Raw genomic sequence first — 43,404 nt, forward strand, 5'->3', positions numbered from 1 at the left:
AGCATGACGACGGTGCTGTCGAGCAGCTCCCGGACGTCCAGCACCTGGAAGGGTGCCCGGTCCATCTGCGAGTACTGCTTGGCGGCCTGCACGAGGGTGGAGACGCGGTTCGTCGAGTCGGTGATCTCGTTCATCAGCAGCTCGGTCTCGACCGTGTAGTACAGCCAGCGCAGCGCGCCCGAGAGCACAGGACCGTCGTCGAGCGAGCCCGCGACGCGGTCGAGGAAGTCGGTCTGCAGCCCCGCCGCCACGAACACGGGCGCGAGCACGTGACCGTCGCCGATGTCGTGATCGTCCAGCCAGTCCATGAGCTCGTCCTCACGGTCCGAGGCCTCCAGCGGACCGAGATCGGGCGCACTCGCCACGGCCTCGACGGCCTCCTCCTGGAACTTCACGAGGTCGACGAGGCGGGTGCGGTCGAGCTTGCCGCTGGCTATCCCCGCCAGCTTGTGCCGCATGCCGCCGACGCGGGTGCGCAGATCGGCCACCGCGCGGGTGGCCGCACCGGCCGGGTTGTTCAGCTCGTGCGTGAGGCCCGCGGAGAGGGAACCCAGCGCCAGCAGGCGCTCGCGCTGCTCGACGATCTGCCGGGTGCGCTGCCCGCCGTAGAAGACGCCCTCCAGCAGGTGCACCGCCATCGGGAACCACTCGTGCATGGCCTCGTTGAAGTCCTCGGCGGGCAGCATGAAGAACTGCGCCTGCGTCACCGCGCGCATCGACGAGTTGTACTGCTTCTGGGCGGGACCGCCCTTGCCGAGGAAGGCCGACCACGCGCCGGAGTAGGCGCCGCGCTGGTCGGAGCGGGTGGTCTCGACCTCCGCATCGCCCACCTTCTGCGACAACGCGATCGTGCCGTGCAACAGCACGTACAACCACTGCGCCGGTTCGCCGGTGGAGTAGACGGGGCCGGCGGGGAAGGTCTCCACGTGGCCCCGCCGGCACAGCCACTCCAGCTGCTCGTCGCTCAGCTTCTCGAACAGGAACAGGGTGCGCAGTTCGTCGACGAAGCACGGGTCATGAGTGCTCACGAGTCGACTCCTTCCAGATAGCGGTGGACGAACATCACGGCCATCGCGCCCTCGCCCACCGCGGAGGCGACGCGTTTCGCCGATTCGGAGCGCACGTCGCCGGCGACGAAGATGCCGGGCACGCTCGACTCCAGGTGGAACGGCGGGCGGTCCAGTTCCCATCCCCGCGGGGCGGCACCGTCGACCGTGAGGTCCGGACCGGTCAGCAGGAAGCCCCGCCCGTCGCGCTCGACGACGCCGTCGAGCCAGTCCGTGCGCGGCTCGGCACCGATGAAGACGAAGAGGAAGTCGGCGGGGACCTGTTCCGTCTCGCCCGACTGCGTGTCGCGCAGGGTGAGCTGCGTGAGGTGGTCGTCGCCGTGCGCCTCGATCACCTGCGTGTGCGGCCGGACGTGCACGTTCTCGATCGCGTTGAGCTGCTGGATCAGGTAGTACGACATGGACGCCTCGAGCGAGGGCCCGCGCACCAGCAGGGTCACCGAGCGCGCACCCTTCGACAGGTAGGCCGCCGCCTGTCCCGCGGAGTTCGCTCCGCCCACGATGTACACGTTCTGCCCCGCGCAGGCGGGCGCCTCGGTCATTGCGGAGCCGTAGAAGATGCCCGCGCCGGTCAGCCGGTCCATGCCGGGCGCGTCGAGCTGCCGGTAGGCGACGCCCGTCGCGAGGATCACGGTGTGCGCGCCCACGACGGTGCCGTCGGAGAACCGCACGCGCCGCCCCGAGCCGGTCACCTCGAGTTCCACGACGTCCGCGGCGGTGATCATCTCGGCGCCGAACTTGTTCGCCTGCCGCCGCGCCCGGTCCGTGAGCTGAGTGCCAGAGACACCGTCGGGGAAGCCGAGGTAGTTCTCGATGCGGGAGCTCTGCCCGGCCTGCCCGCCCGTGGCGGACCGCTCGACGAGCACCGTGCGCAGCCCCTCCGACGCGCCGTACACGGCGGCGCCGAGGCCCGCCGGGCCGGCGCCCACGACCACCAGGTCGTAGAACTCCTCCGCCGGGGTGGTGTTCAGTCCGACGTGCGCGGCGAGTTCGCTGTCCGACGGTGCGCACAGCGCCGTCCCGTCGGCGGCGGCGACGAGCGGGAGCTCCTGCCCGTCGCTGCCCGCGGCGGCCAGCAGCCGCTGCCCCTCCGGGGACTCCGCCGTGTACCAGCGGTACGGGATCTGGTTGCGGGCCAGGAACTCCCGCACCTCGGACGAGCGGGCCGACCAGCGGTGGCCGACGACCTTCGTCTCCGGGACGGGCCGGTGGTCGCTGCACAGCCAGGCCTCCAGCTGCGCATCGATGACGGGGTAGAGCTTCTCCTCCGGCGGATCCCAGGGCTTGAGGAGGTAGTGGTCCAGGTCGACCACGTTGATCGCCTCGATCGCCGCACCCGTATCCGCGTAGGCGGTGAGGAGCAGCCGGCGGGCACCCGGGTAGACGTCCATCGCGGCCTCGAGGAACTCCAGGCCCGTCATCTGGGGCATGCGGTAGTCCGCGAGGATCGCGGCCACCAGGTCACCGCGGAGCTTGAGCTCCTTAAGAGCTTCGAGGGCCTGTTCACCGCTCTCGGCGCGCACGATCCGGTACTCGTCGCCGTACTTGCGCCGCAGGTCGCGGGCCACCGCGCGGGACACGCTGGGATCGTCGTCGACGGTCAGGATCGCGGGGCGCCTCTTCTCGGATTCAGCCACCGTTTCAGATTACGGCGGTCGCGGCCTCCGCGTCGGCGAGTGCAGCTGTGAGCGAACGCATCGGGTCCGGGCCGTAGGAGACGCGCTGGACGGTGCCCTCCGGCGTGCCGACCGACCAGCGGGTCATCCACCGGTCGTGCAGCCCCTCCGGTTGCGCGATCCGGACCTCCCGATCACCGCGGGCGGTGCGGACCGTCATCGCCGCGATCGGCGCAGTGATCTCGCCCTTGTGCCGCCGCCGGTCGCGGAGGTCGAGCACGAAGAGCACGAGGATCCCCACAGCGAGGACTACCACCGTCATGACACGCCAGGCCGGCCACGGCCCGTAGTCGAGCCACATCACGGTCATCGCGGGAATGAGGAGCACCGCGCCGGCCAGGAAATAGCGCGCGCTGGGAGCGCTCATCGCCGGTTCCATACCGGTCGCGGTGCGCCACGACTGGCCCATCCACGAGCCGAGCACCAGGATCGCCGCCAGGATCGCACCGCGGGCGACCTGTTGGCTGCGCGGTCCGTCGTACGACCAGTCGGTCAGCATGAACGCCGTGACGAGTGTCAGCCACAGGACCAGCAGGACCCCGGCACCGCCCCGCAGCACCGCTACCGGGACCGTCCGGGTCTCCGTATCAGCCGGCCTGGACATCGCGCCCCCTCCGCGCCCGGCGCAGCGCGTAGACGCCCACGACGATCTCGAGCGCGCCGAAGGCCGCCATCGAGGCGCCGAGGATCGTGCGGAAGTCCGGCCACGTCGACCAGTCGCGGATCAGGGCCGCTGCCAGCACTACCGCGCCGAGGCCGATGAAGTACCACGCCACCCGCGGCGTCACCTCGCGTTGCCTCATCACGAATTCAGATTAACGGATTGCACCCGAATCGCCGGTGCTCCTCGCTCCGTCGCGCGGAATGCTTCCCGCCCGGCTCCGCTCACACTCCGCCCTGCGGTGGATTGTGCCCGCTCAGCGGGCAGAATCTCACACACGTGCAGGGCCTTCACGGGATCGCCTCGAACTCCCGACTCGCGGCTCCACACCACCAGAGCCTCGGTGCGTGTCGGCGACGACACGCCAAGGGCCGACCGCCGACACGCACCGAAGATCGGCTCGGGCGTGAAGCGGCCGCAGGATTCAGACCAGCCCGCCCACACGCTCCCCGGCGACGGATGCGGACAGCACGCGGGAGACGCCGTCGGCGGTGGCGGGCCAGGAGAACTCCCCCGCCCGCTCCTGCGCCTTCGCGCCCAGCTCCTCGCGGAGCAGCGCATCGGTGAGCAGCACGTGCACGGACTCGGTGAGACCGGCGAGGTCGCGGACCAGGAGGCCGGTGGCACCGTCGACCACGGAATCGGTGAGCCCGCGCGAACTGACGTAGCCGACGGTGGGCACGCCGTGCTGCGCCGCCTCGATCACGGTGATGCCCCAGCCCTCCTTGCGCGAGGGCATCACGTGCACCCAGGCCCGCGAGAGCAGGCGGTGCTTGCGCTGCTCGGTCACGTGGCCGTGGAAGGTCACCCGGTCGAGCACACCGAGCTTCGCGGCGTGGGCGTAGAGCTCCTCGTCCCACCAGCCGCTGCCGATGACGTCGAGGTGCAGGTCCGGCACCCGGCGGCGCAGGCGGGCGAGCACATCGAGGGCGTCCTCGATCTGCTTGTGCGGCACCAGCCGCGACAGCACCACCATCCGCGGCGACGCCGACCGCACGTCCGCGACGCCCGGCGCCACCCCGTCGATCCCGTTGCGCACCACGGCCACCCGCTCCGGTCCCACGCCGAGGAGCGCCAGCTCCTCCGCCGAGGGCAGCGAGACCGTGAGGTACTGCGCACCGCGGTGCACCCAGGGCGAGAGCCGCGACTCGATGAACCAGCCGATCCGCGCGACGAGCCGCCCGGCGACCGGCCACTGCTCGCGGTGGCAGTGGTGCACGAGCACGGTCACGGGCACGCCCGCGACGAGTCGTGCGAAGAAGGGGATGCCGTTCTGCGTGTCGATCACCGCATCGGGGCGGATGCCGCGCAGCGGGCCGCGGCCGAAGCGTGCGAGCACGATCGCGAGCAACGCCAGCGGGTAGACGGTGAAGCGGCCGCCGCCGCGGGAGACGCGGACGCCGTGCACGGTCTCGGACCGCAGGGCACCCGGGTACATCGCGGTGCGCAGCGTGACCCGCACGGCGCGGGCGGCCAGCTCCTGCCCGACGCGCTCCAGGTACAGCTCACTGCCGCCGCCCTGCGGGTGGCGGGTGTCACGCCAACACAGCAGGAGGACTTCACGCACGGCTTCTAGGGTACCGTCCGGTGGCGTGTACCCCGCTACCTGGAAGAACGCGACGAAACGCCTCCGCCGCCGTGCCACGCTGCGGCGCTCGGTGGGGCTGCTGTCCGACTTCCGGTTCGAGCAGTCCGAGCCGGCCCGGTTCTACGGCTCACTCGCGCGCGACACCGTCGAGCTGACCGGTGACCTGTTCGGCGACCTCGACGGCGCACTCGTGCTCGACGTGGGTGGCGGCCCCGGCTACTTCGAGGACGCCTTCGCCGAGCACGGCGCCGTCTACGTCCCCGTCGAGCCCGATCCCTCCGAGGCGCACGCCGCCGGAATCACCGCGTCGCGAGGGCTGCGCGGTTCGGGCCTCGCGCTCCCCATCGCCGACGGTGCCGTCGACGTCTGCCTCTCGTCCAACGTCGCCGAGCACGTGCGCGACTGGGAGGCGATGGGCGAGGAGATGCTGCGCGTCACCCGGCCCGGCGGCATGGTGATCCTCAGCTACACGCTCTGGTACGGCCCGTTCGGCGGCCACGAGATGGGGCAGACGCACTACCTGGGTGGCGAGCGCGCGGCCCGCATGTACACCCGCAAGCACGGGCATCCGCCGAAGAACCTCTACGGCACGTCGCTGTTCAAGGTGCTCGCGTCCGACGGGTTGCGGTGGGCCCGCCGGGTCGACGGTGCCGACCTGGTCGCGGCCTTCCCGCGCTACCACCCGTCGTGGGCGTGGTGGATGGTCCGCGTCCCGGTCCTGCGCGAACTCCTCGTCTCGAACCTGGTCCTGGTCTTCCGGACGCACTGACCGGGACCGACGACTCCGGCCCCCGCCGCGGGGTGCGCGGCGGGGGCCGGAGGCCGGGAACTCGGTCAGGCGGCGGCGGTGGAGTCCGCAGCGGCGTCCGCAGCGGACGCGGAATCGGTGTCCGCCGCGTCAGCGGCCGTCTCCGCCGGCTTCTCCGCGGGCGTCTCCGCCGCCTCCGCGGGCTCCTCAGCGGTGGTGGTGGACTCCGCACCGGCCTCGGGGACAGCGGTCTCGGGGGCCGCGGTCTGCTCGGCCGCGTCGGCGCCCTTCGTATCCGAGCCCTTCGTATCCGCGCCCTTCGTGCCCGCGCCCGTCGTCGTGCCGGCGACCGACGTCTCGCCGGCCTCGGCCTCGCCCGCGTCCTTGGCTGCGGCTCCGCCCCCGACCACCGGGACGGCGGTCTCGTCGACGGCATCGTCGACCTTGAGGTGACGGGGACCACCGGCCTCCTGCGCGGCCAGGTCCTTCTCGGACAGCACGCTGAAGGGCTTCGACGGGGTGTCGAGCGTCTTCGCCGCGGCGTCGAGCGACTTCGCGGCGTCCGTGCCGGCGAGGCCCTCGAGCCCCTTGGTGACCTTGCCGAAGAGGTCGGTCAGACCGCCGCCGCCGATGATCGACGTCGCGAGCGTGACCGGCAGCGAGATCACGGTGGAGATCAGGGAGAACACGGGCTGCAGCAGGCTCAGGCCGAGGTTGACGGCGGGCGCCACGATGGTGTTGGTCACGAAGGAGATCGGGCCCGCGACGATGGGGCCGACGAACGGGATGTTCGCGATCAGGTTCGGGACGAGCTGCGCGCCGCCGGTGACCACGCCGCCGACGACGCCGGTCAGCAGCTCGGGAAGCTTGGCGATCCCGCCCGGCGTGCCGAGGCTCGCGACGACCAGCGAGACCACGCGGCCGATCAGCTGGCCGTCCATGATGCCGAGGAGCTTGTCGTCGGGGAGGCCGCCGACGATCTCCTTGAGCTTGTCGGTCGGGATGGAACCGACCAGCTTGATGAGCTTGTCGGACGGCAGGCCGGCGACGATCGGGCCGAGCTTCTCCACCGGGATTCCGTTCACCAGCTCGGTGAGGGTTTTGTCGTCGAGGCCCGAGACCACGGTGATGAGCTTGTCGGTCGGGATGCCCTTGACCAGCTGGGTGAGCTTGTCGGCCGGCAGCGCGCCGACGACGGGGGCGAGCTTCTCCACCGGGATGAGGCCGACGATCTCGCCGAGCTTCTTCTCATCGAAGCCCGACACCACCGCGGCCAGCTTCTCGGTGGGGATGTAGCCCACCAGCTGCGAGAGCTTGTCCGTCGGGAGCGCCGCGACGGCCGGGCCGATCTTCGCGGGGTCGACGGTGCCGATCACCTCGGTGAGCACGGACGTCGGCAGGCCCTCGACCAGCTTGGCGATGGTCGCCGGCGGCAGGGTCGCGACCACCGCGCCCAGTTTCTCCACGGGGATCTGCCCGACGAGGGCCGCGAGCTTGTCGTCCGGCAGGCCCCCGACCACGGGCCCGAGGACGTCGGCGGGGATACCGCCGACCAGGTCCTTGAGCTTCTGCTGATCGAGGCCCGAGACGACGGTGACGAGCCGCTCGGTCGGCAGCGCGCCCACGATCTTGCCCAGGGTCGCGTCATCGAGGCTCTTGACCACCTCGATCAGCTTGGCCTCGGGGATCGCCTTGACGACGGCGTTGAGCTTGTCCTGCGACAGGCCCGCGACGATGGTGTTGAGCTTGTTCTGGGGCAGGCCGTTGACGATCGCGGTGAGCTTCTTCTCGTCCATCAGGTTCATGATCGCGACGACCTTCTCCGGCGGCATCGCGTCGAGGATCTTCGCGGTCTTGGCCGGGTCCATGCGCGACATGATGTCGGCGACCTTGGCCGGGTTGGTGAGCGCCATCGCGTCGGCGAGCTTCTGCGAATCGGTGTCCTCGAGCATGCTGGCGATCGTCTGCGGCGACATCCAGTCGATGATGCTGGTCAGCTCGACGTCCACACGCAGCGGCGCGGCGGCGGCCGGCACGGCGAGGATCTGCGCGGGCTTCGGGACGGAGAAGTCCATGGCGGGCACGGTGGCGAGGGTCAGCGACCCCGCGACGACGGTGGCCGCCATCGCCTTCGTGACCACCCCCGTCCGGTTCCAGCTGAACGAGGCGCTCTCGCGCATGAGGGCGCTGTCGCGCAGGGCTGCTTCACGCATGGGTCTCTCCTGGTCTTCACGGGGGTGATCCGCGCCGGAGGGTAGGCGGCGATCGGATGACTGAGAGCGTCCGTCGGATCGGAATAGGTGGGCGCGCTCTCGATCACCGCGAAGACTAATCAGGGGTGTGACTACCCAGCGGTAGCAATTCCTTTTCGAAATGCAACCGTTATAGGATCGTGATGTTAGTCACATTCATCACATTATCCCAGTTCAGAGCCCATTAGCGGAGTTGCACATCAGTCCTGAGTTTGCAATATCAGACACTCTCAGCGCGGCGACCGAGCGTCGACCCGTCCGCACTACCGAGTCCGGATGACGAAGTTAATGAACCGTCCCGAACCTGCGCCACGGAAGGCGCAGTTCATGGATACACACGTTGTCATCCGATGACTGTGCGCAACTTGTCCGGATTGCGCACGGTGTACACGCCCGTCACCGCGCCGCCGCCGACCTCGATGCAGGTGACCTGGTCGACCACGCCGTCGAAGGTCACGACCATCGCCGGCATGCCGTTGTAGACCGCGAACCGCATCCCGAGTTCGCCCATCGTGGCGCCCTTGCGGAACAGCCCCGCGACGAACCGGGCCACGCGGTCCGCCCCCTGCACGGGCCGCCGCGCCGCGGAGACCACCCCGCCGCCGTCGCCGAGGTACACGACGTCGGGGGCGAGCACGTCCATGAGCGCCTGCACGTCCCCCGTCGCCGCGGCCAGGACGAACCGCTCGGCGACGCCCTGCGCCTGCGCGGGAGCGGCGACGGCGCGCGGCCGGCGGGCCCGCACGTGCCCGCGGGCGCGGTGGGCGGTCTGCCGCACCGTCGCCTCGCCCTTGCCGACGGCCCGGGCGATCTCCGGGTACCCGAAGTCGAAGACCTCGCGCAGCACGAACACCGCCCGCTCCGTGGGCGTGAGCGATTCGAGGACGAGCAGCATCGCCGTGGTGACCGCCTCGCCGGTCAGGACGTGCTCGGCGGGACCGTCGCCCGACGGCGCCTCCAGCGGCTCCGGCAGCCACGGACCGACGTACTCCTCGCGCCGCCGCGACGCGGCCCGTAGCGCGTTGAGGGCCTGCCGGGTCACGATCCGCGCCAGGTACGCCCGCGGGTTCTCGACGGTGCCGAGATCCACGTCGCGCCACCGCAGATAGCTCTCCTGCAGCACGTCCTCGGCGTCGGCGACGCTGCCCAGGATCTCGTAGGCGACGGAGAACAGGAGCGGCCGGTGCTCGGTGAACAGGTCCTCGGTGCTCGTCATCGGGGTGCCGGCAGCCAGGCGTAGCGGGCGGTCTTCGCGGCGCCCTTGGCCATCCGGCAGACCTGCTCCTTGACCAGCGCGGCCGAGCGGCCGCCGAACTGGATCCGGGTGGGGCTGTCGTCACGGCGCGCGGCCTGGATGACGGCGCTCCGCCGGCCGATCGACACGTTCTGCCCGGTGTAGCCCATCGAGTAGGCCTTCATCGGTTCGCCCGCCAGCTCGCGCGCGAGGTTGTCGGCGCCGTGCGCGCCCTGCGGCAGCGCGGTCTGGCAGCTCAGCCGCTGGCCGGGGACGGACGCACCGTCGCCCACCGCGACGATCCGCGGGTCACTCGTGCTGCGCAGGTACTCGTCGACCAGCACGCGGCCGGCGTCGTCCACGGCGAGCCCGCTGCGCGCCGCCAGGTCGCTCACCTGCGTCGCGACGGCCCAGAGGACGAGGCCGGCACCGTCGTCCTCGGTGTAGCGGCCGCGCTCGACGACGACGCCCAGCCGGTCGAGGTCGCGCCGCACCCGCGCCCGTGCGCCGGGCCCGAGCGACGCCCCGACCTCGCCCTCGCTGATCAGCCGCACTCGCAGGGCCGGACGGGATTCCGCCACCTCGGCCGCGGTCTCGATCCCCGTCAGGCCGCCACCCACGACGGTGACGGCCGCCCCGTCGGGCAGGTCGGCGAGCGCCTGCCGCGCCAGTTCCGCGGTCTCGATCGCGCCCACCACGTAGGTGCCCGACGGTGCCGTCGGCGCCCCGCCGGCGGCGTAGATCGCGCGGTCGAACGGGAGCGAGGTGCCGTCGGCGAGCAGCAGTGTCCCGTCGCCGATCTTGTCGACCGCGCCGACGACGAGCCGGATCCGCGGGTCGAGCATGTCGGTCAGCGGCGTCAGGGCGGTGCCGCTGCCCGCGATGTGCTCGTGCAGCCGCACCCGCTCGACGAAGTCGGCGCGCGGGTTCACCACCGTCACCTCCGCGTCCGCCTTCTTCACCAGCCGGTTCGCGGCGATGGTGCCCGCATAGCCCGCGCCGATCACGACGACCTTCATGATTGCCTCCTCATGCGATGAACTGATCTTCCGCACATGGGACACCGGCCGCGACCGATCTGTGACAGCTACCGACGAGCGATTCCCGAAAATCGGGTTCACCGGGGCACCGCGGCAGGATTCGGGCGCGGTGGCTCATGGAACCCGACTTTCGGAACCCGCTCACCCCTCCGCGATGGCCGCGAGCGGGGGCGTGCGGGCGGCGCGGATGGCGGGCAGGATCGCCGCGCCCACGCCGACGAAGGCCGACGCGACCAGCATCACGATCACCGTGGACCAGGGCACCACGACGGAGCCCAGCCCCTCGTCGCGCAGCGCGTGCACCAGGGACACGCCGAGCAGCACGCCGAGCACGAGCCCGAGCGCGGCGCCGAAGACCGCGATGAGCATCGACTCCAGGTAGATGGAGCGCCGCACCTGGGAGCGGATCAGGCCGATCGCGCGCAGCATGCCGATCTCGCGGCGCCGCTCCACCACCGACAGCGCGAGCGTGTTGACGATGCCGAGGATCGCGATCACCACGGCGAGGCCGAGCAGCCCGTAGAGCACGCCCATCATCGCCGTGATCGCCTGCCCCGCCTGGTCCTTGAGGTCGTCCTGATCGTCGACGTTGACCACGAGCAGCGGCTTCACCGCTTCCCGCAGGCGCTCCTTGAGGTCACTGACCGACGTGCCGTCCGCGGCGTTGATGAACACCGACTGCGGTGTGACGAGCGGAGCGGAGGCGCCGCTCGCGGGCGGGTACAGCACGTTCATATCGGCGGCCGTGATCACGGGCCCGGACAGGGAACCGCCCGTGGCGGAGTAGATCCCGGTCACGGTGAGCCTGGTCCTCGCGGCGCCGACGGCGGAGGCCGGCTCGACGGTCGAGCCCACGTCCCAGCCGCGCTCCCGCGCGGTGCGGTCGTCGACGAGCAGCCCACCGGGCTTGACCGTCAGGTCCCCCGAGGTGCGGGTGAGGTTGAAGGCGGTCGTCACGTCACCGTCGATCCCGAGCGCGTTCACGCGATCGCTCCCGAGCCGCACCGGCACGCCGTACAGGATGGTCTTGGCCCCGATGCCCGGCACGTCCTTGATCGCGGTGAGCGCGGCGGGCGGCATGCCCAACGACGGGGCCTGCAGCATCAGGTCGGAGCGGATGCCCTGGTCGACCTGTGCGTCGATCGACTTCTGCATCGAGGCGCCGAGCGTGCCGATCACCCCGACCAGCGCGACGCCGATGACCAGCGCGAAGGCGGTGGCCGTGGTGCGCTGCGGATTCCGCATCACGTTGGTGCGACCCAGCCGACCCGCGGGGCCGAAGGGCGCGGCGATGATCTTGCCGACGCCACCGAGCAGGGGCGCCACCAGCGCCGGCCCGCCGATCACGATGGCGAGGATCAGGCCGAAGCCGGCGACGCCGACCTCGATCGCGGCCGTGGAGCCGACCTCGGTGGTCGCCACGAACAGCAGCGCCAGCGAGCAGAGCAGGAGCGCCGCGCCGACGGCGCCGCGCACGAGCAACGACTGCGGGGAGCCGCCGTCCTGCGCGCGCATGGCGGCAACGGGCGGGACGCGCGAGGCCCGCACCGCGGGGATCAGGGCGGAGATCACCGTGACGACCGTGCCCACCACCATCACCGTCACCACCACGGACGGGCTCACGGCGAGGCCGCCGTCGGGGAAGCCGACTCCGGCGGCGGTGACGCCGGCGCGGAGCAGCACCGCGAGGCCGACACCGACCGCGAGGCCGAGCGCGCTGCCGACCACGCCCACGACGAGGGCCTCCAACACGACCGAGTTGCGCACCTGCTCGCGCCCCGCGCCGATGGCGCGCAGCAGCGCCAGCTCGGACAGGCGCTGCGCGACGAGCATCGAGAAGGTGTTGTAGATGATGAAGACGCCGACCAGCAAGCCGATCAAGCCGAACGCGACGAGGAAGTAGTTGAGGAAGCTCAGCCCCTGGTTGATCGTGTCCTCGAACTCCTGCCGCACCTGGGCGCCGGTCTGCACGTTCAGGTCGGGCAGGCGCTCGGCGAGCGCGTCGCGCAGTTGCTCGGGCGAGGTGCCCTGCGCGGCGCCGACCTCGATGTAGGGCGCCGTGGCTCCGTCGCCGAAGAGCTTGCGCGCCTCGTCCTTCGCGAACAGCGCGCCGAGGTAGCCGCCGGAATCGGTGGAGATCGTGTACAGCCCCACGATGGTCACGTCGATCGGTCCGGGGGAATGCGGTGCGACGACGGTGGTCCTCGCGCCCACCGGCAGCTTCAGCCGCTCGGACGCGGATTCGTTGAGCACCATCTCGTTCGGGGCCGACGGTGCCCGGCCGGAAGTGATCTTCAGGCCGTCGGGATCGAGGTTCTCCCCCGGCGGCAGGTAGGCGCCGCCCACCTGGGGTGCACCCGTGGGCGAGACCACCTCGCCGTCGCCGTCGCGCAGGGCGATGGTGCCGGTCACCGCGGGGACCACGACGCGCACGCCCGGCACCGTCTTCACCTGGTCCACGACGGACAGCGGCACGCCCGGGCCCGACGGCCCGAATCCGCCCTGCCCCTGGGCGTTCTCTGGTGAGATCCGCGCGTCGACGCCGACGGCGATCTTGTCGGAGATCCCGTCGAAGGCCTTCGAGAGCGTGCCGGTGAAGACCATCGACCCCGCGATGAACGATGTGCCGAGCAGCACCGAGAGCACCGTCAGCACGAGGCGCCCCTTGTGGGCCAAGAGATTCCGCAGCGCCACCCGGCGCATCGGGTTCGCCATCAGCGGGCGACGAGCTCGTCGAGGTGGATCATCTTCTCCAGCACCCGCTCCGCGGTCGGGCGCCGCATCTCGTCCACGATGCGGCCGTCGGCGAGGAAGACCACGCGGTCGGCGTAGGACGCGGCGCGCGGATCGTGCGTCACGATGACCACGGTCTGCCGGAAGTCGTCGACCGCGGCGCGCAGGATGGACAGCACCTCGGCACCGGAGCGCGAATCCAGGTTGCCCGTGGGCTCGTCGCCGAAGATGATCTCCGGCCGCCCGACCAGGGCCCGGGCGCAGGCGACCCGCTGCTGCTGGCCGCCCGAGAGCTCGGTGGGGCGGTGACCGAGGCGGGGGCGCAACCCCAGCCGGTCGATCACCGTGTCGAGCCACTGCTGATCGGGTGTGCGGCCCGCGATGTCCAGCGGCAGCGTGATGTTCTCGATCGCCGTGAGCGTGGGCACCAGGTTGAAGCTCTGGAAGACGAAGCCGATCCGGTCGCGCCGCAGCTGGGTGATCTGCTTGTCGTTGAGGGAGGTCAGCTCCGTTCCGCCCACCTGCACCGAGCCGCCCGAGGCCGCGTCGAGGCCGGCGAGGCAGTGCATGAGCGTCGACTTGCCCGACCCCGACGGCCCCATGATGGCGGTGAACTCCCCCGCCCGGAAGTCGACGGAGACGCCCGCGAGCGCGTGCACCGTGTTGTCGCCCTCGCCGTAGACCTTGGTGACGCCGACGGCCCGTGCGGCCACGGTCTCGGGCGTGGGCAGCGTCGCCTGCGCGAACGGAGTCTGTGACATGTCACCGAGAATGCCAGAATCTCGTCACCTGCGGCATCAGGGCGATCCCCCAGGACCAACCGGACACGTCGGGTACGGCTCGCCGGGATCCGTCATGATGGACCGATGCGCCTCGAACCTCGGATCCTCACGCAGCTCTCCGGAGTGCTCGACCTGCGCGACGGCAAGTTCTTCGGCAGTTGCTTCGGGCACCGCGTGCCCGATGACCTGCTGGCCGCCGTCACCGTGCACGGCGCCGCGACCAACCGCGCCACCGCGGGCTTCGCGTCCCCGTCGCGGGCGCAGGCCTCGATGCCCGTGGAGCTCGAGCACTGGGACGCCGTGCCGCCCGAGGAGGGCGAGTGGGACACCGTGCTGCGCACCCAGCTGTGCGTCGACACGTCGGGCTCGGTCGAGTGGTTCTCCCCCACCGCGGACGGCCCCGGCGAGGTGCTCGAATTCCCGATGGCCCGCGGCTACTACGAGGTCGAGGCCGCCGCGCGGCACGGCGGCGAGGGCGACGACCACTGGCGGCTGCGGTTCTGGTCGTCGCCGGAGTACGGCCCCGACCTGGCCGAGATCCGCGAGATCGCCGAACTCGCCCGCTGATCGCGCCCCGTCCCGCTAGCCTGAGCGCAACATCGGGGTCTGGGGGGACCACATGGGTACATCTGCGCTCCGCGCGTTCCAGGCGGGCATCGCGGCACTGGGGATCGGGATCGGCGAGTTCGAGGCGACGCCGCGCGACACGGCGCTCGCGCGCCGCGCCTTCGAGGCCGCCACCACCGCCGACCCGGGCATGGCCGACGCCTGGCTGGGCCGCGCCGCGGCCGGCGAGAACACCGCCGAGGTGGTCGCCGCACTGCATCGCCACGCCGACGCGATCGGCACCGCCGCCCGCCGGGTGGGGCTGCCGCCGGGCTCGCTGAGCAGCGCCTTCGCCACCGGCCTGTACGTCGACTACCCGCTGCGCGACGCCGCCACCGCGCACGTCGCCTACGCCGCGCGCCTGCTCGCCGACGGCGCGCCCGAGGAGGCCGAGCGCGTCCTGGACACCGCCCCGCCGTGCCCGATCGCGCACTACCAGCGCGCCGTCACCGCCGCCCGGGCCCGACGGTGGCCGGACGCCCTGACCGCGCTCGACGGCCACGCCGACTGGGACGACGCCGTGCTCGCCGCGGCGGCCGCCACTATCGCGGGCTCCGCCGCCGCGCAGCTCGGGCGGTTCTCCGAGGCGGCGCGGCTGCTCACGGTCGCCGCCGAAGGACCGGTGCCGGGCGCCGCCGCCGCGGCCCGCTACTGCCACGCCCTCGTCCTGCGCGAGCAGGGCGAGGAGGAGCGCGCTCGGGAGCTGCTGGAACGCGCGGCACCGTCGTACCCGCCCGCGGAGGCGGCGCTGCGGGACCCGAGCCATCGCCTGGTGCTCGACGCGCCGGACGCGTCCCTCCCGGCCGACGCGCCCGCCGGGGAGGGCGAGGAACTGCTCGCCGCGGCCGCCGCCGAGTTGGAACGGCAGGTGGGGCTGCGCGAGGTGAAGGAGCAGGTCACCCGCCTGCGGACCACGATGCAACTCGCGAAGGTGCGCGCCGACCGCGGGCTGACCAGCGGCAGCCGCTCGCTGCACCTCGCCTTCACCGGTCCGCCCGGCACGGGCAAGACGACGGTGGCACGCATCGTCGCTCGCATGTATCGCGGCCTGGGGCTGCTCGCCACCGACACCGTCGTCGAGTGCTCTCGCCGCGACCTCGTGGGCCAGTACCTCGGCGCCACCGCGCAGAAGACCAGCGCCGTGATCGACTCCGCGCTGGACGGCGTCCTGTTCATCGACGAGGCATAACTAGGGTTTGGACTCAGTTACTGAGTAGCCCGAAAGGAACCCGTTATGACCACCACACCCGAAATCTCCTCCGCCGCCGACTCCCAGCTTCACGAGGCCATCCAGGCCCTGATGCCGCAGCCCTACAACCTCACACAGGAACAGATCGCGACCATCCGGGCTCAGGTCACCACATGGCTGGACGATGCGTGCGCACGGCTTACGCGCGAACTGCGCATCGAGCGCGACGGCGTGAAAGTCGCTCATTTCGGCGACGGAGTGGTGCACATCCTGATTGACGACACCCACGAGATATACGGCGTTCCGGTACAGACTCTGCGCACCCTGGTCGAGGTCGGCGAGGAACTATTGGCGATGTTGGACGCCCCGAGCTAAATCCAGCTTCACAGCCCTGATGGTCGTAGAGCCGGTTCGACTCCGGTTCGGGGTGCAACGATAACGCGCCACAAGAAGAAGGCGCGATCTACGATTCCCAGAATGAACACCAAGAAGGTCGGTTCGATAGCTGCACTTACGGTTTCGGGACTCCTCCTCATTCCACTGACTTTGCTCCTGCTTCTCCCCATGAAGGCGACAGGCGTCGACTGCGGCACTGTCTTCGCCTCCGACAAGTCGTGGACGTACACCTCGTCCTACAACAGCGACGATCCTGGCGTCTACTTCCGAGGCTCCACGTCACAAGCGGAGCTGGAACAAGGTGCCCAGGATGCCGTCAGTGCTTTGATGGCCGATGCGCGGCGGGGATCAGCTTCGTATCACTATTGCAAAGAACGCCATCAGGAGCGCCGTATCTGGGTCGGCGTCATCGGTGCAGGTGCTGTCCTGGCAGGCGGCTTTGGAGCTTGGCTCTTGTGGGGTCACCGGCTTCGCCGCCCGAGCGCTACTTCGCGATAGATGCGTTCTGCGGCCTTCTTGGCGCGCTCTTCAATGGTGGGTTCTGGCTTGGGTGGGGCGCTCTTGGCCCGTTCCGCTTTTGCAGCGGCAGACGGGGCGACCTCACCGTTCTTGATCTTCTCGAACGCCTCTGGATTGTTCTTCATGACGAAGTGAGCGTCACGCACTGATCTTCCAGACACTCCGAACATGTCACCGGCCTCATCGGAGGCCGTGCCGCCCCTCACCTGTTCTGGCAAATTTGCCATAACTGCCTTAGCGGCCTCGTTATTCTGCGCCGCAATCTGCCGCTTCTTCGCCTCAGCCGCGAACACCTCGAGGTACTCCGCAGCGATAGCTGCTCGTTGCTTGGGTTGGAGGTGCCGACGATGCAGATTGTGCGAGATGATCCACAGACCGATCGCATGCCCCAAACCGAAGGACGTGCGGAAATTCCGCACGTCGAAGAGCGTACCGACACGAAGGGGCGGTCTCAGCCCGCCAGCCCCTAAACGGCGAAAAAGCCCCCGCCAAGGCAATCACACCTTGACGGGGGCTAAATCGTTCTACGGCCAAACTAGAGGCCAATACAGGGAACCTACAGGTTGTGGCCCAATACGACCTTCTCCGGTGCAGCCTGCGGCCCCGGAATACCGCCACCGGTATTTCTCGTGTCAAACGGATCGAACTGCCCCGACACCTCCGGCTCCGTCACCGTGGACTGTGCAGCCGCCTCATACAATTCCCGACCGGACCCATCCTCAATATCCAACTCGATGCGTCCTGTCTTCCGCGCCCACGCCAAGTGCCCAATCCGCCACTGCCGATGCGACAGCTTCGCATGAGCACCCCCCTCGGAAGGAATGGCACGCACATTCAACAGTGCACGCTCGGCGCTCTGGACAGCCTTCCAGGCCCCCAACAGGCTCTTGTACTCGCGGTACTCATCGACCAGCCCAGTACCAATCGCGTCCTCCGCCGACAGGTGCGCGGCAACAGGCCGCAGTTCGTTGTACCGGTCTCGCAGGGCGTCGCGGCGGCGATCAATCTCAGCAACCGCTTCGTCACCATGCTCGGCGAGACTGTCCCGCAGCTCACGAAGATGAACACCCACGATGCGGTCCCCGACAGCTCGCACTCGCGCCGGGTCGGGTTCACTGGCCTCGCGGAGCACCTGCTTCACGTCAAGCTTGTCAGCCCGGAAGGTGGCGGCACCGGCAACATCAGCGAGAAACCGCCTCAGGGTGTTGAACGTGGCCTTCTCGTCCGTCATGTCGAATCCGAGGTAATCGAGGGCTTCGACGGCCTTCCGAACCTCCGCGAAGTCCCTCGCCGAAATCTGAGCAACAGTAGCAGCATCATCCATAGTGTTAATCCTTCTCAATTCCTTCTTGTTAGTCTAGCTCGCCGGCCAGAAACCGGTCCATATCATCAATAGCGGCCAACTCGGCCTTCTTCTCAGCGATCTCACGCTGCAAATCAATCTTCGACCGAGCCTTATCAATAATCTGCCCAGCCGGACCACGCGGCCTACTAGACCCCGCATACCTCTCCAACTTCGAAATCCCCAACGCCGCGAACAGCTGCTTAAGCGTAGACGCAAGATTCCGCAATTCCACGACGAGCGGCGAAGCAACCAAATCCCCACGATGATTCTCCACCATCAAAGGCGAACCATCACGCAAAGCATCATTCACCCGTTCGGCCTGATCCGCGATCCGGCAAGCCTGCACCACCAGGACCTCATTCGAGCTATCCACGTGGTACGCCGCCGAAATCGCAACCCACAACGCCTCACCGGCCTCACCGAACCCGTACTCACCCATCACGCAACCTCCACTGAGGAAGCGCCCACACCGCTGACACCCGCTCAATCCAGGAATCCCGCTGCAACTCCACCGCCGCACGATGAGCAGACGAACGACTCATCCCAGCACACCGGCCAACATCAGCCCAATCAGTCGCCGGGGTCACCCCATCCACCGCAATACTCGCTAAACCGACAAGAAGCCTAACCGCATTCGCAGTCAAATCCGACCGCACTGCCGCCTTCATCAAATCCATTCATTTCCTCCAACCGTCTCAAACTCTAAGGCTATTTCTATCCCCCGCCGAAAACCGAAACTCGAATCAAAATCTCACTTGAACTGTCCCCGCCCCTAAGGCCGAATCCCCGTGGACACACACAGGCCGATACGCCCAGGAGGCGGCCCGAGGGTTGGGGGCAGGCCCTCCCCCCACCCTTGTTGTGCGGCAACGGTTTTCGCTTGTGTTGTTGGCGTGGTGGTGATAGCGTTGTGTCATTCCCCTTTTCCTCTCGTCTTCGGAGGCATTCGCTATGCGTACTGTCATCGCTGTTCTGGTCGTGTTCGCCGGCATCACGCTCACGCCTTCTCTGGGCTCGTTCTTGCTTGGTGGCCTAGTTGTCGGCAGTGCGGGTTTCCTGCTGCTGCTGAACGCGGGTGAGCGGCAAGAGCGCACCATTGTTCGCCGGACGCAGGATGAGTGCGCGGAGTCCATAAAGGCCTACGCCGAGGGGTACGCTGCCGGTCTTGCCGATGAGAGCGAACCTGTCGCGGCTTAGTCGATATCCCAGTCTTCGAAATAGCTTGGCCCCGGTCTGGGCTGGCGCAATCTGACATGCTCGGTGTCGAGGGATTCGAGCCACTCGTATTCGGCTTGCATCACATCGTCGATAATCTGCTCAACGTCGAACCGTTTGGCTCTGCTCATAGGAGGGTTTCCAATTCATCTAAACGGTCATGGAGTTGATCGAGAAGTGTTCTCAGTTCGTTCACTGTGACTGTTATGCGTTGGTGTGAGCTGTGGAGCGTTACTCGTCCTTGGTCACTGAGTCCTACTCGGAGGAGAGGGAGAGTAGAGGCTGTTGGTGGTTTTAGGTGTTGTCCTGCGTGGGGGTTTGTGAGTTGCAAATCACTCCTTTTTGCCGCGCGATTCGAGGTTGTTGAGGAGTTGCGCCGCGAGGGTGTGGAGCACTTGTGCGTCGGTCACCAGGTGCGACCGGTTCGTGCCGGTGTGCTGGTGTTTGGGGTGTCGGGGGCGTGCAAGGCGGTGATCGCTGCGATGAGAGTTTCGGCGCTCGCACCGGGGAAGTAGACAGTCACCCCATCCTGTGAGAGGGCGATACGCCCTGACGCCGTGAGTGACACCGCTATCGGTTCTGTTTCGGTTTGGACCAGGTAGCTGAATTCGGTCACGCTTCACCCCCGCTGCTGTATACCGTGTCCGCGCCGCTATTCAGGGCTTGCGCGATTAGCTGCCCGGCCTCTGCCAGTTCCTCGTCGGTGAGGAAGACGTAGGTGCGTGGGGTGGTGAGTCGCCAGTCGCCGCGTCGGGTCCGTGTGAGTTTCATGTGTTGTTCTCCTGTTGCCATGCGATGCCCGTCGGCGTCGCGATGTAGCCGTGGCCGTCGAGGTAGACGACATAGTTGTGGAGCTTTAGCCAGCCGAGCGCGGTTGCCGTGACGATCTCGCTGATGCCGAGCTGTGCGGCGATGTCTGCGAGGTGGCGTGGTCGGGTTGTGATGAGCGGGATGAGTTCCCTGCGGTGGTCGCGGTCAGTCATCGTGCTGTCCTTCTGCGAGGTCCACGAGGGCGTCGGCTACGCGGATAAGATCGTCTGCTGCGACTCGCACGTAGAAGATTCCGCTGCGGAGGATCGCCCCGTTGGTGTCGGGCTCGACTTCGAGGTGCACGATGGATCGGTCCTGTTGGCCGTCGTCGTAGTGGCGTCGAAGGTCCGTGATGAGCCGGTGCGCGTCGGCAGCGTTTTTTAGTGTCACCGCGTGTGTTCCCCGCCGGATCTCATATTTCTCGCCGTCGCCCCGAAGGCTGAGTCGAGTCAATTGGCAAGCTCCTGCAGGTGTGCGCGACCCGCGTCGGTGATCCGATAGCGCCCACGTACGGGGCGTTCGACAAGTCCTGCGGACAGGAGCGCACCGAGCACGCCGGGAACCGTAGAGGCGGCCAGCAGAGACGTCCGCGACAACTGATCGGTTGTCCAGACTTCGCCGTCCGCGAGCACGCCGAGGACATGCCCCGGCGCGGCCTGGTGAATGTTGATCTGTGCCATTTTTGTGACTCCCTTGGATATGAGAAAAGCCCCTCAGATCGTTTCTGGGGGCTCGATGTGTGTGGTTGTTGTTTAGTGGCCGTGAAGCCGGTTGGCGCGATGCCACTCGGTGACGGTGAGCGGGCTCCAGTGAGGCGGTTCCTGCTCGAACCAGTACGGAGCACGCTCTGGGGCAGGATTGGCGCGATGCCACTGCTCCAGATCGGGCAGAAACTCGTCCTCAGTCACGAGGGGTACCTCCGCTGCAGTTCCCACCAGGACAGCACGCGCAGCTTCGCGCAGACGATGTGCACGGCGGTCTGCTGCGCGGTTGCATTCCATCCACGCCAGGTGATCTCGGCGGGGACTTTCGGCCCGTACTTGCATACGAGTGCGAGGGCCTCGACGGTTACCGCGTCGTGGTCGGCGTCGTTGGGGATTCCTCCGGCGGCGACGATGCTGCGGAGGATCGGCCAGTATTGGTTTCGGATGGCGTGGTGCCCAGTGCGGAGTAGCCGCCCGTTGCTGTCGTAGATCGCGTTGTCTTTGCGAGTGATCGCGGTCAAGTTCGTTCTCCTCCATGGGCGCGGGGTGTTATTCACGTCCCCCGTGGTGCCCGTAGGCTCTGACCTGGTGTTTTATGATCCCCCATGGCTTGCCCCATGGTCCCCCGTGGTGCCCCATGGTCTGACCTGGGGATTTGTAATGTTTGCGCAGGTCACACCTTCGGGGACCTTGGGGGACCTCGGGGGATACCTTGGGGGATGACATATATGCAGGTCATCACCTTCGGGGACCTTGGGGGACGATTTTCTATACCCCAGGGGAATTCGCGTTCCGCCCCGCCTCAGTGGCGATATACCGCGTGGGCTGAAGACGCCCGTTCTCGTCGTGCTGACGCACACCCTGCTCGACATACCCGGCCTTCCGCAGGGACCTCACTGCGCGCTTCAACTTGTCATCGGTGAGCCCTGCGGCCTTCATCGCCGCCTCCCGCGTCAACCCGGTGGGCTCTCCGACGAGGGCAGCCAGCAGCGTCAGGGCGTCGTCGTTCACCTCTTCGCGGTCGGCCTCGCTCATCGGCTGCGTCGACTCATCACCGATCTTGTCGGCATGGAGGTCGGCGACGGTCACGGCGTACTTCCCGCGATACTCGGCGACGGGGATCTTCACGCCGAGCGCATCCACCAGATGCGCCCGGAGCGAGTACCGCAACGCCGGCTGATTACGCGGTAGGAGGTTGTTCTTCACCACGCCCACAGCGAGATCGCTTTCGCCCTGTGCGACGGCCAGCAGGACGCTCCGCGCCTTCTTCGCGTACTCGCGCGAGAAGCCCATGGCTGCCCGGACACTGCCCGACGTGTCGGCGTTCGTGTGCGCGATCCCCAGCGTGGCGAATCCTCCAGCCCGCGAGGCACGGTTCCATGCGGTGAGCATCTGAATCACGGCCCCGGTCTCCATTCGTGGTGCGAGATCATTGATGCTGTCCACCACTACCAGTGCCACAGGGTGCTCGGAGTCGGCCACATTCTTCGCGTACTCGGCGATCACACCTGGCGTCGTCGTCGTCTGCTCGAAGTCATCGTCGTCCTCGGCAAGCACCGTGAGGAGTGAGCAGTCGGCCCCGGCCAGCTCCAGACGGGCGCGCGTCATCGTAGTGATGTCTTCCTCGGTGGCGATCCACACGACACGCCTACCTGTCCTGGTGACCTCGGCGGCGATATGAATTGCCCACGCGGACTTCCCGATTCCCTCGTCACCATATAGATGGTTGTAGGCGTTGGAGACGATCATTCCGGGTACGGCCCACTTCGGCGGCTCCGCTGCTGGGGCACTACTGAGGGGCAGGAAGCGCACACCGTCGATCTTCACTTCCCCGGCTCGGGGATGCTCGGGGTCGATGATGTTGCCGTTGCCGTCGACAATCCAGCCGTCGTCGTTGCGGTCGGCTCCGATCATGCGCGGCCCTCGCGGATCGCGAGCAGCTCTTCGATGAGCATGTTGAGCTTGTCGGAATTGAGGAAGACGAGCCGCCTACCGTCGATTCTGATCACTGCGCCCGGGGCGTTACGGCGTGGTTCAACACTGAAGCAAAGCATAGGGGATTCCTTTGGAATGCGAAAGGGCCGCAACCCGATTCGGCTGCGACCCTTGATTTGAATGCGCACTATCGGCGCGGTAGTGGTGTTCTCGAAAACACCTTCTCTTTAATCTTACCATGTGATCCTGGTAGCGAGATCAATATCCAGGACACTTGTCAATAGGTTGGCGGATAATGTGAGCAATCCAATATTCACGTCGGGGCGTCCACCCCTCTCGTTCACCCCGACGCACACTCAAAGCCATGAGCCACGAGTACCGCATCACAGCCGTCCACCTCGAACCCACGAACTCCCAGCGATTCGAACACATCACAGCCGTAATGGCCGCACGAGTCCACAGCGGAGAGTCCGTCCAGGATGACGAGCGTGAGCGGTCACTACAGACCATCCTCAACTGGATCGCCCTCGGGCACACGTTCTACTGCCGCAGCAAGAGCGGCAGAGCCGACGTTGTCGCTTATCCCAAGGGCGCGCCCCGCTACATCCGAACCGTCCGCGACGGCACGGAGTCGAACAACCTGCTGGAACTGCGCCGGTTCTGATCCCACCGCCTACGCCGCCGACCGTCCCGCCTACTTGCAGTCGAAGGCGAACGGCGTTCTCAATGACAATCTGCTGTCGCTTCCGGAGGTCGATCTACGATAGTCGGGTGAGCAGGAGCATCGAAGTAGCGCTGTATGTTGTCGGCGGTGTCCTGCTGGCGGTCGGCATTGCGTTAGTTGCCTGGGACGCGCACAAGAGTCGGGTCTCCTTCCACAATCTCATGAATTCCCTTCAAGTGAACTACGACTCCGACACTGATGAGATCGAGAAGCTGAAAAGCGACATCGAACAGGCCAGAGCTGGACCGCATGGCGAGTTGGTGGCGCAACTCGTGCACCTTCACGGCAGACCTCAGTACATCGGAAACAGCCTGTATAGGCGCGTAGCGTCTCTTTACGATTACGCGAACGAGAATCGCCCCAGTCAGCTCTACCTGGTTGGGCCAGCCCTGAGCGCTGTGGGGACCGTGCTTACGGTGGTTGCGTCGGTCTCAAGTCTCTACTGATGAGGCTGCAGCTCGGCCCGCCTCAGCGGTATACGGCACTAGGCCGTTATCCCGCGAGCGACACGAGAACCTCTCGATCATCAGCCTGCTCCGCCAGCACCTCCTCCATCAGGTCCACGTCGAGCCAGTCCATCAACTTCCGGCGAAGGAGATCCCGCACAGCCGACGAAGGCAGCGCGTCCACCTCCACCGACGGCCCGAACTCGAGGGCCTTGCGCGCCTGCGCCGCCGACTTCCCCTTGACCTTCGTCGGGCGAGTAATGAGGCCGAACTCCTCGATCTGCGCCGGGGTGACCGCGAGTCGCTCGAACATGAGGTCTTCGCGGTCCATTCCCATGTCTTCGGCGAACTCGGTCAGCTTTCGTCGGGTGTGCTCCCACGCGTGCACTCCGTCAGGATCGTGGTCCCCGAGCTGATAGACGACTGTCGGCTTGTTCACCGCCGCCATGTCTTCGGCAGCCTCGTACAGGAACGTCTCAGAGGCGTATCCGCGAGCCACGTACATCGGCACTGCTAGGTCGCTGGTCACTGGCCACAGCACACCCTTCATTGCATCCTTCTCGACCCACACCTCTGCCCGGTAGTCCTGGTCGATCCACAGGTCTCTACGGAACCGGTGCGCCGACGATCGCATGAAGTGCCCCAGACTGCCCCACGTCTGCGGGCGCGACACGAACCGGGTTCCGTCTGCGATCCAGTTGTACGGCAGGTCGTCCGATCTGCGGAGCTTGAGGCACTGCCGCTGAACGACGGCGTAGCCGCTCTCGTCTTTCGGCACCAGCGGACGGCCTGCGTCGTTGACCAAACCGAGTGAGACAACCCGGTAGAAGACGCCACGGATGGTGACCGGGGCCTCGGCCTCCGCGACCTTGAGGATTGCAGCATTGATGCACGCGAGATCAGCGTTGGTGCGCCGGTACCGGGCCTTTATCGGACTAGTCTCGTAAGCCTCCTCGTCGACGTGCATGTCGAGCGAGCCCGTCGTCGTCACGCCTCCACCTCCTGCAGCCCACGCCCGCCCGTCGCCAGCAGCCGGCGCAGCTCCGCCAGTTGCGCAGCCGTCAGTTTGGGTGCCCGCGCCAGCACCTCCACCGCCGTCCCGTTCTCGGTCTCGATCATCACGCTCTCCTTGGTCTCCGCCCCGCCGCTCGGTGCGATGGGACGAAAACTACGACCACCTCCGCCATGCCATACGATTCCTACGATTCGCCTGGTAGAGTGGCCTACATGCCGCACCCGCTCCGCACGAGCCACACTGAAGAGATCGTCGCCCTGCAGCGCGCGATCGAAGGCCTCGTGCATGCGGAACTCCGAGACGAACGAGACAGCGAATTCATGCGTGAGGCGATGTCAGTGCTCGCGTTCAAGCTCGCACAGACGCCAGACGCTCGCGTCGATGTGTTCGCGCTGCGACGGGCGGGCTGGACAAACCAGAGGATCGCTGATCTCGTGGGATGCACCGAAGGCAACATTCGACGAATCATCAAGCGCGGACCAAGTCCACGCAGCGCAGAGGACGACCTTCGAGGAGAGAGCGAGTGGTGACCCTATCTCCACTCGATCGCAATTCGACCTGACATCGGCCCCCGACGCTCAAACCGCAAGATCCGCACCACCATCAACGCCTTAATCACCTGCGAGCGAACAGCTGGTGTCAGCGACTTCCATTGTTCAGCAACATCATCGGCGAACAGCAGCTCTGCGAGAGGCGAGCGTTCCGATTCCGCTGCCAGCTTTCGATCCACCGCCGCCAGTTGCTCCCGAAGACGACCAGAGGACCTGCGGAATTGCTCGACACTGAGGTCGCCTGCATCCAACATGTCGACCCGCTCCGCAAGAGCCGAATCGAGCCGATCCCGCTCCGCCCTCAACGCTCCTGCATCGCCACCGCCGCGACCGGCGAACGCCTCAACAGCGTCCGGCATCGACAACCTTCCGATCACCAGCTCATCCACGAACTCGTCAACCGATGACTTCTTGGCGCTCAAGTGCGTTGACTTCGAGCACTTGTAGGAACGTCCCACTTCGCTCTTGACGGTGTTCACCGTCGCCCCGCATACGCCGCACAGGTATGCTCCGCCGACACCCTGATGGGCGATCTCGTAGCTGGTCGTAGTCGTCCTCGCGGGGTCTCGCAGAATCGCGACGACGGCCCGCCAATCATCCTCCGAGATAATCCCCGGCCATTGTGCCTTTCCCGCGTCGTCGGTGCTGCGCCCATTGATCGGAACTAGGCCCGCAACACGAGGGGTGAGCAGGATGTGTCTGATCGTCGATACCCGCCACTGGTGCCCGCGAGCCGTCACGTGCCCGCGGTCGTTCCAGTCCATCGTCAGTCGCCGCAGACTGCCGCCGCCAAGTACGTGCGCCGCCGCTTCCCGAACCAACACCGCCTCCGACTCCCGGATCGTCAGACCGTCCTTCTCGTAGCCGAATGGCCGTGGTCCACCCCGATAGCCGCCCTGCGCGAGAGTCTCGGCCTTCGCGCGCTTGACCCGCTCGGCCATCCTTGCGGTCTCGTGCTTTGCGACCGACGCCAAAATCTCGGCCTGGAGGATGCCTGAGGCGGTCGTTAGATCGATCTCCCCCGCCTTCACGGTGCGGATCGCGACGTTGTTGGCTTTCGCGACCTCGATAAGCGAACCCAGGTCTTCGAGCCGCCGGTACGCGCGGTCTGGGTGCCAGAACAGGAGTCCGCCGTACGCGCCGGAGGACAGCAGGTCGATAAGCCGTACGAACGCAGGACGAGGCCTACTCTTGGTGGCGGAGACGTCGTTGTCCACGAGGACGTCCGCAACGTCCCATCCGAGGGAGGCGGCCAGCTCGCGACAGTCCGCCTCTTGTCGCTGGACGCCGGCGTGCTCGCCGGATCGATCGCGGGAGATTCGGCAGTAGATCAGGGCCTGCATCGACTGAGTGTAACTTGACTTAATGACGAGGCCTACACGCTGGTGCAGGAGGGGCTGACGGGCGGCGACGCCTTCGGGCAGGAGGCGATCGACACCCTGCTCGCGCGGATGGAGAACGACCGCGACCGCCTGGTGGTGATCGTGGCGGGCTACGACACCGAGATCGACCGCTTCCTGGGCTCGAACGAGGGCTTGGCCTCGCGGTTCGCGCGCCGCATCCGGTTCCCCGGCTACAGCCCGGGCGAGCTCGCCGAGATCGGGGCCGCGATGGCCCGGTCCCGGGACGCCCTGCTCACGGGCGCGGCGGCGGAGGTGCTGGAGACCTGCTGCGCCGGCGTCGCCGACCGGCTGGACCGCCTGGGCAACGGCCGGTTCGTGCGCAACGTCATCGAGGCGGCCGAGGAGGAGCGGGAGCTACGGCTCATGGACTCGGGCCTGGATCTGGCCGGCGTCGACGAGTCCGTGCTCATGCGGATCGAGGCCGCGGACATGGCCCGCGCGCTCGACGGTGTGCTCGGCGCCGCGGTCCGAGGTGCCGCGGTCTAGCGGGAGCCCGCGACGTTCGCGGCGTAGTCGTCGCTGCTCGACGGCCCGGTGCCGGTCATCATCACCTCGTCGGCGAGCCGGTCGGCCGCCGCGAAGTCGATTCCGGTCTCGCGCTGGCTGTGCACCAGGAAGATCTCCGCATCGATCGAGGGCTCCTCGCCGACGTAGACCATGCACTCGACCACGATGAGGTCGGTCTCCGCCTTCACGATGTGCGAGGTGAGCCGCACGCCGAGGCTGAGCACGTCGCCCACGTGCAGCGGTCGCAGGTAGGTGAAGGACTGGCCGGCGTGCATGATCGCCGCGAGGTTGCACCCCGGGATCGCCTTGCCGACCACTGCGGACGCGGCCTGCAGCATGGGGGCGCCGAGCATGGTCGCCGGGACGGCCACGTCGTTCGGGAGGCGGCGGCTGACCGCGTAGGGGACGTCCCAGCTGCGGGTCGCGCGGGCGAAGGATCGCACCGTCTCCGCGCCGATCTCGTATGCATCGGGGAACCACAGTTCCCATTCGTCGGCGACGGCCACGGTCACTCCTCGAGGGCTCTGCCCTCGTTTCACCTGTGGAGGGACGCTCAAGGATAACCACAGGTCGGGTGGGATCCCAAACACAGGACAGCCCACTGACAACACGACCTGTCAGATGGCCCTCACCTCGGTGACACGGCGGACGTTCCGCACTAGCGTCGATGGCATGTGGAGGACCAACTCACTGCGCGTCGCCGTCGTCGGCGCCGGCATCGGCGGGTTGGCGGTGGCCTCCGGCCTGCAGCGCGCCGGCGCCGAGGTGATCGTCCTCGAGCAGGCCGCCCGTTTCCTGCCCCGCGGCTCCGGCTTGACGCTGCTCTCCAACGGCTTCGCGGCCCTGCGCTCACTCGGCCTGGAGGAGCGGGTGCGCGAGGTCGTGGCCGACGGGCCGCCGTCCATCCCGTACGGCACCCGCCGCGCCGACGGCACCCGGCTCACCGAGTTCTCGCCCGACACCCTCGCCGATCTCCGGGCCGTGGACCGCACCGACCTGCACAGGGCGCTGCTCCGGGACCTGGCACCCGACACCGTCCGGCCCGGAATCCGGGTGGAGGGGCTCAGCCGCGAGACCCTGGACCTCGGCCCCAGCGGCCTGCTCGAGGACTGGCACGTCCTGGTCGGCGCCGACGGCATCCGCAGCCGCGTGCGCGGTAGTCACGCCGGCGACCCGGGTGCCGCGTACTGCGGCTACGGCGCGTGGCGGGGCATCACCGCGACCCCCGTCGAGCTCGCCGACAGCGGCGAGAGCTTCGGCCGCGGCGAGCGCTTCGGGTACGTCCCGCTGCGGGACGGCCGCGTGTACTGGTTCGCGGTGCGCCCCGCGGCCGACGACGACCTGCCCGACCCAGGGGAGCTGCTGGAGCGCTACGGGGACTGGCACGATCCGATTCCCGCGCTGCTCGCCGCGACCGCCCCGGAGCGGATCGGCTACCAGGCCATCGAGCGGCTCGCGCATCCCCTGCGCACCTACTCGCGGGGCCCGGCGACGCTCGTCGGCGACGCCGCGCACGCCATGCCGCCCACTCTGGGGCAGGGCGCCAACCTGGCGCTGGAGGACGCGGCCGTCCTGGTGTCGCTGCTCCGGCCGATCGCGCGGGACCACGATCCGCGCGACATTCCCACCAAGCTCGCCGCCTACGACAAGGCCCGCCGGCCCCGCACGCAGTCGATCGCGCGGCAGGCCCACTTGATCGGCGCCGCGCTGCAGGCGCCCACGCCGATCCTCGCCCGCGGGCGCGACCTGGCGATGCGCGCCGCTCCGAATGCGCTCTTGGACCGGGTGTTCCGCAGCGCGCAGCGCTGGTCGCCGCCCGACTGACGGCCGCCGCGCCCCGGGTGCGGGGCGCGGCGGCCGCCGTCAGAGCAGCGGGAGCGCGTCGAGGATGCCGCCGAGGAGCCCGCCGCCCGACGACTCCCCCGAGCCCGACGAGCCGCCCGGCACGGAGGCCGAGACGCCCGCGTCCGTGCCGCTCGAACCGGTGCCGCCCGAGCCTCCCGTGCCCGTGCCCGAACCGCCTGTGCCCGTTCCACCGGAGCTGCTGCCGCCGGCGCCGGTCGTCGACGAGCCGCCGCTCGATCCGGACGAGGTGACGCCGCCGGCTGTGCCGGTTCCGTCCGCGGCGCGGGCGCCGGTGGATCCGGTGCCCGCCAGCGTGGCGGAGGTGTCGCGGTCCGAGCCGCCCGCGGAGGCGCTCGCCTCGGCGTCCGTACCGGCCGCCTGCACTGTGGAATCCGCGGCGCCGGGAGCGCCCGCGCCCGTGGCGCTTCCGGCGCCGTTCGCGCCCGCGCCGCCGGGCGTGTCCGTTCCGGCCGACGCGCCCGCGGCACCGGACGTGCCGGACGGGGCCGTGGCCTGGGCACCGCTCTGGGTGCCGCCACCCTGCTCCGTCGAGCCCGGCGCGCCGCTGCCGGTGCGTCCCGACGCACCGGACGCTCCCACGCCCGCACCGTTCCCGCCCGCACCGGTGCCGGCGGCGCCGGCAGCGCCCTGGCCGCCCTGAGCGGTCGGCACCCCCGCCGCCGGACCAGCCGGCCTCGCCGGGGTTCCGGGCCCGGGCCTCGTCGGGCGCGCGGGGGCACCGGGTTTCGCGGTCCCGGCCGTCGACGCGGGCCCTCCCGGTTGGGCCGCGCCGGCGGGCTTTCCGGGGGCGCCCGGCATTCCCGGGCCCGCCGGCTGCACCGGCGCGGGCGGTGCAGCCGGGTCGCCGCCCGCCTGCGCGACCCCGGTCCCGAGCCAGACCGACCCCACTGCCACGGCGGCCGCCGCCGACGCCGTCACGCGGGTCACCGACGCGGAGGTCCGCGTGGTCCGACGGTGGCGTCCCTGATACCTGGGCATTGCACTCTCCTTCTCGCTGCGCGCACGACCATTCCCACGGGCGAGCGGCTACCACAGCGCAGCACCGATCACCGCGCATCGCCGATAGGGATCGCGACACGCGGATGAGAAGCCTTGAAGAGAAACAGAATTCAGAGGTGATTGCTATGACTACCGATTCGACCCATCTCTGAGCAAACACGACCGCCTCCGCCGATTCCAGGAAACACGGGTAACGAAAACAACACGATGTGAGCGCGACCACAATGCGCGCCAGACGCTTTTCAGAACTGTCTTGCCCACCGTGAACAGCGCGATGTTTCGCGGTGGTAATTTTCCCGATCACACCCGATAAGTCCGCTTTTCACAGGGGCGTCGGCGAGGGTGGCCGCCGATTGCCGGCGCGATCCCGACCCAATGCCCACGCCCTACGGTTTGCCATCGCCGCACCACCCTCCCCCTCTGCGACATCGCGCCATCCACTGTCTCCCCGTTCGGTTCTCGAGCCCGGCTCCGATTCCCGCGTCGGTATTCCCCTGCTCCCCGTGATGAACCGCACCGTCGCAGCGCGACGACGAAGGCGCATAATCGGACCATGTCATTCGGTGCTCGAAGCGTCTCGGAATTGGTCGGCCACTCGGTCGGCGATCCGCTCGCACCGTTCGCTCTCCGCCCCGAGAAGCACCACGTCGCCGCGCCCGGGGGCGATGCCGCGGTGAGCTACGCGATCCGCCTCGGCGTCGTCGTCGCGAGCGGAGACCCCGTCGGCGTCACCCCGGAGGCCCGCGCCGCGGCGGTCGCGGAGTTCCTGCGCCGCGCCGGGCGCCGGCCGGTCGCGGTCCTGGGCGCCGGCGAGGCGGCGCGCCCGCTGTGGGAGGCGCACGGCCTCCGCGCCGTTCCGATCGGCCGCGACGTGGTCATCGACACCGCGTCCTTCGATCTGGTCGGCCGCCGCTTCCGCAACCTCCGGCAGGCCGTGACCCGTACCCGCAACGCGGGCGTCACCGTGACGATCGTGCGCGAGGGGGACCTCGACGACCTCGAGCGGCAGTCGATCCGGCGGATGGAGACCCTCGCCGGGCACGATCCGGCGCGGGGCTTCTCGATGATCCTCGGCCGCATGCTCGACGGCTCGACGCCCGATGCCGTCTTCGCGCTCGCCCGGATCGCCGACGGCACCGTCTGCGCCGCGCACCGGTACCTCCCCGCCGGACCGGAGGATCTGTCCCTCGACCTGCCGCTCCGACTCCGGCAGGCGCCCAACGGGGTCGACGAGCGACTCACCCACGAGGCCGTCCGGTGGGCGCGGAACCACGGCTACAAGCGGGTCTCCCTCGCTTTCGCGCCGTTCCCGGACCTGTTCGCGGACACCCCCGCCCGGCATCCGTGGCTGCGGGCCGCGGCGCGTCGGGGAGCGCACGCCTTCGACCCACTGATCCACGTGGAGCGCCTGTACCGGTACCTGCGCAAGTACCACTCCTTCGACCAGGAGCGCGCGGTCATGCTGCGGCCGCACCAGGTGGCCCGGGTCGCCGCCGCGCTGATCCTGCTCGAGTACGGCCGCTACGGCAGCGGGCGCACCCTGTGAACGACGACGGCGGCCGCCCCCGATTCCGGGAGCGGCCGCCGTCGCTACAGACGATCAGCCCAGGCGCTGCTTGAGCGCGTCCAGCTCGTCCTTGAGGCCGGTGGGGAGCTTGTCGCCCACGAACTCGAACCACTCGTCGATCGACGGCAGCTCGCCCCGCCACTCGTCGATGTTCACGGCCAGCGCCTCGGCGACGTCCTCGACCGGGGTGTCCAGACCGGTGAGGTCCAGCTCCTCCGGGGTGGCGACGATGCCGACCGGGGTCTCCTTGCCGGTGGCGTTGCCCTCGATGCGGTCCACGATCCACTTGAGCACGCGGCTGTTCTCACCGAACCCGGGCCACAGGAAGCGCTTGTCCTCGCCGCGGCGGAACCAGTTCACGTAGAACACGGCGGGCAGCTTCGACTCGTCGGCCTGCTTGCCGATGTTGAGCCAGTGGTCGAAGTAGTCGCCCACGTTGTAGCCCAGGAAGGGCAGCATCGCCATCGGGTCGCGACGGACGGTGCCCACCTTGCCCTCGGCGGCGGCGGTCTGCTCGGAGCCGACGGTCGCGCCCATGAAGACGCCGTGCTTCCAGTCGCGCGCCTGCGTGACCAGCGGCACCGTCGTCTTGCGGCGGCCGCCGAAGAGGATCGCCGAGATCGGCACGCCCTGCGGGTCGTCCCACTCGGGGGCGATCGACGGGCACTGCGACATCGGGGTGGTGTAGCGCGAGTTCGGGTGCGCGGCGACGGTGACGACGCCGTCCTCGTTCTCGGCCGAGCTGGACTCCCAGTCGTCGCCGCGCCAGTCGGTGAGGTGCTGCGGCGCGGCCGACATGCCCTCCCACCAGACGTCGCCGTCGTCGGTCTTCGCGACGTTGGTGAAGATGGTGTTGCCGGCGTCGATGGTCTTCATCGCGTTCGGGTTCGAGTCCATCGACGTGCCGGGGGCGACGCCGAAGAAGCCGAACTCGGGGTTCACCGCGTAGAGGCGGCCGTCCTTGCCGAAGCGCATCCAGGCGATGTCGTCGCCGACGGTCTCGGCGCGCCAGCCCGGCAGCGTCGGCTGGATCATCGCGAGGTTGGTCTTACCGCAGGCCGACGGGAACGCCGCGGCGATGTAGTAGACCTTGTCCTCCGGCGAGATCAGCTTGAGGATCAGCATGTGCTCGGCGAGCCAGCCCTCGTCGTGCGCCATGGCCGAGGCGATGCGCAGCGCGTAGCACTTCTTGCCCAGCAGCGCGTTCCCGCCGTAACCCGACCCGTAGGACCAGATCTCGCGGGTCTCGGGGAAGTGGGTGATGTACTTGGTCTCGCTGCAGGGCCACGGCACGTCGGCCTCGCCCGGCGCGAGCGGCTTGCCCACGGAGTGGATGGCCTTGACGAAGAAGCCCTCGTCGCCCAGCTTGTCCAGCACCGCGGTGCCCATGCGGGTCATGATCTTCATCGAGACCACGACGTACGGGCTGTCGGTCAGCTCGACGCCCAGCTTCGGGTCGTCGGCGCCCAGCGGGCCCATGCAGAAGGGCACCACGTACATGGTGCGGCCCTGCATCGAGCCGCGGTAGAGGTCGGTCATCGTCGCGCGCATCTCGGCGGGACGGACCCAGTTGTTCGTCGGGCCCGCGCCCTCCTTGGTCTCCGAACAGATGTAGGTGCGCGACTCGACGCGCGCCACGTCCGCCGGATCCGACAGCGCGAGGAAGGAGTTGGGCTTCTTCGCGTCGTTGAGCTTGGTGAAGGTGCCCGCGGCGACCATCTCGGAGGTCAGACGATCCCATTCGGCGTCCGAACCGTCCGCCCACACCACGCGGTCGGGCTGCGTGAGCTCGGCGACCTCACGCACCCACTCGACGAGCTGTGCGTGCTTCGTGGGGACCGAATCCCCGTCGAGGCCGGGAATCGTGGCTGACGTCATAGGTGTCATCTCCAAAGTCGCATACGAACCTTTGAACCAGTGTCACACATCGGGCAAGGTCACAGAACCGAGGGTGACGTGCAACGTCTCACATCACACGTCGGCCCCTTTCCCGGCGGCGGGCAGGAAGCCGATGCGCACCAAGTAGTCGACGTAGACGTCGAGGCCGGCGTCCCCGACGGGCCCCCGGTCACCGTCGAGCCCGATCCGCCCGTCGGCGACGGCGGTGGGGATGAACGCCCCGCCGGTACCGGACGTATCGCGCTCGAGACCCGCACGGATGAGCAGGATGGCGCGCGCGAGCGACTCCGCCACCTCGGGCCGGTCCCGGAAGGCCGCCGTCTGACGCTCGAGGAACTCCACCCCGGGCACGGGCTCCACGGGGTAGCCGCCGCGGCGCAGCGCCCCGACGATCTCCCTCCAGCTGGGCCCGGATCCGCTGCCGACCTCCAGGGCCCGCAGCGGCTCGGTGCCGGTGCGCAGTTCCTCGACCATCGCCTGCGCCGCGCGGTCGACGGGCGTCATCTCGATCGTCTGGTCCAGCATCTCCGACGGTGCCGCCCCCACGGTCGCGATCGACCGGACGAGGTTCCAGAAGGCGTCCTCGGTGTTCGTCGCGCCGGAGACCAGGTCGCCGGTGAGCAGGCCCGGCCGCAGGATCGTCGACCGCACACCGCTCGCCGCGGCGAGCTCCACGATGCGCTCCGCCACCCACTTGGACTGCGTGTAACCGGAGTCGGGGATCTCCTCGAAGGAGCCCGCCGCCGAGATGGTGGAGACGAACTCGAAGACCGTCCCCGGCCGCCGCGACGCGAGCTCCAGCAGGAAGCGCGTGGAGTCGACGTTGGCCGTGCGCAGCCGCGCGTAGGGCTCGACGTGGTTGACCCGCGCCGCGCAGTGGATGATCGCGTCGACCTGCGCGATCACCCGGTCCCAGACGGCCTCGTCGACGCCCAGCGCGGGCGCGCTCAGGTCGCCGGGGAGGGCGGTGATCCGGGCCTCGTCACCCTCGGACCAGGAGCCGTAGCCCCGCATGGCGGTGCGGATGCGCTCGAGCCCCGCCGCTTCGTCGCGGGCGCGGACCAGCGCCCACACCCGGGTCGACGGGTCGGCGTCCAGGACCGCGCGCACGAGGTGCCCGCCCAGCAGGCCGGTGGCACCGGTGATGAGCACGTCGTGGCCGGTGGGCGTCACGTCGGGCGTGCGGGGCGCGAAGCGGATGTCGTCGACGGGGACCTCCACCGCGCGGCGCTCACCCACCTCCGACAGCGACGTGAGGATCGACGCCGGGGTGGCGCTGTCGAACAGCGCCGCGATCGGTACCCGCACGCCGAAGTCCTGATCGACCCGGTCGACCAGGCGCATCAGCGACAGCGAGTCGCCGCCCAGGTCGAAGAAGGAGTCGTCGAGGCCGACCCGGTCGGCGCCGAGGACCGCCTCGAACAGCGCGACCATGGCCCGCTCCTCGTCGCTCGCCGGCGCGCGGTATCCGGCCGCCGCGGCGAAGACGGGCTCCGGCAGCGCGGCGCGGTCGAGTTTGCCGCTCGGGGTGACCGGCAGCGCGTCGAGCACCACGACGAACGGGACCATCGCCGCGGGCAGCCGCCGGGCGACGGACTCGGCGATCGCCTCGGGCGCGAGGCCCGGGGCCACGACGTGGCCGACGAGCCGCGCGCCCGTGGCGCCCTCGTGCACCGACGCGACGGCGGCGCTCACGCCGGGGCACGCGGCGAGCGCCGCCTCGACCTCGCCGAGCTCGATCCGCACGCCGCGGATCTTCACCTGGTCGTCCGCGCGGCCGACGTACTCGAGCTCGCCGCCGGGCAGCCAGCGCACCAGATCGCCGGTCCGGTACATGCGCGCGCCGGCGGCGCCGTAGGGATCGGCGACGAACCGCGCCGCGGTCAGCCCCGGGCGTCCGGCGTAGCCGCGGGCCACGGCCGATCCCGTCACGTAGAGCTCGCCGATGACGCCGGGCCCGACGCGCCGCAGGGCGTCGTCGAGCACCCGGACCGCCATCCCGCGGACGGGCCGGCCGATGGGCACCGGCCCCGTCTCGCCGGGCCGGATCCGCGCCGTCGAGACGACGACGGTGGCTTCGGTGGGGCCGTAGGCGTTGAGCAGGCGACGGCCCTGCCCCCACTGGTCCACCAGCGGCCGCGGCACCGCCTCGGCACCGATGACCAGGGAGGTCAGGCCGCGCATCCGCCCGGCGGGCACCGAGGCCAGCACCGACGGGGTGAGCAGCGCGTTCGAGACGCGATGCTTCTCCACGAAGGCGGCCAGCTCGCGGCCGGTGCGCACCGTGGCCGAGACCACCAGCGTGCCGCCGGTGGTGAGGGCGCACAGCAGCTCCCAGACCGCGGCGTCGAAGCCCACGGAGGAGTTGTGCAGCATGCGCGTGCCGGGGCCGAGGTCCAGCTCGTCGACGAAGGAGCGCACGAGGTCGGCGAGGCCCGCGTGGGTCACCACGACGCCCTTCGGCACGCCCGTCGAACCGGACGTGAAGATGACGTAGGCGGCGTCCTGCGCGGTGAGCTCGGGCCGCTCGTCGTCGGAGAGGGCGCCGTCCGCGACGTCGCCCGGCCCGGCGTCGAGCAGCGCACCGTCGACCTCGAGGGCCGGGTGCACGTCGGCGAACATGGCCTCGACGCGTTCGCGCGGCGTCGTCGCATCGATGGGCAGGAAGGCGGCACCGGCCTTGGCGACGCCCAGCACCACGGCGACGAAGCCGACCGACCGCGGCGCGGTCACGGCCACCACGTCGCCCCGGCCGACGCCCGCGGCGAGGAAGTGCCGCGCCCACCGGTTCGAGAGCGCGTCGAGCTCGGCGTAGGTGAGCCGGGTGCCGTCGCCCGCGACGGCCAGGGACTTCGGGCGGGCCGCGGCGCGGCGCGCGAAGAGCTCCGGCAGGGTGCGGGCGGGCACGCCGCCGATGGCGCCGCCCCAGCGGCGCACGAGCAGCCGCTCGGCCTCGCCGGTGCCGTCGACGTCGGCGAGGCGGGCGTCGGGCCGCGTCACCGCGGCGGTCAGCACGCGCCGCCACCGGTCGATCAGCTCCTCCACGGCCGCCCGGTCCAGCGCGTCGGTGCGGAAGCCCGCGCGCACGTGCATCGTCTTCCCCGGCACCACGGCGACGTGCAGCGGGTAGTGCGTGGCGTCGTCGCCGCGCACGTCGACGACCTCGATGTCGGTGCCGGGGATCGTCGCGCCCGCGGTCGACGGGTAGTTCTCCACCACGAACAGCGAGTCGAAGAGCTCGTCGCGGCCCGTGACGCGGGTGATCCCGGTCAGGCCGAGGTGCTGGTGATCGAGCAGGCGCACGTACTGTTCCTGCACCCCGCGGGCGAGGTCGCGGACCGTCGCGCGCGGGTCGAGGGCGACCCGCACGGGCGCGGTGGTGATGAGCAGGCCCACCAGGTCCTCGACGCCGTCGAGCTGCGCGGGGCGGCCCGACTGCACGGACCCGAAGACCACGTCGCCCAGGCCCGTCGCGCCGCCCAGGGCGATCGCCCAGGTGGCCTGCAGGAGCGCGCCCGTCGTGGTGCCGAGCTTGCCCGCGAGCCGGGTCACGGCCGCGTTGAGGTTGTCGGGGATCGTCGCCCGGACCTCGTCGCGCCCCTCGCCCGACGGTCCGCCGTCGGCCCCGGCGGGCGTCCCGGGCCGGCGGCCCAGGGCGCGGGCGAGCAGCGTCGGCTCCGCGAGGCCCTCGAGCTCGGCGGCCCATGCGGCGCACGCCGCCTCGATGTCGCGGCCCTGCAGCCAGGTGAAGTAGTCGCGCAGGCTCGCCTGCGGGCGGCCCGCGGCGAGGGCGGCGGGGTCGACGCCCGCGTAGGCGGCCAGGAGGTCCCGGAAGATCACGGGCGCCGACCAGCCGTCCCACAGGATGTGGTGGTTGGTCACCACCAGCCGGAACTCCCGCTCCCCCATGCGCACCAGCAGGAACCGGACCCCCGGCTCGCGGTCGAGGCGGAAGCCGCGGCGCCGCTCGGCGGCGGCGATCGCGTCGAACCGGGCCTCGGGGTCGTCCGCGTCGCGCACGTCCTCGTGCCGGTGGGGCACGGGCCCCGGGGCGGCGATGACCTGGACGGGGGCGTCCAGCCCGTCGGCGACGAACCGCGCGCGCAGGGCCTCGCGGCGGGCCATGAGCTCGCCCACCGCCGCGGCGAAGCGGTCCGCGTCGACGGTGCCCTCGAAGTCGATGATCGTCTGCACCACGTAGGGATCGGCATCGTCGTCCGGCCCGTCGCCGAACTCCGCGTGGTAGCGGAAGCCCTGCTGCAGCACGGTCAGCGGCAGCACGTCCTGCAGGCCCGGGTAGCGGGCGTCGAGCCGCTCGACCTGCTCGGTCGTCAGCGCCACCAGCGGGAAATCCGACGGGGTGTGCCCGCCGCCGCTGCCGGCCGCGGCGACCACGTCGGTCAGCGCCGCGAACCACAGCTCGCCGAGCCGGCGCACCGCGTCCTCGTCGATCAGCGCGGGCGCCCACGTCCACGACGCCGCGAGCTCCGGCCCGTCGGCGCCGTCGCGGGCGACGGCGTTCACCTCGAGCGCGTGCATGAGCGCGAGGGCGTCCGGCGCCGGGGAGAGGTCGGGGAAGCGGCGGTCGGGCGCCCAGTCCTGATCGCCCGCGCCGGTGGTGCGGCCCAGGTAGTTGAAGCCGATCTCCGGCTGCGGCAGGCCGGCGAGGGCGGCGCTCCCGGCGCCGGTGCGATCCGGCCCGCTCCCGGCGCCGTAGCGCGCGAGGCCGTAGCCGATGCCGCCGCGCGGCACGGCCCGCAGCTGCTCCTTGACCCGCTTGAGCACCGCCGCGGGGTCGCCCGTCCCCGGCCGCAGCCGCAGCGGGTGGACGTTGGTGAACCAGCCGACGGTGCGCGTGAGGTCCAGCCCGGGGGCCAGGGACTCGTCGCGGCCGTGCGTCTCCACCTCGACGAGGACGGAGTCGTCGGCCCGGCCGCGCTCGGCGGCCCACCGGGCGACCGCGGTGGCGAAGGCCGCGAGCAGCACGTCCTGCACGCCGGCGTGGAAGGACTCCGGCACGGTTCCGAGCAGCGGCCCGGCGACCTCGGCCGACAGCGTCAGCTCGGCGTGGCCGGCGGCGGCGTGGGTGTCGCGGGCGGGGTCGAGCGCACCGTCGAGCAGCGTGGGCGCACCGTCGAGCACGGATCGCCAGTGCGCGAGCTCCTCGGGCCCGACCTCGGTCGCGAGGTCGGCGAGCACCGTCGACCAGCGGCGATAGGAGCTGCCGACGGGCGCCGTGACCACGGGCCGGCCGGTGGTCGCGGCGTGCCAGCCGGTCGCGAGGTCGGTGAGCAGGATGCGCCAGGAGACGCCGTCGACCACGAAGTGGTGCGCGGCCACCAGCAGCGCGCCCTCCCGTTCCGGGCCCAGGTCGAACCACACGATCCGCAGCGGCGACGGTGCGCCGGGCCGCAGCAGGCCGGTCACCCGGCGGTGCTCGGCGGCGATCGCGGCGCCGGCCTCGTCGAGCGAGAGACCGGTGGCGTCGACGCGGTCCACGACATCGGCGGCGGCGATCGCGCCGACGGGCCGCGCGGTGAGCGTCCAGCCCCCGTCGGGCGCGGTGCCGATCTCCGCGCGCAGGGCGTCGTGCCGGTCGAGGATCGCCTGGGTCAGCGCGTGCAGGGTCTCGGTGCCCACGCCCGACGGGGTGCGGACCAGCACCGACTGGTGGAAGCCGTCGGCCGTGCCGCCGTGCGCGGCGAACCAGGAGCGGACCGGGACCGGGGCGATCTCGCCGACGCCGTCGTCGGCGACGGCGTCCGCGGGATCGACCTCGCCCGCCACGGCCGCGAGGCCCGCGACGGTGCGGTGCGCGAAGACGTCGTGGGCGGTGAGCGTCAGGCCCGCTGCGCGGGCGCGGCCGACCAGCTGGATCGACGTGATCGAGTCGCCGCCGAGCTCGAAGAAGGAGTCGTCGACGCCCACCTTCTCCACGCCGAGCACCTCGGCGAAGACGCCGGCCAGGACCTCCTCGGCGGAGGTGCCGGGCGCCCGGTACCGGGCCTCGTCGCTCACGTCGGGCGCGGGCAGCGCCGCGCGGTCGACCTTGCCGTTCGCGGTGAGCGGCAGCGCGTCGAGTACGAGCACCCGCGCGGGCACCATGTGCGCCGGGAGCCGCCGGGCCGTGTACGCCCGGACGTCCGCCTCGGACGCCGTGCCCGTGACGTACCCGACGAGGCGCTTCCCGGCGCCCTCGCCCCGGACCACGACCGCCGCGGCGCCGACGCCGGGGCACGCGGCGAGCGCGGCCTCGACCTCGCCCGGCTCGATCCGGAAGCCGCGCAGCTTCACCTGGTCGTCGGCGCGGCCCACGTACTCCAGGGTGCCGTCGGGGAGCCAGCGCACCAGATCGCCGGTGCGGTAGACGCGCGCGCCGTCCGTGCCGAGCGGGTCGGCGACGAACCGCGACGCGGTGAGGCCGGGCCGCCCGGCGTAGCCGCGCGCGACGCCGGGCCCGCCGACGTACAGCTCGCCCACGACGCCCGGCGGCACGCGCCGCAGCCCGGCGTCGAGGACCAGCGCGCGGGCGCCGCCGATGGGACGGCCGATGGAGACCACGCCCTCCCCCGCGGTGAGCCGGCCGAGGGTCGCGGCGACGGTGAGCTCGGTGGGGCCGTAGGCGTTGATCAGCCGGCGGCCCGGCGCCCAGGTCTCGACCAGCGGCCGGGTGACGGCCTCGGCGCCGACGGTGAGCGAGGTCAGGCAAGCCATCCGGCCGGGCGTGACCGCGGCCAGCACCGACGGGGTGATGAGCGCGTGCGTGACGTCGTGGGCCTCGACGAAATCGGCGAGCTCGTCGCCCACGCGGGTCTCCGCCGAGATGCGCAGCGTCGCGCCGGTGGCGAGGGCGCTGAGCAGGTCCCAGAAGGAGATGTCGAAGCCGACGGAGAAGTTCGACAGCACGCGCGCGCCCGCGCCCGCGCCGGTTTCGGTGACGATGGCCGCGGCCAGGTCGACGGCGCCGGCGTGCGGCACCACGACGCCCTTCGGGGTGCCGGTGGTGCCGGAGGTGTAGATGACGTACGCCGCGTCGCCGGGCCGCAGCGGCCCACCGCGCTCGGCGTCGGTGAGCGGCGCACCGTCGAAGGACTGCAGGTCGGGGGCGGAGTCGGGGCCCACGACGAGGCGCGGCGCCGCGTCCTCGAGCACGAAGGCCCGGCGCTCGTCGGGGTAGGCGGGGTCGATCGGCAGGTAGGCGGCGCCGGCCCGCAGGACGGCCAGCTCCACCACGATCAGCCGGGCGGAGCGCGGCACCGTCACCGCGACCACGTCGCCCGGGCGGACACCCTCGCCGCGCAGGTACCGGGCCCAGCGGTTCGCCGCCCGGTCGAGCTCGGCGTAGGTCAGCGACTCGTCGTCGTCGGCGAGGGCGGGCGCATCGGGCGTCGCCTCGATCCACTTCTCGATGAGCGCGGGGACGGTCGCGGTGCGCCCCGGGCCCGACGGTGCGCCCCACGCCTCGAGCCGCTCGGGCTCGGCGTCGAGCAGCACGTCGAGCGCCCCGACGCGGATGCTCGGGTCGGCGGCGACCTGCTCGAGCAGGCGCCGCCAGCGCGCGACGATGTTCTCGACGGTCGCGCGGTCGAAGACGTCGGTGCGGTACTCGACGCCGCCCGTGAGGCCCTCGGCGGACTCGGTGACGCTGAGCAGCAGGTCGGCGCGGGAGGTGCCGGCGGGGGTCGGGACGACCTCGGCGCCGAGCACGTCGCGCAGGCCGCTGAAGCCCGGGTCCTCGTTCCAGCCGAGGATGACCTGGAAGACGGGGTGCCGGCCGGCGGAGCCGCGGGGCTGCATCGCGACGATCTCGCCGAAGGGCACGTCCTGATGCGCGTAGGCGTCGAGCACCGTCGTGCGGGTGCGCCGCAGGTACTGGCCGAACTCAGCCGACCAGTCGACGGTGGTGCGCAGCGGCAGCAGGTTGACGAACATGCCGACCACGTCGTCGCACGCCGCGGGGCGGCCGGACGCGGCGGTGCCGATCACCACGTCGTCGCCGGCGCCCAGCTTGGAGAGCAGGGCGGCGAGCGCGGCGTAGTGGAGCATGAACAGGCTCGCGCCGTGCCCGCGCGCGACTGTGCGGAGCCGCTCGGTGAGCTCGGCGGGCCACGCGAAATCGACGGTGTCGCCGCCGAACCCGTTCTCGTCGGGGTACGGGCGGTCGACGGGCAGCACGGTCTCGGCGGGCGCGCCGTCGAGCGTGCGGCGCCAGAAGTCGCGCTGCGCGACGATCGGCCCGTCGGGGTCCTGCAGGCGCGCGAGCTGCCAGGCCGCGAAGTCGGCGTACTGCACCGCGGGCGCACCGAGGTCGGGCGCGACGCCGGAGCGGCGCGCGGCGTAGGCGGCGACGAGGTCGCGCAGCAGCGGCCCGACGGACCCACCGTCGCCCGCGCTGTGGTGCAGGACGAGGACGAGGCGCTGGGGCTCGTCCGGGTCGGGGTCGGCGAGCAGCCAGCCGCGGAAGGGCGGCTCGGCGGCGAGGTCGAAGGCGTACGCGGCGCACTCGCGGGCGGCGTCGTCGCGGTCGTCGGCGGGAACGGTGCGCCGCTCCAGCAGGCGCTCGTCGTCGATCGGGACGGTGAGGTCCTGCACCACGTCGTCGTCGCGCAGCCGCAGCACGGTGCGCAGCGCGCGGTGCTTGACCACCAGGTCGCGGACCGCGAGGGCCATCGCGTCGGCGTCGATCGGCTCGTCGAAGTCGAGGACCAGCGGCATGTTGTAGACGGGCGAGGGCCCGCCGAGCTGGAAGTCGCGGAACAGGCCCGCCTGCGCCTGCGAGGCGGGCGCCTCCGCCACGTCGCCGAGCGCGGGGATGGACGGCCCGCCGGGGCGCGCCTCCTGCTCCGCGGCGGTCGCGGCGCCGTCCGGTTCGGGGGCCGGTTCGGGGGCCGGTTCGGGGCCGGACTCGGCGGCGGGCCGGTCGGCGGGTGCCGCGACGGGCGGCGCGGTGCGCAGGAGCGCGGCGATGCCGCGGGGCGTGGGGTTGTCGAAGACCTCGACCACGGGCACCTGCACGCCGCGGACCTCGGCGAGGCGGTCGGTGATGCGGACCGCGACCAGTGAGGTGCCGCCCAGGTCGAACAGTGAATCGTCGGGTCCCACGGCGGGCACGCCGAGGATCCCGCCGAGCAGCTCGGCGACGAGCGCGACGTCGTCCTCGCCGGTGGCCGGGCCGCCGGCCGCCCCGTCGGGCGCGGCGGCCCCATCGGGCGCGGCGGGCGCGGCGGCCTCGGGCAGGGCCTGCCGCAGCGGCCCCAGCGGGGCGTCGGGGTCGGCGACGAGCGCGGCGATCGCCCCGCTCCACTCGGCGGCGAGGCCGGCGACCTGCGCGGCGTCGAAGACACCGGCGCGGCCGCGGACGTCGAGGGTGAGCCCGTCGTCCGCGGCGAGCGCGACGAAGGCGAGATGCCGGACCGGACCGGCGCTGATCACCTCGGTGCCGCCGGCGACGCCGGCGAAGTCCTCGGGGATCGGCTGCAGGTAGTTCACCACGACGCCGGTCGAGCCGTGCTCGCCGTCGAGCGGGCGACCGCGCTGGTGCAGGAAGGCCTGGCGGAAGGCGGCGTCCACGGACCGCAGGCAGTCGCGGACGGTGCCCTCCGGCGGCAGCTCGACGCGCACGGCGATCGTGGTCCCGGCGGCACCGTCGGTGTCGAGGCCGGTCTCGTCGATGCGGCCCGGCACGGGCAGGTCCACGCGCACGCGATCCGCGCCCGTGCGCCTCGCGGTCACGAGCGCGGCGGCCACGACGGCGACGGTGGAGTTCCGCACGCCCACGGCGCGGGCCTCGGCGTCGAGGCTGCGGACCCGGTCCGCGAGGAACGGCAGGAGGGGCGCGCGGACCTGCCCGTTCGCCCTGCCCGACGGTGCGCCGCCCGGCAGCGCGACCGGGCCGGGGAGCCCGGCGGCGCGCCAGTACGCGGCGTC

At 70.3% G+C, this 43,404-nt stretch carries 36 protein-coding genes and 1 pseudogene (1 of these 37 cut by a window edge); 12 read left to right on the top strand and 25 right to left on the bottom strand.

The window, feature by feature from the left end:
* From FK530_RS18875 to FK530_RS18895, 5 genes are all read right to left on the bottom strand, one after another.
* Window positions 1-1,028 carry the 5' portion of an ATP-binding protein gene (locus tag FK530_RS18875; protein WP_231706703.1) on the bottom strand. Its footprint begins 457 nt before the window's first position, so only the first 1,028 of its 1,485 coding nucleotides appear in the window; its start codon is at window positions 1,026-1,028; the stop codon falls past the left edge of the window.
* The gene (locus FK530_RS18880; RefSeq protein ID WP_146488526.1) at window positions 1,025-2,704 is read right to left on the bottom strand and encodes an NAD(P)/FAD-dependent oxidoreductase; all 1,680 of its coding nucleotides are present in this window, start codon (window positions 2,702-2,704) and stop codon (window positions 1,025-1,027) included. The genes FK530_RS18875 and FK530_RS18880 overlap by 4 nt, the downstream gene beginning before the upstream one ends.
* A gap of 4 nt (window positions 2,705-2,708) precedes the next feature.
* On the bottom strand, window positions 2,709-3,347 hold the full coding sequence (locus FK530_RS18885; RefSeq protein WP_146488527.1) for a hypothetical protein: 639 nt from the start codon (window positions 3,345-3,347) through the stop codon (window positions 2,709-2,711).
* Window positions 3,331-3,549: a hypothetical protein gene (locus FK530_RS18890; protein ID WP_146488528.1), complete on the bottom strand. Its 219-nt coding sequence runs from the start codon at window positions 3,547-3,549 to the stop codon at window positions 3,331-3,333. Before FK530_RS18890 ends, FK530_RS18885 begins: the two co-directional genes overlap by 17 nt.
* A 279-nt stretch (window positions 3,550-3,828) precedes the next feature.
* The gene (locus tag FK530_RS18895) at window positions 3,829-4,971 is read right to left on the bottom strand and encodes a glycosyltransferase family 4 protein (RefSeq protein WP_146488529.1); all 1,143 of its coding nucleotides are present in this window, start codon (window positions 4,969-4,971) and stop codon (window positions 3,829-3,831) included.
* 25 nt (window positions 4,972-4,996) lie between these two features.
* Here FK530_RS18895 and FK530_RS18900 point away from each other — a divergent pair, with 25 nt between their 5' ends.
* Window positions 4,997-5,761 (top strand): class I SAM-dependent methyltransferase, encoded by a 765-nt coding sequence (locus FK530_RS18900; protein WP_146488530.1) that lies wholly within the window; start codon window positions 4,997-4,999, stop codon window positions 5,759-5,761.
* A gap of 65 nt (window positions 5,762-5,826) precedes the next feature.
* On the opposite strand, the gene FK530_RS18905 is transcribed toward FK530_RS18900, so the two are convergent.
* The 5 genes from FK530_RS18905 to FK530_RS18925 form a co-directional block, all read right to left on the bottom strand.
* Complete coding sequence (locus FK530_RS18905; RefSeq protein ID WP_146488531.1) at window positions 5,827-7,953, bottom strand: magnesium transporter MgtE N-terminal domain-containing protein; 2,127 nt, start codon at window positions 7,951-7,953, stop codon at window positions 5,827-5,829.
* 382 nt (window positions 7,954-8,335) lie between these two features.
* The gene (locus tag FK530_RS18910; RefSeq protein WP_146488532.1) at window positions 8,336-9,208 is read right to left on the bottom strand and encodes an RNA polymerase sigma-70 factor; all 873 of its coding nucleotides are present in this window, start codon (window positions 9,206-9,208) and stop codon (window positions 8,336-8,338) included.
* On the bottom strand, window positions 9,205-10,245 hold the full coding sequence (locus FK530_RS18915) for an NAD(P)/FAD-dependent oxidoreductase (protein WP_146488533.1): 1,041 nt from the start codon (window positions 10,243-10,245) through the stop codon (window positions 9,205-9,207). The genes FK530_RS18910 and FK530_RS18915 overlap by 4 nt, the downstream gene beginning before the upstream one ends.
* A gap of 162 nt (window positions 10,246-10,407) precedes the next feature.
* Complete coding sequence (locus tag FK530_RS18920; RefSeq protein WP_231706704.1) at window positions 10,408-12,981, bottom strand: ABC transporter permease; 2,574 nt, start codon at window positions 12,979-12,981, stop codon at window positions 10,408-10,410.
* Complete coding sequence (locus FK530_RS18925; RefSeq protein WP_146488534.1) at window positions 12,981-13,760, bottom strand: ABC transporter ATP-binding protein; 780 nt, start codon at window positions 13,758-13,760, stop codon at window positions 12,981-12,983. The genes FK530_RS18920 and FK530_RS18925 overlap by 1 nt, the downstream gene beginning before the upstream one ends.
* A 105-nt stretch (window positions 13,761-13,865) precedes the next feature.
* Here FK530_RS18925 and FK530_RS18930 point away from each other — a divergent pair, with 105 nt between their 5' ends.
* The 4 genes from FK530_RS18930 to FK530_RS18945 all read left to right on the top strand — a co-directional run bounded on the left by FK530_RS18930 (window position 13,866) and on the right by FK530_RS18945 (window position 16,470).
* The gene (locus FK530_RS18930) at window positions 13,866-14,348 is read left to right on the top strand and encodes a hypothetical protein (protein ID WP_146488535.1); all 483 of its coding nucleotides are present in this window, start codon (window positions 13,866-13,868) and stop codon (window positions 14,346-14,348) included.
* A 52-nt stretch (window positions 14,349-14,400) separates the two neighbouring features.
* Window positions 14,401-15,576, top strand: a complete 1,176-nt coding sequence (locus tag FK530_RS18935; RefSeq protein WP_231706705.1) for an AAA family ATPase — start codon at window positions 14,401-14,403, stop codon at window positions 15,574-15,576.
* A 45-nt stretch (window positions 15,577-15,621) separates the two neighbouring features.
* The gene (locus FK530_RS18940; protein WP_146488536.1) at window positions 15,622-15,951 is read left to right on the top strand and encodes a hypothetical protein; all 330 of its coding nucleotides are present in this window, start codon (window positions 15,622-15,624) and stop codon (window positions 15,949-15,951) included.
* Window positions 15,952-16,053: 102 nt separating this feature from the next.
* Window positions 16,054-16,470, top strand: coding sequence for a hypothetical protein (locus FK530_RS18945; RefSeq protein WP_146488537.1), 417 nt, complete (start codon window positions 16,054-16,056; stop codon window positions 16,468-16,470).
* On the opposite strand, the gene FK530_RS18950 is transcribed toward FK530_RS18945, so the two are convergent.
* From FK530_RS18950 to FK530_RS18960, 3 genes are all read right to left on the bottom strand, one after another.
* The gene (locus FK530_RS18950) at window positions 16,434-16,910 is read right to left on the bottom strand and encodes a hypothetical protein (protein WP_146488538.1); all 477 of its coding nucleotides are present in this window, start codon (window positions 16,908-16,910) and stop codon (window positions 16,434-16,436) included. The two genes, FK530_RS18945 and FK530_RS18950, sit on opposite strands and share 37 nt — an antisense overlap.
* 137 nt (window positions 16,911-17,047) lie before the next feature.
* Window positions 17,048-17,815: a hypothetical protein gene (locus FK530_RS18955; RefSeq protein ID WP_146488539.1), complete on the bottom strand. Its 768-nt coding sequence runs from the start codon at window positions 17,813-17,815 to the stop codon at window positions 17,048-17,050.
* 28 nt (window positions 17,816-17,843) lie between these two features.
* Window positions 17,844-18,275 carry a hypothetical protein gene (locus FK530_RS18960; RefSeq protein ID WP_146488540.1) on the bottom strand — a complete coding sequence of 144 codons (432 nt, stop codon included), beginning with the start codon at window positions 18,273-18,275 and terminating at the stop codon, window positions 17,844-17,846.
* A 512-nt stretch (window positions 18,276-18,787) separates the two neighbouring features.
* Between FK530_RS18960 and FK530_RS18965 the strand changes: the two genes are divergently transcribed.
* Window positions 18,788-19,033 carry a hypothetical protein gene (locus FK530_RS18965; protein ID WP_146488541.1) on the top strand — a complete coding sequence of 82 codons (246 nt, stop codon included), beginning with the start codon at window positions 18,788-18,790 and terminating at the stop codon, window positions 19,031-19,033.
* Between the two features lie 785 nt (window positions 19,034-19,818).
* Here FK530_RS18965 and FK530_RS18970 read toward each other — a convergent pair.
* The 5 genes from FK530_RS18970 to FK530_RS18990 form a co-directional block, all read right to left on the bottom strand.
* Window positions 19,819-20,034 (bottom strand): hypothetical protein, encoded by a 216-nt coding sequence (locus FK530_RS18970; RefSeq protein ID WP_146488542.1) that lies wholly within the window; start codon window positions 20,032-20,034, stop codon window positions 19,819-19,821.
* The gene (locus FK530_RS18975; RefSeq protein WP_146488543.1) at window positions 20,027-20,314 is read right to left on the bottom strand and encodes a hypothetical protein; all 288 of its coding nucleotides are present in this window, start codon (window positions 20,312-20,314) and stop codon (window positions 20,027-20,029) included. The genes FK530_RS18970 and FK530_RS18975 overlap by 8 nt, the downstream gene beginning before the upstream one ends.
* Window positions 20,311-20,541: a MarR family transcriptional regulator gene (locus FK530_RS18980; protein WP_146488544.1), complete on the bottom strand. Its 231-nt coding sequence runs from the start codon at window positions 20,539-20,541 to the stop codon at window positions 20,311-20,313. The genes FK530_RS18975 and FK530_RS18980 overlap by 4 nt, the downstream gene beginning before the upstream one ends.
* A gap of 224 nt (window positions 20,542-20,765) precedes the next feature.
* Window positions 20,766-21,086 carry a hypothetical protein gene (locus FK530_RS18985; RefSeq protein ID WP_146488545.1) on the bottom strand — a complete coding sequence of 107 codons (321 nt, stop codon included), beginning with the start codon at window positions 21,084-21,086 and terminating at the stop codon, window positions 20,766-20,768.
* A 247-nt stretch (window positions 21,087-21,333) separates the two neighbouring features.
* Window positions 21,334-22,479, bottom strand: coding sequence for an AAA family ATPase (locus FK530_RS18990; RefSeq protein WP_146488546.1), 1,146 nt, complete (start codon window positions 22,477-22,479; stop codon window positions 21,334-21,336).
* Window positions 22,480-22,864: 385 nt separating this feature from the next.
* On the opposite strand from FK530_RS18990, the gene FK530_RS18995 reads away from it, so the two are divergent.
* Together FK530_RS18995 and FK530_RS19005 are read left to right on the top strand one after the other, a co-directional pair.
* On the top strand, window positions 22,865-23,164 hold the full coding sequence (locus FK530_RS18995; RefSeq protein WP_146488547.1) for a DUF3892 domain-containing protein: 300 nt from the start codon (window positions 22,865-22,867) through the stop codon (window positions 23,162-23,164).
* A 107-nt stretch (window positions 23,165-23,271) separates the two neighbouring features.
* Window positions 23,272-23,670: a hypothetical protein gene (locus FK530_RS19005; protein ID WP_146488549.1), complete on the top strand. Its 399-nt coding sequence runs from the start codon at window positions 23,272-23,274 to the stop codon at window positions 23,668-23,670.
* Between the two features lie 46 nt (window positions 23,671-23,716).
* Here the strand turns inward: FK530_RS19005 and FK530_RS19010 are convergent, their stop codons facing one another.
* Entirely contained in the window at window positions 23,717-24,661 is a 945-nt protein-coding gene (locus FK530_RS19010) for a hypothetical protein (RefSeq protein WP_146488550.1), read from the bottom strand.
* A complete protein-coding gene (locus FK530_RS26900) occupies window positions 24,658-24,789 on the bottom strand; it encodes a hypothetical protein (RefSeq protein ID WP_269434170.1) in 132 nt (43 codons plus the stop codon). The genes FK530_RS19010 and FK530_RS26900 overlap by 4 nt, the downstream gene beginning before the upstream one ends.
* 108 nt (window positions 24,790-24,897) lie before the next feature.
* Here FK530_RS26900 and FK530_RS19015 point away from each other — a divergent pair, with 108 nt between their 5' ends.
* Window positions 24,898-25,215, top strand: coding sequence for a sigma-70 RNA polymerase sigma factor region 4 domain-containing protein (locus tag FK530_RS19015; RefSeq protein ID WP_146488551.1), 318 nt, complete (start codon window positions 24,898-24,900; stop codon window positions 25,213-25,215).
* 2 nt (window positions 25,216-25,217) lie between these two features.
* Here the strand turns inward: FK530_RS19015 and FK530_RS19020 are convergent, their stop codons facing one another.
* A complete protein-coding gene (locus FK530_RS19020; RefSeq protein WP_146488552.1) occupies window positions 25,218-26,579 on the bottom strand; it encodes a recombinase family protein in 1,362 nt (453 codons plus the stop codon).
* A 24-nt stretch (window positions 26,580-26,603) separates the two neighbouring features.
* On the opposite strand from FK530_RS19020, the pseudogene FK530_RS19025 reads away from it, so the two are divergent.
* Window positions 26,604-27,125, top strand: a pseudogene (locus FK530_RS19025) (type VII secretion AAA-ATPase EccA); the annotation flags it as partial.
* Here FK530_RS19025 and FK530_RS19030 read toward each other — a convergent pair.
* Window positions 27,122-27,652 (bottom strand): FAS1-like dehydratase domain-containing protein, encoded by a 531-nt coding sequence (locus tag FK530_RS19030; protein ID WP_146488553.1) that lies wholly within the window; start codon window positions 27,650-27,652, stop codon window positions 27,122-27,124. The pseudogene FK530_RS19025 and the gene FK530_RS19030 overlap by 4 nt on opposite strands.
* A 166-nt stretch (window positions 27,653-27,818) precedes the next feature.
* On the opposite strand from FK530_RS19030, the gene FK530_RS19035 reads away from it, so the two are divergent.
* Complete coding sequence (locus FK530_RS19035; protein WP_231706706.1) at window positions 27,819-28,970, top strand: FAD-dependent monooxygenase; 1,152 nt, start codon at window positions 27,819-27,821, stop codon at window positions 28,968-28,970.
* 39 nt (window positions 28,971-29,009) lie between these two features.
* Here FK530_RS19035 and FK530_RS19040 read toward each other — a convergent pair whose 3' ends face one another.
* Window positions 29,010-29,990, bottom strand: a complete 981-nt coding sequence (locus tag FK530_RS19040) for a hypothetical protein (RefSeq protein WP_146488554.1) — start codon at window positions 29,988-29,990, stop codon at window positions 29,010-29,012.
* A 574-nt stretch (window positions 29,991-30,564) separates the two neighbouring features.
* Here FK530_RS19040 and FK530_RS19045 point away from each other — a divergent pair.
* Complete coding sequence (locus FK530_RS19045; protein WP_146488555.1) at window positions 30,565-31,557, top strand: phosphatidylglycerol lysyltransferase domain-containing protein; 993 nt, start codon at window positions 30,565-30,567, stop codon at window positions 31,555-31,557.
* A gap of 54 nt (window positions 31,558-31,611) precedes the next feature.
* Here FK530_RS19045 and FK530_RS19050 read toward each other — a convergent pair whose 3' ends face one another.
* Window positions 31,612-33,456 carry a phosphoenolpyruvate carboxykinase (GTP) gene (locus FK530_RS19050; RefSeq protein WP_146488556.1) on the bottom strand — a complete coding sequence of 615 codons (1,845 nt, stop codon included), beginning with the start codon at window positions 33,454-33,456 and terminating at the stop codon, window positions 31,612-31,614.
* Between the two features lie 93 nt (window positions 33,457-33,549).
* Window positions 33,550-43,254 carry a non-ribosomal peptide synthetase gene (locus tag FK530_RS19055; RefSeq protein WP_205124223.1) on the bottom strand — a complete coding sequence of 3,235 codons (9,705 nt, stop codon included), beginning with the start codon at window positions 43,252-43,254 and terminating at the stop codon, window positions 33,550-33,552.
* Window positions 43,255-43,404 lie beyond the last annotated feature (150 nt).

It is taken from the genome of Tsukamurella conjunctivitidis, from assembly GCF_007858475.1.
Classification (GTDB): Bacteria; Actinomycetota; Actinomycetes; order Mycobacteriales; family Mycobacteriaceae; genus Tsukamurella; species Tsukamurella conjunctivitidis.

Bases quoted from the DNA above. Each gene is read 5' to 3' on its own strand.
- FK530_RS18995 (WP_146488547.1), top strand. From the start codon at position 22,865: ATGAGCCACGAGTACCGCATCACAGCCGTCCACCTCGAACCCACGAAC.
- FK530_RS19020 (WP_146488552.1), bottom strand. From the start codon at position 26,579: ATGCAGGCCCTGATCTACTGCCGAATCTCCCGCGATCGATCCGGCGAG.
- FK530_RS18990 (WP_146488546.1), bottom strand. From the start codon at position 22,479: ATGATCGGAGCCGACCGCAACGACGACGGCTGGATTGTCGACGGCAAC.
- FK530_RS18925 (WP_146488534.1), bottom strand. From the start codon at position 13,760: ATGTCACAGACTCCGTTCGCGCAGGCGACGCTGCCCACGCCCGAGACC.
- FK530_RS19035 (WP_231706706.1), top strand. From the start codon at position 27,819: ATGTGGAGGACCAACTCACTGCGCGTCGCCGTCGTCGGCGCCGGCATC.
- FK530_RS19040 (WP_146488554.1), bottom strand. From the start codon at position 29,990: ATGCCCAGGTATCAGGGACGCCACCGTCGGACCACGCGGACCTCCGCG.
- FK530_RS19050 (WP_146488556.1), bottom strand. From the start codon at position 33,456: ATGACGTCAGCCACGATTCCCGGCCTCGACGGGGATTCGGTCCCCACG.
- FK530_RS18915 (WP_146488533.1), bottom strand. From the start codon at position 10,245: ATGAAGGTCGTCGTGATCGGCGCGGGCTATGCGGGCACCATCGCCGCG.
- FK530_RS26900 (WP_269434170.1), bottom strand. From the start codon at position 24,789: ATGATCGAGACCGAGAACGGGACGGCGGTGGAGGTGCTGGCGCGGGCA.
- FK530_RS18910 (WP_146488532.1), bottom strand. From the start codon at position 9,208: ATGACGAGCACCGAGGACCTGTTCACCGAGCACCGGCCGCTCCTGTTC.
- FK530_RS19045 (WP_146488555.1), top strand. From the start codon at position 30,565: ATGTCATTCGGTGCTCGAAGCGTCTCGGAATTGGTCGGCCACTCGGTC.
- FK530_RS18930 (WP_146488535.1), top strand. From the start codon at position 13,866: ATGCGCCTCGAACCTCGGATCCTCACGCAGCTCTCCGGAGTGCTCGAC.
- FK530_RS18935 (WP_231706705.1), top strand. From the start codon at position 14,401: ATGGGTACATCTGCGCTCCGCGCGTTCCAGGCGGGCATCGCGGCACTG.
- FK530_RS18980 (WP_146488544.1), bottom strand. From the start codon at position 20,541: ATGGCACAGATCAACATTCACCAGGCCGCGCCGGGGCATGTCCTCGGC.
- FK530_RS18965 (WP_146488541.1), top strand. From the start codon at position 18,788: ATGCGTACTGTCATCGCTGTTCTGGTCGTGTTCGCCGGCATCACGCTC.
- FK530_RS18970 (WP_146488542.1), bottom strand. From the start codon at position 20,034: ATGACTGACCGCGACCACCGCAGGGAACTCATCCCGCTCATCACAACC.
- FK530_RS18960 (WP_146488540.1), bottom strand. From the start codon at position 18,275: ATGGGTGAGTACGGGTTCGGTGAGGCCGGTGAGGCGTTGTGGGTTGCG.
- FK530_RS18955 (WP_146488539.1), bottom strand. From the start codon at position 17,815: ATGGATGATGCTGCTACTGTTGCTCAGATTTCGGCGAGGGACTTCGCG.
- FK530_RS19015 (WP_146488551.1), top strand. From the start codon at position 24,898: ATGCCGCACCCGCTCCGCACGAGCCACACTGAAGAGATCGTCGCCCTG.
- FK530_RS18905 (WP_146488531.1), bottom strand. From the start codon at position 7,953: ATGCGTGAAGCAGCCCTGCGCGACAGCGCCCTCATGCGCGAGAGCGCC.
- FK530_RS18940 (WP_146488536.1), top strand. From the start codon at position 15,622: ATGACCACCACACCCGAAATCTCCTCCGCCGCCGACTCCCAGCTTCAC.
- FK530_RS18885 (WP_146488527.1), bottom strand. From the start codon at position 3,347: ATGTCCAGGCCGGCTGATACGGAGACCCGGACGGTCCCGGTAGCGGTG.
- FK530_RS18920 (WP_231706704.1), bottom strand. From the start codon at position 12,981: ATGGCGAACCCGATGCGCCGGGTGGCGCTGCGGAATCTCTTGGCCCAC.
- FK530_RS18945 (WP_146488537.1), top strand. From the start codon at position 16,054: ATGAACACCAAGAAGGTCGGTTCGATAGCTGCACTTACGGTTTCGGGA.